Below are 57233 nucleotides of genomic sequence, written 5' to 3' on the forward strand. Positions count from 1 at the left end.
CGACGCCCTCCTGCTCCATGCGCTCGATGATCGAGGCGGCGCGGTTATAGCCGATCGACAGGCGGCGCTGGATGTAGCTGGTCGAGGCCTTGCGGTCGCGGGCGACGATGGCGACGGCGCGGTCGTAAAGGTCGTTGGATTCGTCGTCGCCGCCGGCCATCGAATCGTAGTTCGAGGCGTCGACCTCGTCATCGGCGGTGATCGCGTCGAGATATTCGGGGATGCCCTGCTGCTTGAGATGGGCGACGACCTCTTCGACCTCCTCGGCGCTGACGAAGGGGCCGTGGACGCGCTGGATGCGGCCGCCGCCGGCCATGTAGAGCATGTCGCCCATGCCGAGGAGCTGTTCGGCGCCCTGCTCGCCGAGGATGGTGCGGCTGTCGATCTTGGAGGTGACCTGGAAGGAGATGCGGGTCGGGAAGTTGGCCTTGATGGTGCCGGTGATCACGTCGACCGAAGGACGTTGGGTGGCCATGACGACATGGATGCCGGCGGCGCGCGCCATCTGCGCGAGGCGCTGGACGGCGCCCTCGATGTCCTTGCCGGCGACCATCATCAGATCCGCCATCTCGTCGATGATGACGACGATGAACGGCATCGGGTCGAAGGAAAGCTCCTCGTGCTCGTAGATCGCCTCGCCGGTCTCGCGGTCGAAGCCGGTCTGGACGGTGCGGGTCAGCGTCTCGCCCTTGGCCGCGGCCTGGGCGACGCGGGCGTTGTAGCCGTCGATATTGCGGACGCCGAGCTTCGACATCTTGCGATAGCGGTCCTCCATCTCGCGGACGGTCCATTTCAGGGCGACGACGGCCTGCTTGGGATCGGTGACCACCGGCGTGAGGAGATGGGGAATGCCGTCATAGGTCGACAGCTCGAGCATCTTGGGGTCGATCATGATCAGCCGGCACTGGTCGGGGGTCATGCGGAAGAGGATCGACAGGATGAAGGTGTTGATCGACACCGACTTGCCCGAGCCGGTGGTACCGGCGACGAGGAGATGCGGCATGCGGGCGAGGTCGGCGATGACCGGCTCGCCGCCGATCGTCTTGCCGAGGCAGAGGCCGAGCTTGGCCTTGGACTTCTCGAAATCCTCCGACGACAGGAGCTCGCGGAGGTAGACGGTCTCGCGGCGCGCATTCGGCAGCTCGATGCCAATGGCGTTCTTGCCGGGAATGACCGCGACGCGGCAGGAGATGGCGCTCATCGAGCGGGCGATGTCGTCGGCAAGGCCGATGACCCGCGCCGACTTGATGCCGGGGGCCGGCTCCAGCTCGTAGAGGGTGACCACCGGGCCGGGGCGGACGTTGATGATCTCGCCGCGGACGCCGAAGTCGTCCAGCACGCCTTCGAGCAGCCGCGCATTCTGCTCGAGCGCGGCGGGGTTGACGCTGGATTTCCGCTCGGCCGGCTTGGGCAGGGCGAGGAGGTCGAGCGGCGGCAGGACGAATTCCTCCGGCTCGAGGAAGGTGGTCTGTGCCTCGCGGGCGGCGCGACGGCCGGCCTTCGGCTTCGGCGCCGGCGGCGAGACACGGGTCGGACGCTTCGCCGGAGCGCGGCTGCGGGTGACCTGCGGCTGGGGCGGCGGCGCTGGCGCGACGTCGACTTCCTCGTCCGGGCCGTCGTCGTAGTCCGGTTCGTAATCCCTCTCGTAGTCGTCCTCGTAACTGTCTTCGTCGTCGTCGTCGCGATCGACGACCGGCGGCGCGAACGACTGGTCAGCCGGATCCTCGAACCAGGGCTCGTCGGAGAAATCGTCATATTCGGGCGCAAGATCGGGTGCACGGCGCGAGGCCCTGCGGGCCGCGCGGCCACTCATCCGGCGGCGGAGCACGCCCCACAGCCTGAGGCCCGAATGGGCGAGGGCGCCGTAGAGGATCGCGCCGCGGTGGCTGTCCCGGTCCTCGTCGTAGGCTTCCATGTCCTGCGCCTCGAGGTCCTCCGGCTGGTCTTCCTCCTCCTCGTCCTCGAAGGATTCCTCCTCGACGATCGCGACGCGGCGGGACGGACGAACCTTCGGCACTTTCGGGGCGGCCGGCGCACGCATGCGGGGCGCGCCGTTGCCGCAGGCCTTGACCACAAGGAAGGCCGACAGGATCGCGAAGCCGAGACAGAGCGCGGCGGCGACCAGGCCGGCCGGCGTGCCGCCGAGGATGAAGGCGGGCAGATCGAGCAGCAGGTCGCCGGTCACGCCGCCAATGCCGGTCGGCAGTGGCCAGGTGCCGAATACCGGCAATGTCGCCAGGGCCAGCGAGGCCGACAATACCGAGAAGATCCAGGCGGCCAGGCGCCACCAGCCGAAGCCGGTCGGCGAACCGAAGAGAAGCCGCCAGGCCCATGCCACCGGCGGCAGAAGGAGGACGACGCCGGCGAGGCCGAAGAACTGCATGAGGAGGTCGGCGACGATCGAGCCCGGGAAGCCGAGGGCGTTGTGCGGGTTGCGGGAGGTGGCATGGCTGAGGCTCGGGTCGTCGACGGTCCAGGTGGCGAGGCTCGCCGCGACGGCAGCAATCAGCGCGAGCAGGGCGAGGCCGAGAATGGCGCCGAGATTGCGCTTCACGATGCGGCGGACCGTGCCGTCACCGGAAATGGAAAGTGGTACTGATCTCGTCGAACGCATCGGCCGCCCCTGGCTCGGCAATTTCGTTGCGGCCGGGGCCGATTGCGGCGGTCCCCGACCGATGTCCCGAACGCCTGAAAACCGCCACTGCCGGCGGGTTGCCATCGTTCGGGGCAGGGAGACCGTAGACCGGCTTTGGTAAAGCCGGCATTAACCAAAGACGCCGGCCGGCGCCGCTTTTTCGGAGGCGGCGGCCGGCGTCCGATCGCGGAAGGCGGAGGTTACTGGATGACCTCGCCGTGGAGATTGATGTCGAGGCCCTCGACCTCGACCTCCCTGCTGACCCTCAGGCCGACGATCACGTCGACGATCTTGAGGATGACGAAGGAGGCGATGACGCTCCACAGGATGGTCGCCAGGATGCCATAGACCTGGATTCCGACCTGTCCGGGGTTGCCCTCGAGGAGTCCCGGCGTGCCACCGATCGCCTCGACGGCGAAGACGCCGGTGAGGATGGCGCCGACGATGCCGCCGACGGCATGGACGCCGAAGGCGTCAAGCGAGTCGTCATAGCCGATGCGCGGCTTGACCCAGACGACCATCCAGAAGCAGACGATGCCGGCGGCGATGCCGATGACCAGGGCGCCGGTCGGCCCGACGAAGCCGGAAGCCGGGGTAATGGCGACAAGGCCGGCGACCGCGCCGGAGACGATACCGAGGACGCTCGCCTTGCCGCGTCCGATCCACTCGGCGAACATCCAGGCCAGCGCCGCGGCCGCGGCCGCGATCTGGGTGACCAGCATCGCCATGCCGGCCGACCGGTTGGCGGCCGCCGCGGAACCGGCGTTGAAGCCGAACCAGCCGACCCAGAGGAGGGAAGCGCCAATCAACGCGAATGCCAGGTTGTAGGGCGCCATATTGTCGTGGCCGTAGCCGATGCGCTTGCCAAGGACGATAGCGCAGACGAGGCCGGCGACACCGGCGTTGATGTGAACGACCGTGCCTCCGGCGAAATCGAGGACGCCGGCCTCGGCAAGGAAGCCGCCGCCCCAGACCCAATGGGTGACCGGCGCGTAGACGACGATACTCCACAGCGCCATGAACCAGAGCATGGCCGAGAATTTCATCCGGTCGGCGAAAGCGCCGCAGATCAGCGCCGGCGTGATGATGGCGAAGGTCATCTGGAACATCAGGAAGACCGTCTCCGGGATGCTGCCGTTGACGCTGTCGACGCTCACCTTGTTGAGGAAGAAGTTCGACAGGCCACCGACGTAGTCGTTGACCGAGCCGCCGTCGGAGAAGGCCAGCGAATAGCCCGCGACCATCCAGATGATGGTCATCAGGCAGGTTATGGCGAAGCTCTGCATGACGGTGGCGAGGAAGTTCTTCTTGCGCACCATGCCCGCATAGAAGAGAGCGAGGCCGGGGATCGTCATCAGCAGAACCAGGGCGGTCGACGTCAGCATCCAGGCGGTGTCGCCGGAATCGATCGCTGGCGCCTCTTCCTGTGCCAATGCCGACACCGAAGCCGCCAGCAGCAGGCCGGCCGCTCCGACGAGCGGCCATGGACTGATCCTTTTCATTTGCCCCGTCCTCATACTCTTCAAGAATGTCAGATGATCCCGGTTGCCCGGTGGGAAGTCGTCACCCGCCTGGCGCGATGCAATCCATATGCCGGGTGCCGCAATATCGAGCATACGGACGCGGTATCCGCGGGAAGCTCATAGTCGCGCACATTTATTGTGCATTTGCATCATTCGTGGGCGGGGTGATCGAGCAGCAAATAAAGAGGGCCGGCGAATCCCGCCGGCCCCCTTCCGGTTTCGTGCGGTTCGGCCCCCACGCCGCCGGCGCCAGGGCCAGGCCGTGGCTAGCCGGTCTGGTTCGGCGCGAAGTCGGGATAGGCCTCGATGCCGATTTCCGCCTTGTCGAGTCCCATGACCTCCTGCTCCTCGGACACCCGGATGCCCATGGTGGCCTTGAGGATGAGCCACAGGATCAGGCTGACGATGAAGACGAAGGCGCCGATCGAGACGATGCCGACGAACTGGGTGCCGAAGCTGGTCCCCGGGTTGGTGATCGGAACCGCGATGGTGCCCCAGATGCCGGCGACCAGATGGACCGGGATCGCACCGACGACGTCGTCGATCTTCATGCGGTCGAGGATCGGAACGACGATGACGACGATGATGCCGCCGATACCGCCGATGATCGCTGCCCAGGGCAGGGAGGGCATCAGCGGCTCCGCGGTGATCGAGACGAGGCCGGCGAGGGCGCCGTTGAGCACCATCGTGATGTCGACCTTCTTGTAGAGGAGCTGGGTCAGCACCATCGCGGTGATGACGCCGGCCGCCGCCGCGGTGTTGGTGTTGACGAAGATCCGGGCGACCGAGGAGGCATTCTCCATCGAGCCAAGGGCGAGCTGGGAGCCGCCGTTGAACCCGAACCAGCCGAGCCACAGGATGAAGGTGCCGAGGGTCACCAGCGGCATCGACGAACCGGGCATCGGGTGGATGCTGCCGTCAGGACCGAACTTGCCCTTGCGCGCGCCGAGGACGAGAGCGCCGGCGAGCGCCGCCCAGCCACCGACCGAGTGGACCAGCGTCGACCCGGCGAAGTCGGAAAAGCCCATCGCGTAGAGCCAGCCCTGGCCCCATTGCCAGGCGCCGGTGATCGGGTAGATCAGACCGGTGAGGACGACGGTGAAGAGCATGAAGGGCCAGAGCTTGATGCGCTCGGCGAGGGTGCCGGAGACGATCGAGGCGGTGGTGGCGCAGAACACCATCTGGAAGAACCAGTCGGAGGCGGCCGCGTAGCTGCCGGGATCGGCATCCGGCGGCGGAATGACCTTCCAGCCGAGGGTGCCGATGAAGCCGCCGTCGACGCCGTCATACATGAGATTGTAGCCGATCAGCCAATACATCAGGCCGGCCGTGGCATAGAGCGCGACATTCTTGGTGCACTGCATGGAGACATTCTTGGAGCGCACCATGCCAGCTTCGAGCATAGCGAAGCCCGCCGCCATCCACATCACCAGGAAGCCCATGACGAGGAACAGCAGCGTGTTGAAGATGTAGGCGGTGTCCGCGGCGATGGCGAATTCGGATACCACTTCTTCCGCGACCTCGGCGTCCTGGCCGAATGCCACGCCGGCGAAGGCGAGCAAGGTAACCGCGGCGGCGCCGACAATCGTCGACTGGCGGGTTGGGTAGTTCATAGACTCTCTCCTCTGGGAACCAGGATGTTCCGTCGTGCCGGGAGGGTTGGCAGCACGGATGGCTTCAAGGCAATCACCGTCTCGGCTTGTTGCACAGTAATTGGGCGGCGATGGCCGCCGCTACGGAGGGAGTAGCAATCGGCGTGCCATGCCCGTTTCCGTCTCCAAAAAACTATATATATCAATATTTTATATGGAAAATGGAGATCGTCTCCAAAGTCGAAAACCGAGCCGATGCCTAACAGAGAAGCAGCAAATCGGCGGCATCGATCCGCCCCGGACCCGGAGAGGTCGCGGTGATTGAAAGGAGGGGGCAACGGCTGGCATGCGGACCGCGGTGGCGCGCCGTCGGAGCCGGGCAGACCGGGACCTGTGCGCGACCAAAGGGATCGCGGGCGGCGCAATCGTGCCGGCGCGGGAGGCCGGAAATACGGCGTCGAATGGATTGCTTCAGGGGCGGGATGCGGCGGTTCGCACTGACGATGCGAATGCCGGAATCCGATGCAGAAACGGCGCCTCCAGGGGGGGCGCCGTCCGCAGGTCCGTTCGCCCCTGTCGAGCGGCGTCGGCGGAAAAGCCTAGAGGGCGTCCGCGTCGGTTTCGCCGGTCCGGATACGGACGGCGTGGTCGATGGCAAAGACGAAGATCTTGCCGTCGCCGATCTGACCGGTCTTGGCCGCGGCGGAGATCGTTTCGACCACCTTGTCGGCCAGATCCCCGGCGACCGCGACCTCGATCTTCAGCTTCGGCAGGAAACTCACGGCATATTCAGTACCGCGATAGATCTCGGTATGACCTTTCTGACGGCCATAGCCCTTGACCTCGGTGACCGTGAGGCCCTGGACGCCGATCGTCGTGAGAGCGTCGCGTACCTCGTCGAGTTTGAATGGCTTGATAATGGCCATCACGATTTTCATTGGCGTGGTTCCCGTTTCCATCCGGCGTCCGCGAAAGACGGACGCGGAGCCCTAGTGATCCATGCCGGACCGACGGCGCGCACCGCCGATGTCGACCGGGCCTCACCAATCAAGGTCTGTGCCAGTTGGAGACAAGCCCGAAAAACGCCAATTCGACCGGCGAATTGGCGTTGAAAACCAGGCCCGACGGCCTTCATGCGCGAAAATGATCGATTCTTGTGCAGAACGAAGCGGCGTCAGGCCCGTTCCGGCCGAAGCCGGATCAGCCCCTCCTGCGCCACCGAGGCGACCAGCGTGCCGTCCCGCCGGAACAGGCTGCCGCGGGTCAGGCCGCGCGATCCGGAAGCCGAGGGGCTGTCCATCGCGTAAAGCAGCCATTCGTCGGCACGGAAGGGGCGATGAAGCCAGAGCGAATGATCGAGGCTGGCGACCTGCAGGTCGCGGTCGAAGATCATCCGGCCATGGGCGAAGAGCGCGGTGTCGAGCAGCGTCATGTCGGAGGCATAGGCGAGGACGCAGCGGTGGATCTCCGGATCGTCGGGGAGACTGCCGGTGGTCCTGATCCAGATCGCCTGGGCGGGCTCGAGCTTGTCGCGGCTGATATAGTGGCGCAGGTCGGTCGGCCTGAGCTCGATCGGCCGGTCGCGCTCCCAGTAACGGCGCACGCCCTCCGGCGCGTCCTTGAGGAAGGCCGCCTTGATGTCCGCCTCGCTCGGCAGGTCCTCCGGCGCGGGGACGTCGGGCATCGGGATCTGGTGGTCGAGGCCCTCCTCCTCGACCTGGAAGGACGCGGCCATGGAGAAGATGGCGTGGCCATGCTGGACGGCGACGACCCGCCGGGTGGTGAAGCTCTTGCCGTCGCGGATGCGATCGACCTCGTAGATGATCGGCACCTTGGGGTCGCCGGGGCGCATGAAATAGCAGTGCAGCGAATGGACCGAACGGCCCTCGACGGTCCTGGCCGCGGCGACCAGCGCCTGGCCGATGACCTGTCCGCCGAAGACGCGCTGCCAGCCGACCTGCGGACTGCGGCCACGGAACAGGTTGTGTTCCAGCGGCTCGAGGTCGAGTATGGAAAGGAGCGTTTCAACGGCGCTCGACATGGCAATCCGGGCCTCGTTTGCGGGGGCCTTTTCGACCAGCCCGGCACCACCGTGTCAAGCGGACGAGGACGAAAGAGCAGCAGGCCGATGGCGACCGAGATGGAATCAGATGTCGTGATAGCGGGCGGCGGGCATGTCGGCCTGTCGCTGGCGCTGGCGCTTGGCGCAGCGATGCCGTCGCTGACGGTGACGCTGGTCGACGCGGCGCCGCCGGAGGCCGCGACGCGCGACACCCGCGCCTCGGCGATCGCGGCGGCCGGCCGGCGGATGCTGATGCGCCTCGGCGTGTGGGACGAGATGAAGCCGGACGCGGAAGCGATCACCGAGATGGTGATCACCGACAGCCGCACCGGCGATGCGGTCCGGCCGGTCTTCCTGACCTTCGGCGGCAAGGTCGAGGACGGGCAGCCCTTCGCCCATATGGTGATGAATGCGTCGATGATCGGGGCGCTGCGCCGCGGCGCCGAGGCGGCGGGCGCTCGGCTCGTCGCGCCGCAGACCGTCCGCGACTTCACGGTCGGCGCCAGCGCGGTGACGGTGGAGCTGGGCAATGGCGACCGGATCAGGGCGCGGCTGCTGGTCGCCGCCGACGGCGTGCGCTCGCGGCTCCGCGCGCTTGCCGGGATCAGTACGGTCGGCTGGTCCTACGGCCAGTCGGGCATCGTCGTGACGGTGGCCCATGAGCGGCCGCACCACGGACGGGCGATCGAGCATTTCCTGCCGGGCGGGCCCTTCGCCATGCTGCCGCTTCCCGACAACCGCTCGTCGCTGGTCTGGACCGAGCGAACGGAGACGGCCGACCGGCTGGTCAAGGGCGATGCCGACGTCTTCCAGTACGAGCTCGAACGACGCTTCGGCCATCAGCTCGGCGCCATCCATCCGGTGGGCCGCCCGCGCGCCTTCCCGCTCGGGCTGACGCTCGCCCGCTCCTTCGTCAAGCCGCGCTTCGCGCTCTGTGGCGATGCCGCGCATGGGATCCACCCGATCGCCGGACAGGGGCTCAATCTCGGCTATCGCGACGTCGCAGCGCTGGCCGAGACAATCGTCGAGGCCGAGCGTCTCGGGCTCGACATCGGCTCGCTGGCGGTGCTCGAGCGCTACCAGAGCTGGCGGCGCTTCGACACGGTCGAGATGGGCGCCACCACCGATATCCTCAACCGGCTCTTTTCCAACGACAATCCCGTGCTTCGCTTCGGGCGGGATGTCGGCCTTGGCCTCGTCGACCGGCTGCCGGCGCTGAAGAAGATGTTCATCGGCCAGGCCGCCGGAAACGGCGGCGACCTGCCACGTCTGCTGCGCGGCGAGGCGATCTAGGCTAGGCCGGGTCGGTACCGCCTCGCGGCTTGCCTTGGTCCGCAACCTTCGCGAGGCCGTCGACCAGCCGGCCGATGACCCCGGCGAGCGGGGCGGACCGGATGCCGCCAAGGGCGGTGTCGCCCGGAGGGTGATCGGCGAGGCCCGACCAGAGCAGGCGTGGCGGTGTCCGGTCCGACGGGTCGACATAGATGATCGGGATGTCTCTCGCGGCGGCGCGCCGGAGCAGGTCGGTGGTTCCGCCCTTTCCGCCTGACGGTCCGCCGTCCCAGACGCCGAGGATGATGTCGGCGGTGTCGAGAATGACGCGGCCGACCGGATCATAGTCGCGGGCGGGAGCGTGATAATCGCCGGGCAGGATCTCGACCCTGCTCGCCGCGTCGATCAGTTGGCGATACTCCGTCCGCGAGGCCGGCTCGGCGAAATCCCGCTCATAGTCGGCGACGGGAAAAGGCAGGACGACGTCGAGCGCGATGCCGTTCCGCACCGCCGAACGGGCGGCGATACGGTCGGCGCCTTCGGCGAGGGCGGAGATCAGTGTCAGCGAGGCGGGTCCGTCTGCAGGGGCGGAGCGATGGCGCCGCTGCGCTTCCTCGGCCGCATGCCTGAGCGACAGAAGGATCCCGTCGATTCGCGCCTCGATGGCGGCTGTCTCCTGGGGCAGGCGGTTCGGCCGATGGCCGATGATGCCGACCGAGAGGCCGAATGCTGGCTTGGGGGAATTGCTGGTCATTCAACCGGTGGTCTCGGGAAGGGCGATGTCAGGTATCGCGGCAGGGGTGCCTAGCGCAAGCCGCTTTGCGCGGCCTGGACCTCGGCCAGCCCGCGGATCGCATCGGGCGAGCCGGTGCCGGCGGCTGCCTGGAAGATGCGCCTGGCGTCGGCATAGCGCCGCATCTTCAGATAGGCCCAGCCGCGCAGGACGAGGAGGTCGTTCTGCTCCTGCGCATACTGGTTGCGGGCATCGAGCGCCAGGATGGTTTCCGCATAGCGGCCCTCGGCATAGAGGGCCAGGGCCTGCTGGGTGAGCACGCTGGTCATCAGCTCGGTCTGGCGCTTCGACGACTGCGGGGCGGACGCCGCGGCAACCGCCGCCTTGTCGGTGACGCCGGAGCGGAGGTTGGCAAGCGACGCGCCGTAGGCCGCATCGGAACGAACCTTGGCGTTTGGCGACCGCATCGCGATCTCGAAGGCGGCGGCGGCCTCGACCGGCCGGTTGAGGTCCATGAGGCACCAGCCGCGCGGCAGCGCCTGGGTCGGCGTCAGGGTGTTGACCGGAGCCGAGCCGCCGCAGCGCGCCGGCGCCGCGGCCGGCGCGGCTGTCCTGCGGACAGGGGTCCTGACGATGCCGCCTTCGTCATAGACGGGGGCGTCGATGGTGTAGTTCGGTCCGCGGAGCTCGGTACGGCTGCCCGGCTTGCCGAGCTTCGCAATGCGCTCGGAGCGGTCCGCCCATTCGCGGATGACGACATTGGCGCCGGTGCGATCCTTCAGGGCGAGCCGGGTGACCGCCAGGCCGTAGGCGGCCGACTCGTCCTCCGGATCCCATCTCAGCACGGTCTCGAACCACCGCGTCGCGGTCTTGATCTGTTTGAGGTTGTAGGCGTACCAGCCGAGCTGTTCGCCGGCGGCGGGGTCCCGCGCCTTGACGACCACGGAGACGATCCGTTCGAGGGTCGATTCCGATACCCTCGGCGGCGGGTCCATCGAAAGGAGTCCGACGACCGATCCGAGATAGGCGGCGAGATTGTCCTCCGTCGCGTCGGCCCAGTCGTAGCCAAAGGTCTCGGCTTCGGCGAAGCGATCGAGCTGGTTGAGGGACAGGGCATAGCCTTCGGCCGCCTTGGCGCTTTCGGGCGCCCGCTCCCGCGCATCGGTGAACCAGTCGAGGGCGACGCCGGGCTTGTCGCGGCGGTAATAGTACCAGCCGAGCAGCGCGGGGTCGCCGCTATCGGCCGCCGCCCTGGCGAGGTCCTCGAGGCGGGTGAGGTCGGCGGGGTCGGCAAGGCCCTCTTCCGTCTCGGCTATCTTGCCAACGCGCCTGCGGATCTGGTCATCGCGGGCGGCGGCGAATTCGTCGCCGCGCTCGAAGGTGAAGAGGGTGTCGGAGTCCTTCTCCGGCAGGAGCGCGACGGCCTTGCGGATCGTCGCCAGCCTTTCCTGGGGGTTATCGCAATTGGCCAGGATATAGGCGTAGGCGTCCTCGGCGCGGTTCGGCCGGTCGGTGTTGGCGAATGCCTCGGCGACCCGCCACAGCACGTCGACATAGTCGCAGGTGAGCAGGCTCGGCGTCTTCGCGGCGATATCGACGACGGCGCCCCATTGCTTGGCGTCCGAGGCGTTGGTGAGCCGGATCCGGGTGTCGGTCTGGTCGAGAAGCTGCACCAGCGCATCGGGCGGCTGCCATTGCGGCTCCTTCTTGCGGCGATCGGCGATTGCCGCGCGAACCTCGGCGTAGCGGCCCTCGGAGAAGAGCTGCCACATGCGGTCGAGCTCGTGGTCGGCATAGTCGACGGGGGCAAGCGGATCGGCCGGCGGTTGCCAGCCCGGATAGATCGCCCGCAGCCGGGCGATCTCGGCTTCGAGCCGCCGGGCATCTCCCTGACGGGCGAAATAGCGCAACGCCGACTCGTCGACGTCCCCGCTGCGACGGTCCGTCGGCGGCGGGCTGGCCGTGCCGGGCGAATTGAGCTGGGTGTTCCGCGGAAGCTCGTCCGGCATCGCCTGGGTGATGACCAGCGGCCCCGCATCGGTGCGCCGCGCGGACGGAATGGCGGTGCCGATCGCGCCGGTGGTGAGATCATCGACCCCGGGCGGGGTCGGCGGCATCAGGCCCTCCGTGACGATCCAGGTGGCGACGCCGGCGACCACCACCAGTTGGACGAGTGTCTTCACAGACATTGGGGCTGCCTTTCGCGGACGTAGGACAGCGCCAACAGGTGAAGCGTCGACGGGTAGTAGGTGGTCGGCTCGAAGCGCCGCAGGTCTTCCGGCACCGGCGTTCCGGCCGCGCAGGCAAGGGCGGCATCGAGCATCCGGTAGCCCGGGTCGGTCAGCGTCTCGACCGGCTGACCGGTGGCGATATCGATGATTGCCGGGCCGATCGAGGCCGCGGCGTGCTCGAAATTCTCGAGGAGCGGGCCGCTCTTCGCACCGGCGCGCAGGAGATAAAGCGGGATCCGGATGGCGTTATAGCCGTAGACGGCAGGGAAATCCGGCGCCGGGGTCAGCCCCTCGGCGGAAATCGCGACCCAGTCGGTGGGAAGCCTGGCGGGACCGAAGCGGGCAGCGTTGATCAGTTCCGCACCCGATGCGGCAAGCTGCTGCCAGGGGTGATCCGGGGCGAGCTTCTCCAGCATCGGGAAGGCTTCGAATATCCAGTAGGATGGATTGACGACAAGCATCCCGTTGTTGTCGGCGCGGCCGAAGCCTTCCGCGCCCGGACGCAGGACGATGCGGTTGTTGGCATCGGTCAGCAGATTCTCGCCGATCGCGGAGGCGAGACCGCGCGCGGCCTCGCTGTAGCGCTGGTTCCGCCAGCTCTCGCCGGCGAGGCCGAGGGCGTAGGCGATCAGGACGTCGCCATCGCTGGCATTATTGACATCGACGACGTGGGGCTTGGCCGAGGCGTCCCACTTCCAGGCGGCGAGACGGTCGCTGCGGATCAGCAACTCGTTGCGGGTGAAGGTCCAGATCCGATCGAACCCGTCGCGGTCGCCGGCGGAATAGGCGAGCAGCAATCCGTAGCCCTGGCTCTCGCTGTGGCTGATGCCGCCATTGACGTCGTCGACGACGCGGCCGTCTTCTCCGACGAAATGGTCAGCATAGGCCGTCCATTCAGCGCCGCTGACCGTGCCCTCCATCGTCGGGGCCGGCTGGGCGGCGACGGGAAGCGCCGTGTAACAGGCTGCGACCACGGCCAGGCGACGGAGGAGGGAAGCGCTCACGAACGCCTCCCGAGCCTGGAAAGCAGGGCCGACGAGCAGATTCCGAGGACCGCGCAGAGCAGCACGAGGCCAATCGCGTAGCCGACGATGTTGATCGACAGCCAATTGGCCGCGACGAGCCGGAGGTTCTGGAGCGAAAAACCGTCGCCGAGGATGAAACGCTGGCTGTCGGCCGGCAGGATCGTCAGTCCGCTGGCCGCGTCGTAGCTGGCGATGCGTCCGCCGACCACCGACCAGTATTGCCTGGTGGTGATTTCGGCGAGGCTGTCGACCAGCGCCTCCGTGGTCGGCGAGGCGACCAGCGTCCAGGTCTGGTCGCCGGAGGCGGGCGACTCGGCGACGATCAGCGTCGACCGGTTCTCGGGGTAGAAGGGCGGCTCGGTCGCCGACATCAGGGCGAGGGACGACAACGAGAGCTCGAAGGTCCGTTCGAGCCAGTTTTCGAAAGCGAGCCAGGTGCCGCGGACGCCGGAGGGATTGACCAGCTCGGTCTGCCAGCGGTCGTAGACGCCTTCGGTCCCGGCCGTTTCGCCGAAGGTCGCCGGCGGCGATGCCAGCGGGTCGAAGTCGAAGGGCAATCCGGTCACTTCCCGCGCCGACTGGCCGGTCCAGGTATTCTGGGCCGCCTCGTCAATTCCCATTCCGGCGAGGATGGTGGCCGGGAATTGATTGAGCGTGCCGACGAAGATCGAGGGAGTGGTATTCGTCGCCTGGGTATGGCCGATGGCCGCCGGCACGATCCGATCGGCGGAGATGGCCAGCCGGGTCAGCAACATCGCAGCCGCCGAATAGGTCGCCGGGTCCTCGCGTCCGAGCACGACCTGGACGGGCGTCACGGCGCGATCATAGGGGGAGCCGGCGCCGGCCAGCGCGGCGAGGTTGGGCCAGCGGCCGATCCGGGCGAAGTCCGGCATCTCGAATTCGCTGGTATCGAAGATCGCGAAGCGGGCGGGCATGTCGTCCGACTTGACGGGCGTGCAGGCGGCGTCGGCCTCGGTGTCGAGCACCGCCTCGACCGTCACCCGGTTGACCCCCGGCCGGAAATGGGTGAGCGCCACGCTGATCGGCAGGTGGCGGAAGATGTCGCCCGTACGGGAGGTCAGGGGCGTGTTGGCGGCGATATAGCCGTTGACATAGACGTCGATATGGCTGCCGGGGATGACCTCGTCGGTATAGGCCGCGTCGAGGTAGATCGTCGCCTCGCCATAAGCTTCCGCGTAGAAGTCGCTGGGCAGCGCGACATGGAAGTCACTGTGCGAGCGCCGCCCGGTGAATTCGGTGGTCGGGACCGCCAGCTCGGAGAATTTCAGCCGCGTTTCCCCGGTCAGTATCGGCACGGTCGGCAGCAGCCAGGGCGTGGTGTCGACGGCCGTCGGTATCATCCCGGCGGGACGCGCGACGGAGCCGGCGATCCGGTCGATCGCCGCCTCGACGGCACTCTGATTGGGGCCGGAGATGACTAGGGTCGGCGTGGCGCCGCCGGTGCCGATGAAGCCGACCACCGGGCCGGCCCCGGCCTGATCGGGCAGACCCGGAAGGGTGGCGAGCTCGCTCGCCGTGCCGACGGCGATCTGCAGGGTGCCGGGCGGCGGCGACTGAAGCGCCGTCGGCTCGATCCGGACCACCTGCTGGCGGAAATTGCCGCGCAACGCGATGGCCTGTACGAGGCGCAGGAGATCGGCGCCGGCCAGCATCCGGTTGCCGCCGGGCAGGACCAGGCGGAGCGTCGTCGTGCCGTCGTCGGCGAAGCCGACGGCCGGGAGATCGTCGAGGGTGGTGAAATCGTTTCCGGGCGGGGCGTCGGCATAGACCAGACCGGTGCCGGGGCTCTCGATGTCGGTCCACAATTCGTAGGTCGATTCGATCGTGCAATCGGTGCGATGGCGCTGGTCGATCTCGAAGGTCAGGACGTTGACGCCGGCCTTGAGGACGCCGGCGGGAAGGTCGATGGTGTCGCGCTTGCCGTCTGCGACCGCGGCGAGGGAACCTTCGAAGACCCGCTTGTCGTTGATGCTGATCCTGAGGCTGGAGCTCTCCGGCGCGACGTAGATCGAGCTGTTGCGGGCGATGACCAGTTCCCGCGCGCGCCGCGCCTGGGAAGCGGTCAGGGCCACGCCCCAGGAACGCCGCCCGGCTTCGCCCTCGAAGCGGAGCTTGGCCGCCGGGAGGATGAAGCGATCGATGTCGCCGGCGTATCTCTCCTCCGGTTTCGGTGCGGGCGCCGGCTCGCTCGGCGCGGCCGGCATCGCCGGCTGGACCGGTGCGGCTGGCGGTTCCGGAGCCTCGGGCAAGATCGCCGGCGCCGGCTGCGTCGCGGTATCGTCCGGGCCGGCATCGGGGAGCGTGTCAAACGGCATGACGAAGGTATCGCCGCCGGAGGGCTGCCCGATCACCGGCTCATCGCCACGCTCCGGCGACATGTCGAAGGGCGTCTGGGCGGCGGCCAGGGTCGGCAGGATGATCGCCGTGGCAAGCAACAGGCCTCTAACGCGGAAGACCGGACTCATCGGCCGGCCTCCTCGACGACGTCCTTCGGCTCCGGCGCCGGAGTCGGCTCGGGGATCGCCGCCTCGCGCACCGCACCGATGCGGCGCATCAGGTAGATCATGCCGCGGCCGCTCTGGACGACCGACAGCTTGAGGAACCAGAGGGTCCCCTTGATGATCCCGATATTGACCCGGCGTGACTCCTGGAAGTCGCTCCACTGCTTGGAATTGGCGAAGAGGAGGTCGGCGATCAGGCGGAAGTGGCTTGCCCCGTGCGGCATGAAGCGACATCCGATGAGAAGCGCATTGTCCTCCATATTCGAACTGCGGATCGACAGCGGCAGCGTCTTCTCGCCGATGTCGGACAGCGGTTCGAAGCTGATGCTCGACAGGCGGGTCATATCCAGATGCGGGATCGCGGTTCCGAGCACCTTGATGCGGGCGCCGCCGATCGAAACGTCCTCGATCGAGGCCGGGATCACCTCGTCGCCATAGTGGAAATCGCAGCGCCTGACGATCTCGACGCGGTGGCTGCTTTGCGGGTTCCGCCGCTCCGAGACGACGCCGAGGGCGCAGCCGACCATCAGCAGATTGAGGATGTTCCAGGTACCGACGACAAGCGCGACATCGGCCTCATATGGCTGCGAGATCAGCCGCCAGGCGGTCATGCCGACGCCGGCCAAGAGGATCGCGAAGATGATGTAGAAGGGGCCGCCGAGCTCGGAGATGTAGTTCCTGTCGAGCTTCTCGTCCTTGGCGGTCACCTTGAAGGTCGGCTTGCGGGGATTCATCAGGACCGAGATCAGCGCCGGCAGCAGATAGACCGACTGGATCAGCTCGTAGAGCTCGGAGATCCACGGCCACCGGTAGCGGCCGTAGAGGTAGTTCTGCATCATCAGGTTGACGATCATGTACATCAGCGTATAGGCGGCGAATTCGCCACCCGACGCGACGAAGATCTCGGCTCCGAAGAAGAGATAGAAGAGCGGCGAGATCAGGAAGATGATGCGCGGGATCGGGAACAGCCAGAACAGCGTGCTCGACATGTAGGCGAAGCGCTGCGACAGGGCGAGGCCGCGCTTAAGGGGCGGGAAGCGGAAGCGCAGGATCTGCATCATGCCCTGACCCCAGCGCGTTCGCTGGCCGATGAAGCTGGCGAAGGTGGTGGGCTGGAGACCGGCGATCAGCGGCTTGTCGACGTAGACGCTGTGCCAGCCGCGGGCGTGGAGCTCGAGAGCCGTCTCGCAATCCTCGGTGATGCTGATGCCCGAGAAGCCGCTGGTCTCGGCCAGCGCGGTCCGCCTCAGCACCGCCGCGGAACCGCAGAAGAAGGAGGCATTCCACTTGTCGAGGCCGCGCTGGATGATGCCGTAGAACATCTCGTTCTCGGACGGCATCTTGTCGAAGGTCCTGAGGTTGCGCTCGAGTGGATCCGGGTTGATGAAGAAATGCGGCGTCTGGACGAGGAAGAGCTTCTCGTCCTCCTCGAAATAGCCGACCGTCTCGGTGAGGAAGTCGCGGGCCGGCGCATGGTCGGCATCGAAGACCGCGACGAGTTCGCCGGTCGAATGGTCGAGGCCGTTGTTAAGGTTACCCGCCTTGGCATGCTCGTTGCGGGCGCGGGTGAGGTAGTTGACCTCCAGGTCCCTGCAGAGCTTCTGGAGCTGGGCGCGGCGCTGCTGGGCCGTGACCGCTTCCTCGACATTGTCGGAGTTGCATTTCTGGTCGGTGCCGCCGTCGTCGAGCAGCCAGATCGTCAGCTTGTCGGCCGGATAGTCGAGCCCCTTGGCCGCCGCCAGGGTCGTGGCGAGCAATCCGGCATCCTCGTTATAGGTCGGGACGAAGATGTCGACGGTCGGCAGCTTCTTCGGCTTCGGCGCGACGCGGCTCGGAAGCGGCTTGGCGACGACGAAGAGGCTGAGGAAGAGCATGAAAACGTTGTAGAGCTCGGCGCCGAAGAGGAGCACGCCGGGAACGAAATTCTCGGGCTGGTTGATCGGCGGGATGGTCTCGGTCGAGCGCCAGTAGACGTAACGCAGGACGATCGCGATCCCCAGCGAGAGCGCCATCAGCCGCCAGATGCCCTCGGGCCTGACGACCTTGAGGCCGATCATCGCGGTGACCACGAGCGATCCGGCGATCAACTGCGCCTGGAGGCTGATCGGCAGCGTTATCAGAAAGAGCGCTGCCGCTGCCGCAATCGCCCAAAGAAGTCCCAATCCGATCTTCGTCATACGAGTCGTGCTGCTCTGGCCGTCGTCGGCGCCCCCTTATGGTTATCGCCCGCGGGTAGTTCCGGGATCGCTAACTCCGCGGATGGAGCTTGCGGTCCCGCCTGGTGAATCGTCATCGTGGCTAACAAATCCTTTATGCCGTCCTCCTCATCAGCCCTCCGGTCCGGGAACACGGGCGTAGCTGCCGGGGGATTCCGGCTCGGGCAGTGGGACAATGGGCCCCTCGACGACCGGGGGGGGCGCCGGTGCCGGCTTCGGCCTCGAGGGGGCCGGACGGACCGGCTTCGGTTCGACCGGAAGCGTCGGTTCGAAAGGCGCCGACACGCCGCCGAGGCTCTCGCTGACCGGCGGCGGCTTGCCGTAAGGGTTCCAGAGGGGCGAGGGCAGGTAGCCGACGATGGTGAAGCCGTACATCACCGAAAGCAGCTGCTGCTCGCTGGCGCGGGCATCGCAGAGCCGCAGCCGGATGCCGACCGAGCCCGTCGTCGGCAGGATCTGGTCCTGGTGGCGGCCGATATGCTGCCAGGCATAGAGGCAACGGTCGCCGGTCGAGGCGATGCCGGTGGCGAAGCCGAAGGGCCCGTATTTGTTCTGGGCGTAAAGCTGCGAGCGCCTCATCGGGACGCCGAGCAGGTACCAGTTGAATTCCTTGGCGATCTGCGACGGCGAGATCGAGTTCGGGCCGAGGGCGTTGTCCTGGACGGTGGTGTAGCCGACCGGGCCGTAGAGGGTGATGTTGAGGAAGTTCTGTCCCGACACCCTGGCGTTGGTCTCGAGGATCGTCTCGCGGACGATGGCGTCCTTGAAACGCTTCTCGAGGACGCCGACCGTCGCCGGCCCGCCCGGCGGCAGCGTGACGAAGGACTGGTTGGCCGGGAGCTCGGTCTTGACCCCCGCGATCCGCGGTCCCGACGCGCAGCCGGCGAGCGAACAGAGCAGCAAGAGAGCGACCGACAGCCGTCCGCCCCGACGCGGCGAAGCGCGCCTGGCAGCAAGCGCGATTCCTGACGGGGTGGGCTCGGCCAAGATCAATCACACGGGTTGGGCTCGGCCGCGGCGAAAGCCGTCGGCAAAAAGCGGCCAATTTCCAGTGGATTAACCGTGTCGAATTATGCTTAACGAAGTCCTAATATCGGCGGTTTCAGGCGGGTTTGAGCCCGGTTTTCGGCACCGGCCGGACATCCGTCGACCGGTGGTGGCCCGCAGCGGCGCCGCGACACCAAGATCAGCCTCCAACCACAGTATCGCGTTGGCCGCGCGCGAATCACGGCCCGACGGTGAACAGCCGGCGCCGCTCGGCCCGTCACGGCGGCATCCCGCCCGGTTTCGCGATCGCGGGAATGGCGGAAAGAAAGCGGAATCCGCGCTCTTGCGGGCCGTCAGGCAGCGACCAGCGGCACCAGTCGCGGCGGCTGGCCGGAGAGACCGAAGAGATCGAGGGCGAGATCGACGGTCAGGCGGTTGACCCGATCGACCGCCTCGGCGGTGTTCGAGCCGTTATGGGTGCCGAACATCAGGTGGTCGAACTTGCGGAGCGGGCTGTCCATGGGCAGCGGCTCGGTCTCGAAGACGTCGAGCGCGGCGGTCGCCACCTTGCCGCTTTCGAGCGCGGCGACGAGCGCCGGTTCGTCGATGATCGGACCTCGGGCGACGTTGACGATGCGCACGCCGTCCTTCATCCGCGCGAAGGCGTCCGTCGAAAGGAGATGGAAGCTCTCCGGCGTCAGGGCGCAGGTGACGACGATGAAATCGCTGTCGGCAAGCAGGCGGTCGAGACTGACCTGGGCCGCGCCCTCGCGTTGCATGAGCGCCGGATCGATCTCGGCCGGATCATAGCCGATCACGGTCATCCCGAAGGCGGCGAGCCGACGGCAGGTCGCCCGGCCGATGCCGCCGAGGCCGATGACGCCGGCGGTGCATCGGGACAGCGAGGTGCCCTCGACCTTGAGCCAGCCGCCCGACCAGACCGACGCGCTCATCCGGTGGAGGCCACGGGCGAGGTTGACGACATAGGCGGCCGCGCAGTCGGCGACCTCCTCCGAGAAGACGCCCGGCGTGTTGTAGACGGCGATGCCGAGCTCGGCGGCGGCGGCCTTGTCGATACCGTCGGTGCCGATGCCCCATTTGATGATCGCCTCGAGCCCCGTCGCCTTGCCGGCCTCGAGGACCGGGCGGCCGATGATGTCGTCGCCGGCGATCACCAGCCGCTGCCCGACGATGACCTTCTCCATCTCGGCGGAATCGAGTTGCTGTCCGTCGACCGGAGGGATGCTGACCTGGATGCCATGCCCTTCGATCTCGGTACGGAAGCGCTGATAGTGGCGCATCAGGTGGCCACAGGTAACGAGCAGGGTATGGGTCATGCCTTCAGTCGTCCTTCCGCGCGTTCCCGATAGACGACCTCGGCAATGCGGAAGTTGATTTCCTCATCGATATCAACGGCTTCCCATGGCGACATCTCGAACATATAGGGGCGCCGTCCGAGACGGTTGCGGGTTTCAAGCAAGGTGTCGCCGCCGAAGATATAGAGGCAGGAATTCTCCTCGTAGAGCGGCGGCAGGTCCTGGGTTCTCAAGAGGATATTGGCGTTGTGATTGACCGGCCGGCAGAGCTGGTCCCACAGGCGGGTCTGATGCGCCGTCACCGAGAACAGGCTGTCGTAGTTCGGATAGTTCTTCTGGAAGGTCTCGACCGCGCCGTCGATCGTCTCGGTGGTGATCAGCGGGTTGGTCGAATGGGTCTGCAGATAGAAGCGCGACGGGACCTGCGCCATGTCGTGAAGCAGCACCTCGTTCATCGGGGTGGTGCCGTCGGTCAGATGGGCGGGCCGCTCGATCAGCACGACCGAGGGATATTTCTCGGCGCATTGCTCCATGATGATCGGCGAATCCGTATCGATGACCACCTTCTCGACCGCCTTGCAGGCGAGGAGCACGTCGAGGACATGCTGGTAGAGGGGGCGGCCGTCTCCGAATGCCCGGTAGTTCTTTCCGGGCACGCGTTCCGAGCTGTGCCGCATCGGCATCAGTGCAACGATTTCGTGGGTCATACCGACGTGGATGCTTTCGATACGGATGGAGGATTCACTTCGGTCGAAACCGACAGGTCGTCTTCGTAGCTGATCCGCGCCCTCGACGCATGGGCCGACGTGTGGCCGACATGCGCCGGACCGTGGTGGCTCTCGGCGTCCGGCGGGAAGTAGAAGCGGTTCTTGATCTCGCTGGTGACCTCGGCCTGGAAACGATGGCCGAGATACGTGCCCCAGAACTGGTTGAAGCGGAACAGAAGGATGCCGCCGAACTCGCGGCGGAGCTGCCCCTCGCGCGCCGCCTGCCGGCTGTCGGCAATCACGGTGCGGACGGTCAGCGTGGCGAAATCGAGGATGGAGAAACGCAGGCCGGGCTCGATGCTGCGCAGCGCCATCGCCTCGCGGCGGTAGCGGTTGCGGACGCGTCCCCAGGATTCGTCGTGGACATGGATCACCTCCGCCTCGCTGGCATAGGAGATCTGGATGCCGCTGCGCTTCAGCTCCTTGGACCAGGCGATGTCCTCCAGCCCGGTCAGCGTCTCGTCATAGGGACGGGTCTGCCAAAGGCTGCGGCGGATGGCGCAATTGGCGTTGTTGCAGAAATAGCTCGACTGGCGGTGGGCCGACTGGTTCGGGAACCACTTGGCGAAAATCTGCCGCTCGGAGAATTTGGTGATCTCGTTGCCGCGCTGCATGCCGTAGACGAGGCCGACGGCGGCATCGTCGAAGGGCTCGACCATCCGCTCGAGCCAGTCGATCCGTGTCGGATAGACGTGGGCGCTGGCGAAGACCAGGATGTCGCCATGGGCGGCCTCGCAACCGACATTCAGGGACCGGCCGAAGGAGAATTCCGCCTTGGGGATCGGGACGATGCGGGCACCGTAGGACTGCGCGATCGGCACGGTATCGTCGGTCGAGCCGGAGTCGACGAGGATGACCTCGAAATCCTGACGTGACTGGAGGGCGAGTCCCGCGAAAAGGCGACCGATGAAGCGCTCTTCGTTATAGGCGCGGATAACAACCGATATTTTCGGCCTGCTTCCGGAAACCTGATGTGAATCAGACATCTACCCGTCTCTGTCAGCGCGCCCCGCCAGACCTTCAGCCCGCATCGAACCGGCCGCGGGACTGCTCCCCGACCCTTGGCCCGACGCATCGTGATATATCCGAGGGCGGCGCGCAAAGTAAAGCGCGCCAACGGTCGCGCCGCAGCACCGTTCCGGGCTTTCCCGGCGGGTGTGTCATTGTTGCGGGCAGCGGCCGCAACCGCCGGCAAACGGGACAAAGGGACCGACGATCACCGCGAGGCGCCCGAGGAAGCCGGTGACGGGCCTCAGGACTCCGCCGCGGTCGGGAAGCTCCGCTTCATCCGGCGCGCCTTCATCGCCTCCTGGGCCTCGGGCGTTCCGTCGTGGAAGGTGCCGAACCACCGGTCGAGCGGCACCATGCCGTCGGCATAGTTCACCTCGAAATATTTGTGGTGGAGATAGTGGGCGTAATACGAGGTGTCCATGCTCGTCTCGTCGCCCATCACCACCCGGTCGAATCCGGTGTGGCCCTGCGCCGGCGCCACGCCGAGCCGCGACGCGAGGTTGATCATGTGGATCGGATGGGACGGAATGAGGAAGAAAAGCAGGATGGTGGAGAAATAGGCAACGTGCTCGATCGGATGCATCGACAGGCCGGACCACGGTCCCGGATTGACGTTGCGATGATGCAGGCTATGGGCGATCCGGTAGAGCGGCGGCCAGTGCATCAGGCGGTGGGCGAGGTAGAAGCCGACCTCGTGGATGAAGGGGACGATGAAGAACACCGCCACGAACCACACCGGATAATCGCCGAAGGTGATCAGCGGCGCGATGTCGTTGGCATAGGCCCACAGCAGCAGCACCTCATAGGCGGTCCAGATCGGCACGCCGCTCGCGAGCGTGTGGAACATGTTGTCCCAGGTCTGGTTGCCGAAGGCGAAGGCGGCGGATTTTTCCTTCGGCCACTGGCGATTGTATTTGAACAACGTTCCCTGCTTCCGCCAGGAATACAGCCAGAGATGCCAGGCTCCGTAGACGGCGACCGCGAGGCCGAGATTGCGGACGAGGATGATGGCGACCCAGCCGATCGAGAAGTCGCGCATGGTTTCCAGCGACGGGGTGAGGAATTCCCAGATCAGGATCGCGGCGACGGCATAGAGCAGGTTCCAGGGAAGGAAATATCCCGGGAAGCCGAAGAAGAACTTCAGGAGGGCACGGGGATCGGGTGGCCAGTCGAAAACCGGCCCATAGCTCACCGGCTTGTTCGGCACCCAGTAAGCACCGCGCGCATCCAGCTTGCCGTATCTCGAATCGTCCATGGCCGCATCCTCCCCGACCGATGATACCACCTTGTCACCTCCCCGCGCAGCCTCCCCGTGGCGGAGCATTCATGCGGCGCGGGCAGGCGTTCCCTGATCGTGTCGCCGGGCGCGCCGGCGGGGTCTATGCCGCATCGCGTGTCCCGGGCTATTCCCTTTCCCGGTTCCAACCAGGCCAGGAAGGACTGACATGACCGTGCTTGTTCATCCCGTTTCCGGATCGATGCTTGCGGCCGAGGAGATCGAGGCCTGGCGGATGATCCCCGTCGCGGTCGCGGTCGACCTGACGCGCGACATCGGGCAGATCGATCCGGCCATACGTCCGCTCAACCCGCCGGGACGGCAGCCGCGCCTGTTTGGTCGCGCCGTGACCGCGCGTTGCGAGCCGCCGGATTTCGGCGCGGTGGTCCATGCGCTGGATGTCGCCGGCCCCGGCGACGTGTTGATGATCTCCGCAGCGGGCAATGCCGACTTCGCCATGATCGGCGAGGTCCTCGGCGGATACCTGCGGCGGCGCGGCTGCGCCGGCCTGGTCTGCGATGGCGCGGTTCGCGACGTCGGCACCCTGGCGGGCTGGCCGAACTTTTCCGTCTATGCGCGGTCGATCACGCCACGCGGGCCGGAATCCGCCGAACGAGGGGCGGTCAACGCGCCCGTCGTGATCGGCGGGCAGCCGGTATCGGCCGGCGACCTTGTGATCGGCGACGATGACGGGGTCGTCGCCCTGCCGCCGGAGGCCGCCCGCTCCCGGATCGGGGCCGCGCAAGGCAGGCTCGCCCTCGAAGCCGAGTGGCAGCAAAGCCTGGCAAGCGGACGAACGGCGGCGGAGACCTTCGGTTCCGGGACGGCCTGATCCGGCGCCCGGCCGCCAGGCAAGCCTGGCGGCGAGGCGGTCGTGGAAAGACGCGGTCCTCCGGGAGCGTTCGGGCGGTGCGGATCGTGCCGGCGGCCATCACGGTGCCATCCCGCGTCGCGTTCCACGACGGGGTGGCGTCGTCGCCCGTCCCGCGAAATGGGGGGCGTGCCAGAAGGCTCCTCCGGCCGCCACGTCCTGAAGCGCGCCTATTGCCGGGACGGCCCGTCCGGTGACGACACCTGGATGTCGGGCCTGGCCAGGTGCGTGCGGACGAAACCGAGGCTGCGCCGCACGGCGGCGACGACCTCGCTGCTCGAAGGCGCCCTGGCCTGCCGCACGGGGTCTCCCCGCCCTGGTCGCCTAAGCCGGATCGGATGCTCGATCCCGACCGGAATGCCGGCCTCGCGGATCGCGCCGAAGACCTCATCGTTGTAATTCACTACACCCTCTCCGATCGGACAATAGACCCAGTCAGCGCCCGACTCGCGCACATCCTTCAGATGAATATGCGCGCTGAATGGCAACGCCGCCTTCAGGTCGTCCAGCGCGTCGGTCTTGCGGCCGCCGTAGGTGAGCGCATTGCCGATGTCGTAGTTCAGTCGAAGATTGGGATGGGCGATCGCCGCCACGATTCGGGCGGATTCCTGTCCGGCCGGCAACAGGGCATCGGCTCCGTGGCCGGGGTTCTCGATTGCAAGCGTAACACCTGTGGAGGCGAAGGCGTCCAGCACCCCGCCGAGCAGGGCCTCAAACGTTGCTCGCCGCTCCAAGGTCGTGGCGTTGGAAATCAGGATCGAAGCGCCGGCCGCCGCGGCGAAATCGAGGCGGCGCAGGAGCTTCCCGGCGCTCTCGGCACGACCAAGATCCATATGCGCGGACAGCGCCCGAAGAGCCAGGCCGGCATCGGCGGCCGCGGCTGCCAGCGCGTTGCCGTTCCTCTCGGAGAACGTGGTCTCGTCGAACGGCATATAGCCGTCGATGTATGCGGGTTCGACCGCCGTCGCGCCGGCTTGCGCGATCATCTCAAGGCCCCGTCGGAACGAGGCGCCGTCGGTCACGACGGTCGATACGGATATCTGGGGCGACGCCTCGCGGTCGCCGTTCCCGACGCCTTTCGACACCAGACTTCTCCATGACATCGTTGATGTTATGATGGTATACTGAGTATGCTATCCGAAGATCAAGCCGGAGCAGACAACCGGCTGGGCGATGCGGGGGGAGCAAATGACGCGTTCGGTTGCCGTATTCGGGGCGGGCGGAAAAATGGGCTTCCGCGTCGCCAAGAAGCTGTTCGATGCCGGCTACGACCTGCGGGCGATCGAGATCGGCGAAGCAGGCAAGAAGCGTCTCACCGACGGCGGCATCGAGCCGGTGGGCATCGATGCCGGTCTCGACAGGGCCGAGGTCGTCGTGCTGGCCCTGCCCGACAACATCATCGGCAAGGTCGCGGCCGAGATCGAGCCGAAGCTGCCGGCCGGCACGATGCTCCTCATCCTCGATGCGGCGGCGCCCTACGCGGATGACCTTCCCAAGAACCGCCCGGACCTGACGTATTTCGTCGGCCATCCCTGCCACCCGCCGCTCTATAACGACGAGACCGAATGGGACGCGCGCCGCGACTATCACGGCGGCGTCGCCAAACAGGCGATCGTGTGCGCGCTGATGCAGGGGCCGGAAGCGCATTACGCCGTCGGTGCAGAGATTTGCGAGGCCATGTGGTCACCGGTCACGACCACGCATCGCGTGACGACCGAACAGCTGGCGATTCTGGAGCCCGGCCTCTCCGAGATGCTCGCCATGTGCATGGTCGACGTCATGTGCGAGGCGGTCGACGAATGCGAGACCAAATACGGCATCCCCCGGCAGGCCGCGCATGACTTCCTGATCGGCCATCTCAATGTCGAGATCGCAATGTGGTTCGGCTATTCGCCGAAGGTTCCATCCGATGCCGCGCTGCGCCTGCTGAGATTCGGCAAGTCGAAGATCATGCGCGAAGGCTGGCGCGATGCGCTTTCGCCCGCGGTCGTGCGCGAGGCGGCGGAGCTGATCGTCAATGCCAAGTAGGGCGGCGCCCGCGATCCGGGCTCGGTGCGGGCGGGCCGGTCGATGACCTGTCGCGGCGCCCTGATCGGATGCGGTTTCCTCGCTGAGGATCACATGGATGCCCGGGCCGGGATCGGCGGTACGGAAATCGCTGCCGCCCGCGGTCTCGGCGTGACGTTCGCCATCGGGTCCTTGCGAGCCGGCGAGGCCGTGGTGCCGCCGCCTCGCCAAGGAATCAACCAGCCGGCGCCGCGATGAAGCGCGCCGAAACGAAGGGATGCCGAGCGCCGCGGGGCGAGATGCAAATCCTGGTTTCGGGTTGCCCGGACCTTGATGGGAGCGACCGCTCCCGACCACCACACCAGCAAATGATGGGAGGAAGACCATGAGATCGCTGACATCCACCGTAACTGCCTCGCTGATCGCCCTTGGCGGAATCGTGGCCGGTACCTCGGCCAACGCGGCGACGATCTGCTTCGCCTTCCAGGATCTGGAGACGGAATTCTGGGTCGCCGGTCACAAGGCGATCACCACGACGCTTGCCGACCAGGGCCATACCGTCCTGGAGCGGAACGCAAACGAGGATGCCAACAAGCAGCTCGAGCAGATCAAGGATTGTATCGCCCAGGGCGTCGACGGCATCATCGTCATCCCGCAGGATGGCGAGAGCGCAGTGACCATCGTCAAGGAGGCTCAGTCGGCCGACGTGCCGATCGCCGTGTTCAACCGGCCGCCCACCGACACCTCCAAGGGCATCGTCGTCGTCGCCGACAACAAGACCATCGCCGAGCAGGCGGTCGACTACATCGTCGAGGAAGCTCTGGCCAAGGCTCCCGCCGACAAGACGCTGAACGCGATCATCATCGTCGGCGACCTGGGCGACCCCAACGCCGTGGGCCGCAAGGACGGCTTCTATGCGGCGATCGACAAGCACAAGGATCGCTTCAACGTCGTCGAGGTCGCGTCGAAGTGGGATGCCGCCACGGCGCTCGCCAACCTGGAGGCGGCGGTGACCGCGAACCCGGAGGTGGACCTCCTCTTCACGTCCTCCGACTTCCTGTTCCCGACCATCCGTTCGGTCTTCGAGCCGCGCGGCCTCTGGAAAAAGCCGGGCGAGGACGGGCACGTGATGATGGCCGGGCTCGACGGTGACAAGACCGCCTGCCAGCTGATCAAGGACGGCTACGTCGATGCCACCGGCGTCCAGGACCTCTACTTCGAGGCGGATGCGTCGCTGAAGGCCATCCTGGCGGCCATCGATGGCGGCGAGGCCCAGCCGAATGAAGTCGTGCAGGATCCCGGCTTCGCGCTGACGCAGGCCAACCTCGGCACTGATGAAATGAAGATGTGGGGCTGCGTCCTTCTCGCTGGCAAGTAACGTTCCCCGACGAGAGCAACCATCGGGCAGGCCGATCGCTGCCTGCCCGATGGGCCTGCGGAGCCCGCAAATGCCGTCAGCCGCCTCCAGCCCATCCCGGAAATGGGCGTCGAGACTGTTTCTCTCGGACTATTTCGTCCTCTACCTGTCGCTGGCCTATGTCGCCATCCTGGCGCCGTTCCTTCCGACGCTCCTCAATCCGGCCAATATTTCCAACGTCCTTTCAAACCTGTGGCCGCTGCTGGTGGTCGCGACCGGACAGACCTTCATCCTGGCCACCGCCGGGATCGATCTCAGCCAGGGCGCCGTCATCGCCGTGACGTCGGTGATAGGTGCGATGCTGATCGCCGTCACCGGCAACGCGGCCGTGCTTTCGAACGCGCCGATCTGGGGTGTCTTCATTGGCGAGCAGGGCGGGATTCTCGCCGGCAGCATCGGCGGCATCGCCGTTGCCATCGCCATCATGATGCTTGTCGCGATCCTGATCGGCCTGCTGAACGGGGTGTCCGTGGCCGTCTTCGGCATGCCGGCCTTCATGGTGACGCTGGTGACCATGATCGTCATCGGCGCCGTGGCGATCTATCTTTCGCTTTCCGAAAACATCAGCAACCTGCCGGATGCCTTCGTCACCCTCGGCAAGGGCGATCTCGTGTCGGTCTATTTCGGGGCGCAGGACGAAAGCAAAATCCCCCGCAAGATCATCTATTCCTTCGTGACCTATCCGATGGTCATCGCCGTGGCGGTCGCCGTCGCGGCTCACTATCTCCTGAACCGGACCGTGTTCGGGCGCCAGGTCGTTGCCGTCGGTTCCAACAAGCGCAACGCCGAGGTCTCGGGCATCCCGGTGCGGCGGGTGATCGTCGCGGTCTTCGTCATCTCCGCCGTCTGCGCGGCGATCGGCTCGATCCTCTACTCGGCCCGGCTGGAGGCGGGCCGTCCGACGCTGGGCGCCGGCACCTTCCTTCTCGACGTGATCGGCGCAACCGTGATCGGCGGCACGAGCCTCTTCGGCGGCAAGGCGAAGATCATCTGGACCTTCTTCGGCGTGCTGTTCTTCGTGCTCCTGTCGAATACGCTCAACCTGATGAACCTGTCCGCCTTCCAGGTCGACATGGTCAAGGGCGCGGTCATTCTCGCCGCGGCCCTTCTCGACGTGCTGCGAACCCGGCTGACCCGGGAGTTGACGTGATGGGCGACCTGCTGGCGTTCGAGGGGCTGTCGAAAAGCTGGTTCGGCGTGCCGGCGGTCTCCGATCTGACCCTGGCGATGCGTGAGAATTCGCTCCTCGGGGTGATCGGGCAGAATGGCGCCGGCAAGTCGACGCTCATGAACATGATCGGCGGGATCGTTGAGCCGACGAGCGGCCGGATGCGATGGAAGGGCGCGGATTACGAGCCGAAATCGGCCGCCGATGCGAGCGAGGCGGGCATCGCCTTCATCCATCAGGAACTCAATCTTTTCACCAACCTGACCGTAGCGGAGAACCTCTACATAGATGGTTTTCCGCGAAAATTCGGGATGATCGATTGGGCGACGATCAACGAGCGCACCCGACATATCCTCGGACGGCTGGCCCTCGACGTCGAGCCGTCGGTGAATGTCGGCCACCTGTCGCCCGGCGAGCGTCAGCTCGTCGAGATTGCCCGCGCGCTTCACAACGAGGCCGAGCTCGTCATCTTCGACGAGCCGACGACCTCGCTGACCCCGCGCGAAACGGAGCGGCTCTTCGAAACCATCGCCACACTGCGGGGGGAGGGGCGTTCCATCGTCTACATCTCCCACATCCTGAGCGACGTGAAGAAGCTGTCGGACGACGTCGCGGTCCTTCGTGACGGCAAGTTGGTCGACCAGGGGCCAGCGAGCGATTTCTCCATCGCGCGCATGATCCGCTCGATGATCGGACGCGACCTTGGCGGCCAATTCCCGGAACGCAGCAACACGCCGACGACCAGCGCCATCCTGTCCGCCCGATCCCTGTCGCAGCCGGGCGTTCTGCAGGATGTCTCCATCGCGGTGAATCGAGGTGAGATTCTTGGATTATTCGGCCTCATGGGCGCCGGCCGCAGCGAATTGGCGCGGGTCATCTTCGGCCTTGATCCGCACGAGACCGGCGAGATCGAGATCGATGGCAAGCCGCTCGCCGGCGGTCCGCGCGAGCGCATCGCCGCCGGGCTCGCCTTCGTCACCGAAGACAGGCGCGCGGAGGGACTCATGCTCGAGGCGCCGATCGCCGAGAATCTCGCCCTGGTATCGATCGACCGGTTTGGCAAAAAGCCCTTCATGCTGGTCGATCGCGAACGGGTGGCGGAAGAAACCGAGGCGATGAAGGACAACCTTTCGATAAAGGCGGGCAACATCGCCCGCCAGCCGGCCAAGGCCCTGTCGGGCGGCAACCAGCAGAAGGTCGTGATCGGAAAATGGCAGATGCAGTCGCCGAAGCTCTTCATCCTCGATGAACCGACTCGCGGAGTCGATGTCGGCGCCAAATACGAGATCTACACGCTGATCGACCGGATCGCGGCCACCGGCGGCGGTATTCTGATGATTTCCTCCGAGCTCGAAGAGCTGCTCGGCATGGCGGATCGCATCGTCGTGATGAATCGCGGCGAGGTGGTCGGCGAGGTCGGTCGCGACGAGTTCGATCGCGAGACCATCCTTTCAATGGCATTCCGCGAGGTGATCGCGTGACCCGGTCGATGGACAAGATCAGCGATTTCGTCTTCCGCAACGCCACCTATCTGATCTTCGCCGGCGTGCTGATCTACTACGGCATCCAGGCGCCGTCATTCCTGACCCCGGAAAGCCTCGTCAACATCGTCAAGCAGGCGTCGTTTACCGGCATCGCCGCCGTCGGAATGACTTTCGTGCTTCTGACCGCCGGCATCGACCTGTCCGTCGGCTCGGTCATGTTCCTCGCGCCGCTGATGGCAGGCTATGTGATGCGCGACCTCGGCATGCCGGTGCCGGTCGCCGTGGTTGCCGCTGTCCTGACCGGCGTGGTCCTCGGCTCGATCAACGCCATTCTGATCGTTCGCCTGCGTGTCATCCCGTTCATCACGACACTGGCGACGCTCTTTCTCTTTCGCGGGTTCGGTACCTGGCTGACGAGCTCGCAGCAGTTCGACTTTCCGGATGAAATCCGCGCCTTCGGCCTTTCCGGTGTGTTCGGCATTCCGACGCCGATCATCGTCTTCACGGCCGTCGCATTGGTGGCGCATCTTGTCCTGGCGCATACGGAATTCGGCCGCCAGGTATATGCGTTCGGCAATTCTCCGGAAGGCGCGCGGAAGGCGGGGCTCAAGGTTGGCTGGATCCAGGCGCGGGTCTACATCATCTGCTCGGCCTGTGCGGCGCTTTCGGGCTTCATGCTGATCGCCCAGATCGGCCGACTCGATGCCGCTTTCGGCGAAGGGGCCGAATTCGACGTGATCGCCGCCGCCGTGCTCGGCGGCGCGAGCCTGTTCGGTGGCATCGGCTCCGCCTTCGGGGCGGTGATCGGCGCGACACTCATCCAAACGGTAAAGCTCGGCCTGGTTTTCACAGGCGTCAACCTGTATCTGCAGCCAATCATTCAGGGCGTTATCATCTTCATCGCGGTCCTCGTTGACGGCATGCGCGAGAAGCAGGTCCTGGCGAAGATGAAACGAACGATCCGTCCATTGTAGGATGCCGAGCGGAAATCAGTCTGAGCGAGGGATCCAACGGGGGAAGCGCATCCAGTACCTGGGCCGCGGGATTGCTTCTGACCGGGCCGTTTGCCAATTGGGCGGCAACTCGCAATATGAAGCCGAACAGGTTTCGAATCGAAGGCACGTGTGAAACAGCGCGCACCCGAACAGATCGAGAAGCGACGCCTCTATCAGGAGGTGATGGAGCGTCTGATCTCCCTCATCAAGGAGGGCGGCCTGCGCCCCGGCGACAGGCTACCGTCGGAGCGCGCGCTCATGGAACGCTATGGCGTTGGCCGGCCGGCCGTCCGCGAGGCGCTGCAGAACATGGCCAATATCGGCCTGGTCACCCTGACACAGGGCGAAAGGGCGAGTGTCGCGGCGCCAAGCTTCTCGAACCTGATACAGACCGTGTCGCTCACCACCAAGGGCATTTTGAGACACAGCAGCGAGAGCCTCGATGACCTGAAGGAGGCGCGGCTCCTGTTTGAATCGCAGATGGTGCGCCTTGCCGTCGAACGCGCAACGGACGAACAGATCATGGTGCTGGAACAACGCCTGAAGGAGCACTCGGGATCCCTCGACAACCTCGGTACGTTCTTGCACCACGACATGCTGTTTCATCGCGAGATCGCCGCCATGACCGGCAACTCGATCTTCCCGCATCTGAGCGAGGCGCTGATCGGGTGGCTCGCCGAGTTCCACCTCGAACTCGTTCGACTTCCGGGCGCCGAGCAGCTGACCCTGTCCGAGCACGCATCGATTTTCGACGCGGTCAAGGCACGTGACGCCGATGCCGCCGAAGAGGCGATGCGCAATCACCTGACCCGGGCCAACAAGCTTTACCAGCATCTCCTTCCGGAGAGCCTCCCTTCCGATACCGCCTGAACAAGCGCGACCCGAATCGTCGAGCTTCGTCCAGAAGGTCCTGGCGGTCGCTTCCAGGCGCAGCTCCGGCTGATCCGAAAAACTGGTGACCCCGACAGGATTCGAACCTGTGACCCTCAGATTAGGAATCTGATGCTCTATCCTGCTGAGCTACGGGGCCCCACCAAGCGAGGACCGGATAGCGCCGGTCCTGTATCATCCGCAGTGTAATAGCTTGCCGGGCCGGTGGCGACAACACGCCAGGTTCCGGCGGCGGGAGCGCGGGGACAGGGGTAGCAGGGGGAGCGGACACGCCGGTGGCGGAGCAGGTGGCGGGGTGTGGCATCAAGCGACGGACCGGGCGGCGGGCCCGGGGCCTCGGCCTGGCCGGGCTGCTCGTCGCGGGCGCGATGGCGCCGGTATCGGCCCTCGCGGCGGAGGGATGTCCGTCGTTGCCGACCGAGAGGCTGGCCGCGGTCGAGGCGATCGATGGCGACACCATCGCGCTGGAGGGTGGCGGGGTCCTCAAGCTCGCGGGGATCGAGGCGGCCGGCTCGCCGGGATTTGGCGATTCCTTTCAGGCCACCGCGGCTCGCGGCGCGCTCGAATCGCGGATTGCCGGGCGGGAACTCGGGCTCGTGCCGGTCGGCCCCGCGGCCGATCGCTACGGCCGCCGACATGCCCAGGTATTCCTTCCCGACGGAACCTGGCTGCAGGAGGCGCTTGTCGGGCTCGGCTGGGCGCGTGTCCATCCGGTCGCGGGGGAGAGGGCCTGCGTCGTGGCCCTTCTGGAGGCGGAAAGACAAGCGCGGGCGGCGGGACTCGGGGTCTGGTCGGACAGAAGGTCGGGCCCCCGGAGGGCCGATGATCCTTCGCTTTCGCAACGAAGCGGCTTATATGAAGTCGTTGAAGGGCGGGTGCAGTCGGTCGGGCACGGGTCGTATATGGTATTTCTGGATTTCGGCCGGAACTATCGCCGCGATTTCACGGCCATGATACCCGCGCCGGTCGCCGAGCGCCTTGCCAATGCCGGAATTCCGTCGGATTCCCTGAAGGGCCGGTATGTTCGGGTGCGCGGCGTGATCGAGGAAAGCGGCGGTCCGGCGATCCGGATCGATGATCCGGTCGTGCTGGAGGTTTTGGACGGCAGGTAATGGCGTTGGTGGCGGGATCAGTGTCTCGCGGCGTTCGGGAGCGTCGGAAGCGGCTCGCAACGGCTTGCGGGCTGATGCTTGCCGCTGCGCTGCTGGCCGGCTGCAATTCGCTGATGAATGCCGGCAGCATCGGGCCCAATGCCGCGATCGTCGGCAAGGACGTGTCGTCCGGGCCCGAGGAACATGCCCGCATCGTCGCCGCCTATGGCGGCATCTATCACGACGCCAAGCTCGAGCAGAACGTCGCGCGGATCGTCGGGCGGATCGTCGCCGCGTCCGACCAGCCCGACCAGCCCTACCGGATCACCATCCTCAACGCGCCGGCGATCAACGCCTTCGCCCTGCCGGGCGGCTATCTCTACGTGACCCGTGGGCTCCTGACGCTCGCCAACGATTCCTCCGAGGTCGCCGCGGTGCTGGCGCATGAGATGGCGCATGTCACCGCCAACCACGCGATCGAACGCCAGAACAAGGCCCGTAACGCCGTCATCGTCAGCCGGGTCGTCACCGACGTGCTCGAGGACGACGACGGCCGCCTCGCGCTCGCTTCCAGCCAGCGTTCGCTGGCGAGCTTCTCGCGCCAGCAGGAGCTCGAGGCCGACGCGATGGGGGTCAAGACGATCGGCCGGGCGGGCTACGATCCCTTCGCCGCGGCGCGCTTCCTCGCGACGATGGCGGCTTACGCGAATTACCGCTCGGCCTCCGGCCCGACGCTGGAAAAGGCCCCTGATTTCCTCGCCTCGCACCCGTCGACGCCGCAACGGGTCGAATTCGCGACCAAGGCGGCACGGCAGTTCGGCGCGCCCGGTATCGGCGACCGCGACCGTGACCGCTATCTCGCGGGTATCGACGGCGTCGTCTACGGCGACGATCCGAGCCAGGGCTATGTGCGCGACCGCACCTTCATCCATCCGACGCTCGGCGTCGGCTTCTCGGTTCCCGACGGCTTCGTCATCGACAATACCAGCGACGCGGTGCTCGCCACCGGCGCGGACGGCACAGCGCTCCGCTTCGATGCTGTCGCGCTCGTCAAAGGGGCGGATCTCGGCCAGTACCTCGCGTCCGGCTGGGTGAACGGGCTCGACGAATCCTCGATCAGGCGATTCTCGGTCAACGGCATGCCGGCCGCCTCGGCCAATGCCAGCGCCAAGGGATGGGAGTTCCGCATCGCCATCGTCCAGGCCCCGACCGGCGCGACCTACCGCTTCATCTTCGCGAACGAGGAAGCGACGAAGGGGCTGGACCACGCCGCGTCGCTGACGGTGTCGAGCTTCCAGAAGCTCGACCAGCAGGCGCTTGCCAGGCTTCGGCCGCTCAGCATCAAGATCGTCAAGGCGCGGCCCGGAGACACACAGGCGACGCTCGCCGCGCAGATGCGCGGCGTGAACCGGCCGCAGGAGCTTTTCCGGGTGCTCAACGACTTCGACCCCGGTGCGCCGGTTCCTGCCGGCACACGCGTCAAGGTCGTCACCGACTGACCGACGGGCGGAGCAGCCCGCGCCGGAGGCGTGTCCCGATCTATATGAAGGTGGCGCGGTCGGGATTCTCGCGCAGCAGCGCCGTCCTCAGCTTTTCCAGCGCCCGGTTCTCGATCTGGCGCACACGCTCCTTGGATATGCCGAGGCTTTCGCCCAGGGATTCCAGCGTCGCGCCATCGTCCTGCAGCCGCCGTTCGCTGACGATCCGCAATTCCCGCTCGTTCAGCACGGTCAGGGCGGACCGCAGCCACTCCATCCGCCGTTCGGTGTCGATGGTGTCGCTCACCGTCTCGTCGGGCAGCGGCACGCTGTCGACGAGGAAATCCTGGCGGTCCGAGGTTCCGCCATCGGCTTCGCCAAGCGGCGCGTTGAGCGACGTATCCGGTCCCGACAGGCGGGAATCCATCACTTCGACATCGTTCTTCGAGACACCGACGGCGCTGGCGATCTCGGCGAAGATCAACTGGCGCGGTCGCGGATCGGCCGACTGGGACAGCCGCGCCCGCAGCCGGCGGAGATTGAAGAACAGCGCCTTCTGCGACGAGGAGGTTCCGCCGCGGACGATCGACCAGTTGCGCAGGATGTAGTCCTGGATCGAGGCGCGGATCCACCAAGTGGCGTAGGTGGAGAAACGAACCTCGCGCTCCGGCTCGAACCGCGCCGCCGCTTCCAGGAGGCCGACATGGCCCTCCTGGATCATGTCGCTCATCGGCAGGCCGAAATTGCGGAACCGCGCCGCGATGGCGATGACGAGGCGCATATGGGCCTGGGTCAGGCGGTGAAGCGCGGCCTGGTCCTTCGCTTCCCGCCACTGGACCGCGAGCTCATGCTCTTCCTCGCGCTCCAGATACGGCGCGCGCATCGCCGCCCTGACGAAGTCCTGCGATCCGGCTGCCCTGCCCATCGAAATGTCTCTTCCGCGCGACGTGCCAATGAGTCGAGGGAAGCTTAGCGGCTTGCAGGCGATGCCGGTCACACAATGCCGTGATGGGGGGCAAGCCCTTTTTGCGGTTCAGGAAATAGCATTCGGGCGCCGACCGGCCGGCCGACGCCCGAATGGAAAAACGGCGGAAAAAGCGGCGATCAGGCCGCCTTGTCCTGTGCTTCCTCGGCCTCGCCTTCGGGCTTCGCGCCGCGGCGCGGGCTCTTGGCAAGGTTCTGCTCGATCTGGCGGATCGCCTCGGTCTCCGAGATGCGACTGACCGAGGAAATCTCGCGAGCCATGCGGTCGAGCGCCGCTTCGTAGAGCTGGCGTTCGCTGTAGGACTGCTCGGGCTGGCTCTCGGACCGGTAGAGGTCGCGGACCACCTCGGCGATGGCGATCAGATCACCCGAATTGATCTTGGCTTCGTATTCCTGGGCGCGGCGGCTCCACATCGTCCGCTTGATCCGGGCGCGACCGCGCACGGTTTCGAGCGACTTCTTGACGGTGGCGGCGTCGGCAAGCTTGCGCATGCCGACCGAGGTCGCCTTCGGCACCGGAACACGCAGTGTCATCTTGTCCTTGATGAAGCTGATGACGAAGAGGTCGAGCTTGATGCCCGCGACCTCCTGGGTGTCGATGCCCACGATACGGCCAACGCCATGTGCCGGATAAACAATATGCTCTCCGGTCTTGAACTCGGAACGCGCGGTTGGCTTCTTCACAGGCATGCTGGTTTCAACTCCATTCTGCGCGGGGAGGCGCGCTTTTGCGGGAACTGCTTTGCTGTCAGCCGCCGGCGCTGCCGGCGCCGGCTTCGTGACAGCGGCTGCTACGACCGGCCTTGCCGGCGGAGCCTTGATCTTCTTCGCCGCCACGGTCTTGGCCGTGGCCGCCCTGGCGGCGGGTTTCGCCGAGGATTTCCTAGCCGCCACCGGGGGCTTTGCCGCCTTCACCGCAGGCTTGCCGCCCTTGGCAGCGGCGACCTTTTTTGCCGTGGCCGGCCTGGCCGCGGGCTTCGGCGCCTTGGTCCTGGCGGAAGATGCGGCCTTGGGAGCCGCCTTCGCCGGCGCCCTGGCCTTGCCCGTCGCGCCCTTGCGGGCAGCGGCCGGGGCGGTGGTCTTTTTCGCGGCGGTCTTCTTCGCGACCGTCTTCGTGGCCGCTGTCTTCTTCGCGGCGGGCCTGGCCGTGGTCTTGCCGGCAGGCTTCGCCGTCGTTGCCTTTCGCGCCGCGGACGCCGAGCGCTTCGGCGCGGCCGCCTTGGACGATCGCGACGACCCGGCCGGTTTCCTCGCGGTTGCCGCGGCCTGACCCGATGGACTGCCCTTTTTCGCCTTGGACTTGGTCGTCGACATGTTACTCACGCCTCCACTCGGCACCAGCGCGGACAATCCTGCAACCGCCTTAGCGGCGACACGATCCCTTCCGGCGAAGCACGCCGGTCAAACAGCCGACCGCTGGGGATTGGTCAACGCAAACAAGGCGCGCGTTTTGCGCGCAAAGCGCCTGATTACTCCAACAATGAGGGCAATATAGCACAAAATCCGGAAATTTCAATGGTTTACCGCAGCCACGGTAAATCAATCCGGGCAATTAGACATTTTCGACCCAAATGAATGCTGCGATGCGCAACAAAGGGGATCGCCGGGGATGCGTTCGGCTCAATCTCCTTCGCCGGGCTCGGGCGAGAAGTATTTCTCGAACTTGCCCTCGACGCCCTCGAACTCCTTGGCGTCGGCCGGCGCGTCATGGCGCGCGGTGATGTTCGGCCACTTCGACGCGTAATCCGCGTTGACCGACAACCACTTTTCCACTCCCGGTTCGGTGTCCGGCTTGATCGCGTCAACCGGGCATTCGGGTTCGCAGACGCCACAATCGATGCATTCGTCGGGATGGATGACCAGCATGTTCTCTCCCTCGTAGAAGCAATCGACGGGGCAGACTTCGACGCAATCCGTGTATTTGCAGCGGATGCAATTGTCGTTGACGATATAGGTCACCGGGATTCCTCGATTGGCGGGACGTCAGGCGGGAGATCGTGATTTTTCGTGGATTGGGTATCCGGTTTGGCGGGGGCGCGCAAGAAATGGCGATGCGGCCTCAAGGCGCGGGGCAGCGGCGACATTCCGCTCAATCGGCGGTCGGAGGAAAATCGTCGTCAACCGGCGCGACCGAGAGCAGGCTGTCGAGCTTGCGCCGGTCCCGCTTCGTCGGTCGCGGGCCGATCCTCCGCGCCTCGGACCGGTCGCGCGGCGGCTCGGGCAGGGTAAGGTCCTCGTAGAGGAGGCGGGCCTCGCTCGCCGGGCCGCGCCGTTCGCCGAGGCCGACGACGCGAAGCACCCGCACCCCGGATCCGAGCCCGACCGTCAGGACGTCACCGATCCGGATCGTGCGGCTGGCGCTGGTGTTCTTTTCGCTGTTGACCCTTACGCTGCCGGAAATTGCCAGCTTCTGCGCCGCAGTCCGGGTCCTCGCGAGGCGGACATACCAGAGCCACTTGTCGATGCGCCGACCCGCTCCGGCCGCCACCGCCGGCGCTCCGCCTAGCCGTCCTGGTCCCGCGATTCCAATTGCGCCTTCAGCGCGGCGAGCGCCGCGAAGGGCGAATTCGGATCAGCGGTCTTTTCGCGCGGCTGGCGGCTGGCGGCGGGCTGCCTCGGCTTGCCGCCGCGATGGCCCTCGGCCTTCCGGTCGCCGCCTCGCGGCTTGCGCTGGCGATTCTTCTGCCCGTTGTCGCCGCCATCGGCTTTCGCCGCCTGCGCGGCGCGATCGTCCGGCCTCGTCGCGCCGCCGGGCCTTGTCCGCGCCTGGCGGTCGGGCCTGCCGTGGCGGCCGGCGGGGCGGCCCGAGCGCTGCGGCCGCCAGATCTCGACAAACGCCGGCTCGTCCGGCCCGGCGGCTTCGACCGGGGCCGTGCCGGCGGTCTCGGTAGCCGGGATCCCGGCGCCCTCGGCGGCCACCGCTGGCGCGGCTTCCGCCGGTGCCACGGGCGCTGCCTCCTCCGTCACGGCCACGGGCTGGTCGGCGCCGCCATCGGGGGCCGTCGATCCGGCAGCTTCGTCCGGCACGACCGTTTCAATCGGACCATCGGCCGCGACTGCTGTTTCCTCCGGCGGCTCGGCGTCCCCGGCAGGTGCGTCCCCGGTATCGCCGCCAGACGTGGCGGCGTCGCCGGCCGCCGGTGGTTCAGCCGGCTTCGGCTTGCGTTCCATCCGGTAGCCAAGGGCGCGGAGGACCGAGGAAAAATCCTCGCCGGAGCAGCCGAGCAGCGACGTCATCGCGACCGTGACGGTGAAGCCGTTGCCGGGAACGGCGCCTTCGGGCGGCTCCGGCCGATCCGTCGTCGGCCGCCAGGCGATCAGCGGCCGGATCAGGTCGGCCAGCCGTTCGAGGATATCGATGCGGATCGCCATGTTGCCGGCGACGCGATAGCCGACGACGCGGTAGAGAGCCGCCGGGATGGCGGGATCGACGGGAACGCTGGTGCGGCCGGTGGCGGCGAGGGTGGTCAACCCGCCGACCTCGTCGAAGCCGCCATGCCTGAGGACCCAGAACGTTGCGAGCAGGGCGCTTGGCGCCGGCTTCAGCAGCGCCGGCACGTAGATGTGATGCGCTCCGAAGCGCACGCCCAGGGCGCGCATTCCGGCGCGGGCGTCCTGATCGAGGCCGCGGACCTCCTCGGCGATCTCCGATCGATCGATGGTGCCGAAATTCTCCGCCAGCCGGAAGGCGATGCCGCGCGCCGCGGGCGCAAGATTCTCCGCGTCGCGGAGGTCGAAGAGCGGTTTCAGCAACTCGCCGGCCCGGGTGGCGAGCCAGAGGTCGATGCGGGTCTGCACGAGCTCACGCGAGGCGGGCGCCAGGGCATCGTCGGCGAGCAGGATCAGACGGGGGCGAAGCGCGTCGTCGCTTTCGGCCAGGCGGGCGATCGCCGCGCCCTGCCAGCGCAGGGTGCCGTCGGTCGCCAGCGCGAAATCGGCATTGCCGGCGGCGGCGACCTGTTCGGCGCGCCTGGCGATCTCGCCGGCGAGCGACTTGGCCGCGGTCGCGCGCAGCGCCTTGGCGTCGGGGCCGTCCGCTCCGGCGTCCGGGGCAAACCGGAAGCCGGACAGCGTGCCGATATGCTGGCCCTCGACCAGCACGTCGCCACCGGACGTGATCTCCGCTTCGAGCATCGCCTTCTCTTTCAGTCGCCTCAGCAGCACGCTTGTCCGGCGATCGACGAAACGGGCGGTCAGCCGCTCGTGCAGCGCGTCGGACAGACGATCCTCTATCGCGCGCGTGCGCTCCTGCCAATGGCCGGGATCAGCGAGCCAGTGAGGGCGATTGGCGGCGAAGGTCCAGGTGCGGATATGCGCGACGCGGTTGGCGAGGGTATCGATGTCGCCGTCATCGCGATCGGCGAAGGCGACCTGGCGGGCGAACCAGTCGTCGGCAATCCGGCCGTCGCGGGCGAGGAATCCGAAGATCGTCGTCACCAGCTCGGCGTGATTGGCCGGTGCGATCTTGCGGTAGTCGGGGATCTGGCAGACGTCCCAGAGCATCGAGACATCGGCCGGCGACGTCGCGGCGTCGCGTATCTCCGGGCTTCGGCTGACCGCTTCGAGCACCGTGACGTCGACGGTCGGCGGCGCCTTGGTGAGCGCGCCATCCGGCGGCGCCTGGTCGAGGCTCGCCTTGAGGGCGACGAGGGAGGAGAAGTCGAGATCGCGACTCCGCCATTGCACGGTCTTGACCGGATCGAATTCGTGGCATTCCAGGGCGGCGACCAGTTCGTCGGGGAAGGGGTCGACGCGTCCGGTGACCCCGAAGCTGCCGTCGCGCATGTGGCGCCCGGCGCGTCCGGCGATCTGGCCGAATTCCGAGGCGGTCAGGCGGCGGAACTGAAAGCCGTCGAACTTGCGGTCGGCGGCGAAGGCGACATGCTCGACGTCGAGATTGAGGCCCATGCCGATCGCGTCGGTGGCGACGAGGAAATCGACGTCGCCGGACTGGAAGAGCTCGACCTGGGCGTTCCGCGCCCGCGGGCTCAGCGAGCCGAGGACCACCGCCGCGCCACCGCGCTGGCGGCGGATCAGCTCGGCGATCGCATAGACCTCGTCGGCGGAGAAGGCGACGACCGCGGCGCGGCTCGGCAGCCGGGTGATCTTCTTCTGGCCCGAATAGCTGAGCACCGACATGCGCGGCCGGGTGACGATATTGGCATCAGGGAACAGCCGCTCGACGATGCCGCGCATGGTGGCGGCGCCGAGGAGCAGCGTTTCCTCGCGCCCGCGCAGGTGCAGGATGCGGTCGGTGAAGACGTGACCCCGCTCGAGGTCGCCGGCAAGCTGGATCTCGTCGACGGCGAGAAACGCCGCGTCGGTATCGTTGGGCATCGCCTCGACGGTGCAGACACGGTATTTCGCGTCCGGCGGGATGACTTTCTCCTCGCCGGTGATCAGCGCGACCTTGTCCGGGCCGACCCGTTGGGCGACGCGGCCATAGACCTCGGCGGCGAGGAGACGCAGCGGAAGGCCGATCAGGCCACTCTCGTGGCCGAGCATCCGCTCGATGGCGAGGTGGGTCTTGCCGGTGTTGGTCGGGCCGAGGACGGCAACCAGCTTTCCGCCATGGGACGCGCCGTTCGAATTCGACTGGAAACTCATGCCGTCTTCAGGGGCTCCGTTCACTCAAAAGCGGCCGTCGACCGGCCGCTGCCCTGAGCCGATGTAGCACGGAGACGCAACGGTTTTGCTGCGGAATTTCGCGGAAAACCCTCGTCGGTGGAACGAGACTGGAACAAAACCGGCCCGAATCGCTGACTCCAGATGTTTCCCGCTCCGTTCCCTACGACATGTGCGCGCGGTCCCGGGACTCGCCCCAATATCTAGGTGAAACAGGGATAATGCACAAATTCTGGCGCATCGGCCCAAGAAAGCGAGTCGGCACACGCTCAAATGTGGCGAAAACGTGTCAAGCGAGATCCGGGCCTCTGTGGATAGCGGGGACAAGAGCCTACTCGGCGGACGCCCGCTCTTCCGTCGCGTCCGTCGTGAAGCGTGTCGCATAGACGATGACGTCGCCAAGCCTGGTGCCGATCAGGATGCGATAGGGGACGAGCAGGTTCTTCTTCTCCACCGGCGCCAGCCAGACCTCGAGGCGGTTGTCGTCGAGGAGGTCATTGAGGGAATCGGCGTGCGAACGATGGCCGGCAACCGGGACATAATGGGCCCCGCAGACGATGATCCTGCCGGCATATTTGCCGTCCCCGCCATCGACCGCCTTGGTCTGCTTGTAGAAGAGCCGCACGTCGAACCGCGTCCAGCCGTCGAAGATATTGATGGTGCGGTCGCAGGTGGCGCGTCCGGAAACCGGGCCGCCATGGGCGACCGGCACGATGAAGGCGCCGAGCGGATCGACGATGCCGGTCTTGTGGCGCGGCGTCACCGGAACCCGGTCGGGGGCGGCGGAAAGGCTCGGCACCGCGACGAGATTGGTGATCTTTCCGCCCTTCATGGCCATGCTGACATAGGTGCCGAAACCGCGCTCCATGGTTTCCTGATTGAACGTCGCGGGCAGGACCTTGGTGCCGGAGATATGGCCGGAGCCGGAAAGCCGCGCCCGCGCGTCGGAGACGAGACGCGACACGCCGCCGGTCGAGCCGGTGATCGTCGCCGCATAGGAATCGCCGGCGAAACGGCTTTCGACATTGGCGTGGCCGACGACGGCGGTGCCGATGGCGATGGCATAGGTCGCCTTCAGCGTGGTGGTTTCGAGCGCGCTGAGGCCTGTTGGAAAGAGGGTGAGGGAAAACAGGGCCGCGACCGCAGAAAGCCGGGTACCGATACCGCCTGTTCGAATTTGGCCGCTCATTGGCATGATGATGCCACATCAGCCGGCCAGGCCGGCAGTCCCATCGCCGCACCGTGAGCGCGGACGGTTAATGATTCGCCGTCTCCCTTAATAAGGGAATTGACCACGAGGGTCACGCGCCTATCCCTGCTTGACGCTCGCGCGACGGCTGACTATAGGATGCCGCCTTCCATCAGGATTTCAGTCGCTGCCTTGCCGAATGGGCGGGGCGCGCTCGCGAAGACAAAAGGACGTATCCCATGGCGCGCCGCTGTGAGTTGACCGGTAAAGCGGTCCAGACCGGCAACAATGTCAGCCACGCGAACAACAAGACGCGCCGGCGGTTCTTGCCCAATCTCAACCAGGTGACGCTGATGAGCGACGCACTCGGCCAGAGGGTGCGGCTCAAGATCAGCTCCAAGGCCCTGCGCTCGGTCGAGCATCGCGGCGGGCTCGACAAGTTCCTGCTGGCTTCGCGCGACAGCGAGCTGTCGCTTCACGCCCGTCGCATCAAGCGGCAGGTCGAGAAGCGCGTCGCCGCCGAGCAGGCGCAGGCCTCCTGAGGGATTTCGGCCCGAACCGGCGCACCGGCGCGGTTCATCCGATCAGCGCGAAGTAGAGCAGCAGGGTCCGCTGCAGCGGGCTGCCGTTGTCGTCCGATACGATGGCGATGATGGTCTCGCCTTGCTCGTTCACATGGACGGCGAGGCCTTCCATGTTGTCGATCTGGAAGCGGAGATCCGCCGCGACCAGGGTTTCCGCGGCGACCACAGCGCCGCTCGCCAATTCCTCGCCGGCGATCCTGCGGATCCGCATCGTGAAGCCGAAAGGGAAGCTCAGCGCGCGCTCGAGGATCAGCAGGTCGCCGTCGGGCAGGAAGGCGGCGTCGGTGATCCCGTAATCGCTGTCGCCCGATATCTCGAACGATCCCGCCTTCGGCCCGCCGACGATCCAGCCGCGGTGATCGTCGCTGCCGCGCGGCGGTTCCTCCGCGATCACCACGAAGGCCCCGCCGAGGGGGCCTGAGGCCGGCGCGATCGCCAGCGCTTCAAGCCCGGTATTACGGGGGAGCGAGCGAACGGCGCCCGGCAGATCGACAGGATGCGACGCCGAGATCGCGAAGTCGGGACCATCGAACCGGCGCATGTCGTTGACGCCCTCGAAGGTGACGTAAGCCACGTCGTGCGAGCCGTCTTTGTCGATGCGAAAACCTTCGGCGTCGCCCCAGGCCTTGCCGGAGAGCGGAATGCCGGCGTTGTTGAGCATCGGCGCGACGCGCCCGTCCTCGAGTCCGGTCAGGCGCCCGTCGGTCGTGACCGGTCGCGCCGCGAACCAGCGTCCACGATCGGAAACGGCGTAGAGCGTGCCGTCGGAGGCGAAGTCCAGTCCCGAGAGCGAGCCGAAGCGGCGGTCCGGGGAGGAGAGCTCCAGCCCGCCGCGGAATTGCAGGGGGCCGAAGACCTGCTTCGGCAGCGACGGGAGGAAGGTCTCGATCGGCCTGGCGTGGAGCGCGATCGGCTGGAAACCGGGAGACGCCGCGCGGGCAAGAACCGGCAGCGCCAGGCAAAGAAAGCCGCCGGAAAGCAACGAACGGCGGTCGACCCCGTGCCGCCGGCTCATTGCAGCAGGGCGCGCCTTCTGGTGCGCGCCGGCCGCGGCGCCGATACGCCCTCCTCGCTGAACAGCTCGGCGAGCTTGTCGGTCATTGCGCCGGCCAGTTCCTCGGCATCGACGATCGTCACCGCGCGCCGGTAGTAGCGGGTGACGTCGTGGCCGATGCCGATGGCGATCAATTCGACCGGCGAACGGGTCTCGATCTCCTCGATGACGTGGCGCAGGTGACGCTCGAGATAGTTGCCGGGGTTGACGGAAAGCGTCGAGTCGTCGACCGGCGCCCCGTCCGAGATCATCATCAGGACCTTGCGCTGCTCGGGCCGCCCGATCAGCCGCGCATGCGCCCAGGCGAGCGCCTCGCCGTCGATATTCTCCTTCAGCAGCCCCTCGCGCATCATCAGGCCGAGATTCCGCCGTGAGCGGCGCCAGGGCGCGTCGGCGCCCTTGTAGACGATGTGACGAAGGTCGTTGAGCCGGCCCGGATTGGCGGGCTTGCCCGCCTGCAGCCACGCCTCGCGGGACTGGCCGCCTTTCCAGGCGCGGGTGGTGAAGCCGAGAATCTCGACCTTGACGCCGCAGCGCTCGAGCGTACGGGCGAGGATGTCGGCGCAGGTCGCCGCGACGGTGATCGGCCGCCCGCGCATCGACCCGGAATTGTCAAGCAGCAGCGTCACCACGGTGTCGCGGAATTCGGTGTCGCGCTCGGCCTTGAAGGAAAGCGGATGCATCGGGTCGGTGACGACGCGCGACAGGCGCGCGGCGTCGATCAGGCCCTCTTCGAGGTCGAATTCCCAGGCGCGGTTCTGCTGCGCCATCAATCGTCTTTGAAGGCGGTTGGCGAGGCGCGCGACGGCGCCCTGGAGATTGACGAGCTGCTTGTCGAGATAGGCGCGCAGGCGGTCGAGCTCGGCGGTGTCGCAAAGCTCCTCCGCCTTGATGGTCTCGTCGTAGCGGGTGGTGAAGGCGCGATAGTCGGAGGTCGGCGGCATGTTCGAGAAAGGCGCCTCGGCGCGACGCGATTCGCCCGCCTCGCGCGCATCGGACAGCTCGCTATCCTCGATCATCTCCTCGGTTTCGGCCTCGGCCGATTCACCTTCGCCGGCCTCGGCATCCTCGGCCGCGGCCTCGACGTTTTCAGGGCTCGCGGCCTCGGCGGCCTCGCTCGCATCGGCGGCGCCGTCATTCTCCTCCGGCTCGCCGGCGTCACCCTCGTCGCCGTCGTCGTCGCCGCTCTCGCCGCCGAGCTCGTCGGCCATGTCGAGCGAGGCGATCAGGTCGCGGAGGGCGAGCGCGAAGCGCCCCTGGTCGTCCAGCGCGGCGTCGAGCCTTTCGAGATCGTCGCCGGCCCGCTCCTCGATCCAGTCGCGCCAGAGGTCGACGACCTTGCGGCTCGATTCCGGCGGCGGCTTTCCGGTCAGCCGCTCGCGAACGATCATCGCCACCGCGTCCTCCAGCGGCGCGTCGGCCTGGTCGGTGATCTCGTGGTAGTTGCCGCGATGGTAGCGGTCCTCGAGCATCGCATCGAGATTCTCCGCGACGCCGCCCATCCTCAGCGAACCCAGGGCCTCGACCCGGGCCTGCTCGACCGCGTCATAGACCGACCGGGCGTTTCGCCCCTCGGGCATGTTGGCACGATGGATCGCCGTGTCGTGGCAGGCGAGCCGCAACGCGATCGAATCGCCGAGCCCGCGGGTCACGGCGATGTCGTTCGCCGTCATCTTGCGCGGCGGATCGGGGAGACGCGCCTTGTGGCCGGACAGGAGCGGCCGATCGGCCGCGAAGCTCACCTCGAGCTCGGGGTCGCCCGCGATCGCCCGCATGCAGCCGGTGATCGACCGCTTCAGCGGATCAGCCGGGCTCTCGGCACCCTTGCCACGCGATGTCTCGTTGGATCCAGCCACGACGCACCGTCAGCTCAGGACGACGTTGGCAGCCGACTGAGGCAGCTCCTGGTTGAAGCAGCGCTGATAGAATTCAGCGACCAGCGGCTGCTCGAGTTCGTCGCATTTGTTGATGAAGGTCACCCGCAGGGCGAAGGCGATATCCGAGAAGATCTCGGCATTCTCCGCCCAGGTGATCACCGTACGCGGGCTCATGACCGTCGAAAGGTCGCCGTTGATGAAGGCGTTGCGGGTCATATCGGCGACGCGGACCATCTTGCCGATGATGTCGCGCTGCTCGGCATCGCGATAGCTCGGTACCTTGGCGGCGACGATATCGACCTCCTTGTCGTGCGGCAGGTAGTTCAGCGTGGTGACGATCGACCAGCGGTCCATCTGGCCCTGGTTGATCTGCTGGGTGCCGTGATAGAGGCCGGAGGTGTCGCCGAGGCCGACGGTGTTGGCGGTCGCGAAGAGCCGGAAGGCCGGGTGCGGCCGGATCACCTTGTTCTGGTCGAGCAGCGTCAGGCGGCCCTGGACCTCCAGGACACGCTGGATAACGAACATGACGTCCGGCCGGCCGGCGTCATACTCGTCGAAGCAGAGCGCGATATTGTGCTTCAGCGCCCAGGGCAGGATGCCGTCGCGGAACTCGGTGAATTGCTGGCCGTCGCGCAGCACGATGGCATCGCGGCCGATGAGGTCGATCCGGCTGATATGGCTGTCGAGATTGACCCGGACGCAGGGCCAGTTGAGGCGCGCCGCGATCTGCTCGATGTGGCTCGACTTGCCGGTACCGTGATAGCCCGAGACCAGAACCCGGCGATTGTGGGCAAAGCCGGCAAGGATGGCGAGCGTCGTCTCGCGGTCGAAGAGGTAGTCCGGATCGGTATCCGGAACATGCTCGTCGCCGACGGAATAGGCCGGAACCTCGAGATCGCTGTCGATCCCGAAGACCTGGCGAACGGAAACCTTCATATCGGGCGTGGGAGCCCGTTCTTCTTGCGCTTCAATCATAATTCCCCCGCAGGGCGAGTTCGCGTGCCCTCGGTTCGAGGTGTCAAAAAAGGCTGTGATCGCGGAAATCAGGCGCAGACCAACAGGATTGGCGTGCTTTATATAGGAAGTCCGCCGGAATTGGGAAACAGCTTCGTCGGCCGGAGAAGGATAACGCCCCGCGTCGCGACGGGGCTCAGCAGAAGCCCGCGGATTTGAGGTAGTTGTAGGCCTGAATGATTTGCCGCAGCCGGTCTTCCAGGCTGCGATCGCCGCCGTTGGCGTCCGGATGGAGGCGCTTCACCAGCTCCTTGTAGCGCGCCTTGATCTCCTGGCCGCTTTCCGTCCCCTCCAGATCCAGCGCCTCGAAGGAACGGCGTTCGAAATTGCCGAGGGGGCGCCGCGGCTCGGGCTCGGCGGATTGTCCATTGGCCGCGCCGCCGAAAAAGCCGAAGGGATCGACAAAGGCCTCGCTCCATTGCGGCCGGGCCGAACCGCCGGCCCCCATCTTGTTGACGCCGACATTCCAGGTCGGCCGATGCCCGGTCGAGGCGGAGCGCTGATAGGCGACGATGTCGTCGTCCTGCATGCCTTCGAAATAGTTGTAGGACTTGTTGTATTCGCGGACATGGGCGATGCAGAAATTATGATATTCACCCTCGCGGTGCCGGCCCTTGGGGGCGCGGTAGCCGCCGGCGTTCCGGCACCCTTCCCATTCGCAGCGTTGCGGCTCCTGCGGTTCCGCGGGATTCTCCGGCTTGATGCGGATGCTGTCGAAATATTTTGAGTTCAGATCCATGGCCCGAATTATTATCTGCCGGTCGATGGCCGACAAGAAGTGGATCGGCTTCAGGGGGACGATTTGATGACGACCGGTACGGAAGAGAGAATCACGCGGACGTTAACCGAGGCTTTTCGTCCGGCCCAGATCGATGTGGTCGATGAATCCGATCTGCACAAGGGTCACGCGGGCCATCGTCCCGAAGGCGAAACGCATTTCCGCGTCCGCATCGTGTCCGAGGCCTTCCGCGGACGGAGCCGCGTCGACACCCACCGCCTGATCAACGCCGCGCTCAAGCAGGAACTCGAGGGCGGCGTCCATGCCCTGGCGATCGAGGCGAAGGCTCCCGACTAGGTCGCCCGTTCCGTCCCCGCCTCGCGCTGGCGGCGGGTATTGGTCTCGAAATCCTCGATCGCTTCCGGAGCGATCTGCCGCAGCGTCTCCGGGATATCCCCGGCGATCGGCATCTCGAGATAGATCGGCCGCGGATAGCCCGGCGCGACGACGACCAGGTAATGGGTCCGGACGTTCCGCTTGGCGACCTTGATCCAGTGCCGCCAGCCGGTGAGCTGGCCGAGATCCTGTTCCAGCACCAGCGGGCGATAGGGCCGCCAGACCGCGATCGCCGACTTGCCGCTGGCGGGATCCGCATCAAGCCACTGGGCCTGGTCGCGCCCTTCGTTCCAGACGGTATAGCCGCCGACGATGCCGCCACCGACGAACAGGACGCCGAACATCGCCCCCGTCGGGTCCGGCGACCCGAGGGCGAAGGCGTTCCAGAGGTCCCACAGGCCGAACAGGATCACGACGACCAGGACGATCACCGAGATGTTCGACGTTCGCGCCAGCCGGCGGTTCTCGAAGACGCGGGTCATCGCGAAGGCTCCGACCGGGCGTGCGAACGGTTGCTGATCATGCGGCTGCTTCGAGCTCCGAGATGATCGCGGCGGTCATTTCGCCGGTACCGACGAGAGTGGACCCCTCGCTCATCAGATCGGGCGTCCTGAGGCCCTTGGCAAGAGCCGCGGCGATCGCCGCGTCGAGCTGGTCGGCCTCGGCGACCATGTTGAAGGAGTAGCGCAGCGCCATGCCGAAGCTCGCGATCATCGCGATCGGATTGGCTCTTCCCTGGCCGGCGATGTCGGGGGCGGAGCCATGGACCGGCTCGTAGAGCGCCTTGCGCTTGCCGGTCAGCGCGTCCGGCGCGCCGAGCGAGGCCGAAGGCAGCATGCCGAGCGAGCCGGTGAGCATCGCCGCGACGTCGGACAGCATGTCGCCGAACAGGTTGTCGGTGACGATGACGTCGAATTGCTTCGGTGCGCGGACCAGCTGCATGCCGCCGGCGTCAGCCAGCATGTGCTCGAGCTCGACGTCCTCGTATCCGTGCCTGTGGGTCTCGGTCACGACCTCGCGCCACAGCACGCCCGACTTCATGACGTTGCGCTTCTCCATCGAGGTGACCTTGTTCCGCCGGGTGCGGGCAAGCTCGAACGCGACGCGGGCGATCCGCTCGATTTCATAGGAGTCATAGACCTGGGTGTCGATCGCGCGCTTCTGGCCGTTGCCGATATCGGTGATCGTCTTCGGCTCGCCGAAATAGACGCCCCCGGTGAGCTCGCGCAGGATCAGGATGTCGAGGCCCTCGACCAGCTCGCGCTTCAGCGACGAGGCGTCGGCGAGCGCCGGGTAGACGATGGCGGGGCGAAGATTGGCGAACAGCTCGAGCTCCTTGCGGAGCCGCAGGAGACCTGCCTCGGGCCGGACGTCATAGCCGACATCGTCCCACTTGGGGCCGCCGACGGCGCCGAAGAGGACGGCATCGGCGGCAAGCGCCTTCTCCATCGTCGCATCGGCAATCGCCGCGCCATGAACGTCATAGGCGCTGCCGCCGACGAGGTCCTCCTCGCAGGCGAATCCCGCGCCGCGGGCATTGAACCAGTCGATCACGCTCCGGGTCGCCGCCATGACTTCCGGACCGATGCCGTCGCCGGGGAGAAGAAGGAGGTTCTTGGTGGTCATCGTGAGCCTTGAATAGATTTCGAAAGCGCTGGCGTACCGGTGAGACCCGGCAAATGCAAGTGTGGTCTGCCCGCCCGCGGGGGCAAACCGGACGACCCGGAGATGGCCGGAAAGGCGCGCCGGGTCGCCGTGCCGCGAAGCCTTTTGACGCGCTGCGGCACAGGCGCTAGAACCGTTCCGACAGCCTTATTCATTCACGCCGACAGGCACCGGGAACATGTCAACCGCCGATACCAAGGCGAACCGCCCGCTCTCGCCGCATATTCAGATTTACCACTGGCACCTGACGATGGCGATGTCGATCGCCCATCGGGCGACCGGAATCGCGCTCTATGCCGGTACCCTGCTGCTCACCTGGTGGCTGCTCGCCGCCGCGACGGGCAAAGGCTATTTCAAGCTCGTCAACGGCATCTTCGGCTCGTGGATCGGGCTGATCATCCTCTTCGGCTTCACCTGGGCCCTGATCCATCACATGCTCGGCGGCATCCGGCACTTCGTCTGGGATTTCGGTCATGGTTTCGGCAAGCCGGCGCGCGACCAGCTGGCGCTGGCGAACCTGATCGGCTCGATCGCGATCACGATCCTGGTGTGGATCATCGGACTGGCGGTGCGCTGATGGCTTCCGACATGCGCACGCCGCTGCATCGGGTTCTCGGGCTCGGCTCGTCCCACTCCGGCACCCTGCATTTCTGGCGGCAGCGGGTGACCGGCCTCGCCAACATCCCGTTGACCATCGCCTTCGTGATCATCGTCATCTGCATCGCGGGGCGTCCGTATGGCGAGGTCGTCGACGTGCTGTCCTCGCCGGTCATCGCCATCATCCTGGCCCTGATGATGCTGTCGATCGCCGTGCATATGCGCCTCGGCATGCAGGTGGTGATCGAGGACTATGTCCACGGGCCGGTGGCACGGCCGCTCGCGCTGATAGCCAATACATTCTTTGCGTTCGTGATCGGCGCGGGCTCGATCTTCGCGATACTGAAGCTCGCCTTTGGAGGCTGAACGACATGGCGGACGGCTCCAACGGTGACAATCGCGCGCCCGGCGTCAATGGCCGCGCCTATCCCTTCATCGACCACACCTTCGACGTCGTCGTCGTCGGTGCCGGCGGCTCGGGATTGCGCGCGACCCTCGGCGCCAGCGAAGCGGGCCTGAAGACGGCCTGCATCAGCAAGGTCTTCCCGACGCGCTCGCATACGGTGGCCGCCCAGGGCGGCATCGCCGCCTCGCTCGGCAACATGAGCAAGGACGACTGGCGGTGGCACATGTATGACACCGTCAAGGGGTCGGACTGGCTCGGCGACCAGGATGCGATCGAATACCTTTGCCGCGAGGCGCCGGCCGCGGTCTACGAGCTCGACCATTACGGGCTGCCCTTCTCGCGGACCGAGGACGGCAAGATCTACCAGCGGCCGTTCGGCGGCATGACGACGGAGTTCGGCGAGGGACCGCCGGCGCAGCGCACCTGCGCGGCGGCCGACCGCACCGGTCATGCCATGCTCCATACCCTCTACGGCCAGTCGCTCAGGCATTCGGCGGAATTCTTCATCGAGTATTTCGCCATCGACCTGATCATGGAGGACGGCGCCTGCCGCGGCGTCGTCGCGCTCTGCCTCGAGGACGGGACGCTCCACCGCTTCCGCGCCCACCGGACGATCCTTGCCACCGGCGGCTACGGACGGGCCTATTTCTCCTGCACCTCGGCCCATACCTGCACCGGCGACGGCAACGGCATGGTGCTCCGCGCCGGGCTGCCGCTGCAGGACATGGAATTCGTCCAGTTCCACCCGACCGGCGTCTACGGCGCCGGCGTGCTGATCACCGAGGGCGTGCGCGGCGAGGGCGGCTACCTGACCAATTCGGAAGGCGAGCGCTTCATGGAGCGCTATGCGCCCCACGCCAAGGACCTCGCCTCGCGCGACGTGGTCAGCCGTGCCATGACGATCGAGATCCGCGAGGGACGCGGCCATGGCACGGGCAAGGACCATATCCACCTGCACCTGTCGCATCTCGACCCGCAGGTGATCCACCAGCGGCTGCCGGGCATTGCCGAATCGGCGCGGATCTTCGCCGGAGTCGACGTCACCCGCGATCCGATCCCGGTGCTGCCGACGGTGCATTACAACATGGGCGGCATCCCGACGAATTATCACGGCGAGGTGCTGAACAAGGTCAATGGCGACCCCGACCAGACGGTGCCCGGCCTGATGGCGCTCGGCGAGGCCGCCTGCGTCTCGGTCCATGGCGCCAACCGGCTCGGCTCGAACTCGCTGATCGACCTCGTGGTGTTCGGCCGGGCGGCGGCGATCCGCTGCGCCGAGACCATCGAGCGGGACGGGAAGCATCGCGACCTGCCGAAGGATGCAGGGGAAATGGCGCTCACCCGGCTCGACCATTTCCGCTACGCGGATGGCGGCACGCCGACGGCGGAGCTCCGGCTCAGGATGCAGATGGCGATGCAGGAGGATTGCGCGGTCTTCCGGACCGGCGACGTCCTGCAGAACGGCCGCGACCGGGTCCAGGAAATCTGGAAGGGCAGCGACGACATCAAGGTCACCGATCGCTCCCTGATCTGGAACTCGGACCTCGTCGAGACGCTGGAATATGACAACCTGATCGTCCAGGCGATGGTGACGGTGCAATCGGCGCTGAACCGGACCGAGTCGCGCGGCGCCCACGCCCGCGAGGACTATCCGGATCGCGACGACGGCACGTGGATGAAGCACACCCTGGCCTTCATCGATCCCGAGAAGCACACCGTGCGGCTCGACAACCGCCCGGTCCACACCTACACGCTGACCAACGACGTCCAGTATATCGAGCCCAAGGCGCGGGTATATTGAGCGGCGGGGCGGGCAGCGGCCGCTTCACACATGATCCTCAGCCATAAGTACCGTTTCATCTTCCTGAAGACCGCGAAGACCGGTGGCACCAGCACCGAGCTGGCGCTGTCGCCGGTCTGCGGGCCGGACGACATCCTGGCGCCGCTCAGCCGGCCGGAGGAGCGGAAGCGGAAGGATTCGCCGGCGCGCAACTACGCGCTCGGCCTCGGCAGGCTCGGCATCCGTCTGCCCGGCGAGTTCCGCCATCACTTCCCGCAATTCTACGGCTATTACAACCACATGCCGGCGCGGCAGGTGCGAAGGATGGCCGGCGAGGAGACCTGGCGGGACTATTACAAATTCACGATCGAGCGGAATCCCTGGGACCGTCAGGTGTCCTTCTATTTCTGGCGGACGCGGCATGCGAAGCCGCGGCCCGACTTCCGCACCTTCATGCTGTCGCCGCGCCATCGCGGCAAGGCCTTCCGCTCGGCGCGGATGAAGAACTGGTGGACCTATACGATCGACGACCGGGTCGCCGTCGACCGGGTCATCCGCTACGAAGACCTGGCGGGCGAATTCGACGCGGTGTGCGACCATCTCGGTATCGGCGGCTCGGTTGCACTTCCCGGCGCCAAGGGCCACACTCGCAAGGACATTCGTCACTATCGGGACTTCTATGACGACGAAACGCGCGCGCTTGTCGCGCGTTGGTATGCGCGGGAGATCGATACTTTCGGCTACGAGTTCTAGACAGTCTGCCGACTGAGGCGTTTTTCGCCGGCGGACGGGGTCTTGCCGATGGGTCAGTCCGGCGGAGACAACGGCCATGATCATCAGCCACAAACACCGCTTCATCTTCCTGAAGACCGAGAAGACGGCGAGCACAAGCCTCCAGATGGCTCTGGCGAATGCCTGCGGGCCGGATGACATCATCATCGGCGCCCGGCGCGATCCGGTGACCAACAAGCCCAGGGGGAAGAAGCCGAGCCTCGGTATCGGCCGCTACGTCAGCGTTCCGGCGGAGATCAGGCGGCGCATGCCGTGGGCCGCCGGCTTCTATCCGCACATGACGGCCCGCCAGGTTCGCAAGGTGGTCGGGCGTGAGGTCTGGAACGGCTACTTCAAGTTCGCCGTCGAGCGGAATCCCTGGGACCGGCAGGTGTCCAACTACTTCCATCGCCAGCGCCGCCGGGCGGAAAAGAAGGATTTCGAGCGCTATCTCTCCGATCCGATCTATCGCGGGCTTCACCATGTCCGGCTGAACAACTGGCGCATCTACACGATCGACGACGAGATCGCCGTCGATGCGATGATCCGCTACGAGGATCTGCAGGGCGGCTATCGGAAGGTCCAGCGAAACCTCGGCCTGACCGGCGACGTCACGCTGCCGCGGCGGCGATCGACGCACCGGGGCGATGACGGCGGCTATCGCCGCTACTATTCGCGTCGCACGGCCGGCCTCGTCGCCGGCTGGTACGCCAGGGAAATCGATGCCTTCGGCTACGAGTTCTGAGATGGCGACGGCAACGCCGGCCGGCTATTCGGGCAAGCCGCTCCCCGTCAAGCTCGGCTTCAAGCCGGGGATGGCGGCCGCCTTCGTCGCGCTGCCGCCCGAATGCGAGGCGCTTGCCGACTGGGCCGACTTCGCCAGCGTCGAGCGGATCGACGATTGGCGGGCCGGACTCGGCAGGCGCCGCTACGACCTGATCCACGCCTTCACCACCCGTCGCGCCGATATCCTGGGGGGCCTTCCGAGGCTCCAGGCGGCGATCAGGCCGAATGGCATGATCTGGGTGTCCTGGCCCAAGAAGGCGTCGAAGGTGCCGAGCGACGTCACCGAAGACGTCGTCCGGGCGGAGGCGTTGAAAGGCGACCTGGTCGACGTGAAGGTCGCGGCGGTGGATGCCGTCTGGTCGGCCCTGAAGCTGGTTATTCGCAAGGACAGGCGATAATGTCGGCCTGTTGCCATGGCGGGCGGTCGCGGCCGTCGCAATGATCTCCGGCGGGCGGTGAAGGCTGCCGCCGGGCGATGTCAGGGAAGGTGTTGAGGATGGTTGAAATCACGCTGCCAAAGAATTCGCGGGTCCAGGCGGGCAAGGCCTGGGACAAGCCGAAGGCAGGCGGCAAGGTCCGCGAATTCCGGATCTATCGCTACGATCCGGACAAGGGGCAGAACCCGACGATCGACACCTATTTCGTCGACACTGACGATTGCGCGCCGATGGTTCTCGACGGGCTGATCTGGATCAAGAGCAGGGTCGATCCCGGACTGACCTTCCGCCGCTCGTGCCGGGAGGGGGTTTGCGGCTCCTGCGCGATGAATATCGACGGAACCAACACGCTCGCCTGCACGCGGGCGATGGAGGATATCGACGGGCCGATCACCATCTACCCCCTGCCGCATCTCGGCGTGGTCAAGGATCTGGTCGCCGATCTGAGCACCTTCTACGCCCAGCTGCGCTCGATCGAGCCGTGGCTGCAGACCGAATCGCCCGCCCCGCAGGCCGAATGGCGCCAGTCGCCGGAAGAGCGGGAGAAGCTCGACGGCCTCTACGAGTGCATCCTGTGCGCCTGCTGCTCGACGGCCTGTCCCTCCTATTGGTGGAATGGCGAACGCTATCTCGGTCCGGCGGTGCTGCTGCAAGCCTATCGGTGGCTGATCGATTCGCGCGACGAGGCGACCGGGGCCCGGCTTGACGAGCTCGAGGACCCCTACCGGCTCTATCGCTGCCACACGATCATGAATTGCGCCCAGACCTGCCCCAAGGGACTCAACCCGGCAAAGGCGATCGCCGAGGTCAAGAGAATGATGGTCGAGCGGCGCGTCTAGCCGCCGGCATCCCTCCTTCCGTCCGATTCCGTTTGCAGAGGGAAAGTCGTCGCAAGGGGTTCACCCCGGCGGCCACAATCCCCATGTCAGGTTTGTCGTCATCCAGTCGGAGGAAGGTCATGACGGACAATGTCACATTGAATGCCGGCTCACCCTGGACGCTGACCGCAGTCGAGAAGCTGCAGGAGCTGTGGAAAGAAGGGGTCAAGCCGGCACTGATCGGCCAGGCCATCGGCCGGCCCGAGGACGAGGTTCGTGCCAAGGCGGCGGAGCTGAAACTGCCGCAACACGTCGAATCATCGAGCTGACGGGCCTTATTGACGGCACATTCGTCCCCGAAGTCATCGGCGAAGGGCGTGGTGTGGCGACGTGAAACCCTTGTTCCGAGCCAATAAGGGGTTGCCAAAACACGTGGATTGCCCGAAACCCGCTTTATTTCGGCGCTAGGTTCGGGATTCGCTCGGTCGTCGCTGGCCGGATCAAGGGGATATATTGCTGATGCCGGTTAACCGTCTCATCCCGGTCTTGTGTGCACTGACACTCGCCGGTTGTGGTTCGATCGGAGCGGTCGGGGTGAACTCCCGCAACCAGACCGGCCAGGTCGCCGGCGGTCTGCCGCCGCCCCCGATGGGACAGGATGTGGCCGGCGCTCCTCCCGGCGGCGCGGTGATTGCCGAACCGCTTCCGGCCGCGCCCGGGACCGCCAATGCGGCGGTCGCGACAGCCGCCCCGGCGGCGCCGGCTTCGTCGGGCTCGGTCGGCCGCACCGATCTCCTCGGGGGCTGGACGATCGCGTCCAGCGGTGAATCCTGCCAGCTCTTCATGACGCTGACCAGTTGGACCGGCGGCTATCGCGCGTCGACGCGCGGGTGCTCGTCCGCGACGCTGAAGTCGATCTCGGCCTGGAACCTGCAGGGCAACCAGGTCATCCTCGCGGGCCAGGGCGGCACGCCGATCGCCACCTTGCAGCCGTCGGGCGGAAGCCGCTTCGATGGCTCCGCCGGCGGTGTTCCGGTATCCTTCTACCGATAGCCTATCCGATCCCGGCCGATGGCGACCAATGCCGGTGACGAAGCCGCGACGGGGCGGGTCGTTACCCGCTATCGCACGCTCCTCGCAGCCGGCAAGATTACCGAAGAACCGGCCCAGCTCGCCCTGGCGAAGCGGCTGGACGCCCTCGACCAGGCGCTTTCGGATGCGCCTCCACCGTCGCGGGGCAAACCGCTCGGCTGGCTGTTCGGCGGGCGTGGCGGTGCCGACAGCCCGGTGAAGGGGCTCTACATCCATGGTCCGGTCGGGCGCGGCAAGACGATGCTGATGGATGCCTTCTTCGCTTCCGCCAGGCTCGAGGCGAAGCGACGCGCCCACTTCCACGCATTCATGTCCGATGTGCATGACCGGGTCCACGCCCACCGCGCCCGGGACCGCCGCGGCGGCAAGGGCCCGGACGATCCGATCGCGCCGGTCGCGGCCGATATCGCCTCCGGGACGCGGCTGCTATGCCTCGACGAATTCGCGGTCGAGGACATCACCGATGCGATGATCCTGTCGCGGCTCTTCTCGGCGCTGTTCGACGACGGGCTGGTGCTTGTCGCGACCTCGAACACCGCGCCTGAGGATCTCTATCGCCACGGCCTGAACAGGGCGCTGTTTCTCCCCTTCGTCGATGTCCTCAGGGAGCATGTCGACGTCGTCGAGCTCGACGGGCGGACCGACCACCGGCTGGCGAAGCTCGGCGAGGCCGGGGTCTATTTCACGCCCTCGGGGGACGATGCCCGGGCGATGCTCGACGGATTATGGCAAAGCCTCGCCGACGGCGACCCCGGCGGGCCGCTCGAGCTCGACGTCAAGGGGCGTCGGGTGCGGGTTCCGAAGGCGGCCGGCGGCATCGCCAGGTTCGGCTTCAGGGATCTCTGCGAGGCGCCGCTCGGTACGAGCGAC

Annotated in this window: 51 protein-coding genes and 1 tRNA gene (1 of these 52 running past the window's edge); 23 read left to right on the forward strand and 29 right to left on the reverse strand. The window is 66.5% G+C overall.

Annotated features, from left to right (window positions below; genetic code table 11):
- The 5 genes from KDJ86_RS07195 to tesB form a co-directional block, all read right to left on the reverse strand.
- The coding region (locus KDJ86_RS07195; RefSeq protein ID WP_291744401.1) for a DNA translocase FtsK at positions 1–2614 on the reverse strand (2614 nt) is incomplete at its 3' end.
- A 221-nt stretch (positions 2615–2835) separates the two neighbouring features.
- Complete coding sequence (locus tag KDJ86_RS07200) at positions 2836–4152, reverse strand: ammonium transporter (protein ID WP_291744403.1); 1317 nt, start codon at positions 4150–4152, stop codon at positions 2836–2838.
- Between the two features lie 272 nt (positions 4153–4424).
- Positions 4425–5771: an ammonium transporter AmtB gene (gene amtB, locus KDJ86_RS07205; protein WP_291744405.1), complete on the reverse strand. Its 1347-nt coding sequence runs from the start codon at positions 5769–5771 to the stop codon at positions 4425–4427.
- Between the two features lie 578 nt (positions 5772–6349).
- Complete coding sequence (locus tag KDJ86_RS07210; protein ID WP_291744407.1) at positions 6350–6688, reverse strand: P-II family nitrogen regulator; 339 nt, start codon at positions 6686–6688, stop codon at positions 6350–6352.
- Positions 6689–6924: 236 nt separating this feature from the next.
- On the reverse strand, positions 6925–7791 hold the full coding sequence (tesB, locus tag KDJ86_RS07215) for an acyl-CoA thioesterase II (RefSeq protein WP_291744408.1): 867 nt from the start codon (positions 7789–7791) through the stop codon (positions 6925–6927).
- 99 nt (positions 7792–7890) lie between these two features.
- Between tesB and KDJ86_RS07220 the strand changes: the two genes are divergently transcribed.
- The gene (locus KDJ86_RS07220; RefSeq protein WP_291744410.1) at positions 7891–9105 is read left to right on the forward strand and encodes a ubiquinone biosynthesis hydroxylase; all 1215 of its coding nucleotides are present in this window, start codon (positions 7891–7893) and stop codon (positions 9103–9105) included.
- A 1-nt stretch (position 9106) separates the two neighbouring features.
- Here KDJ86_RS07220 and KDJ86_RS07225 read toward each other — a convergent pair whose 3' ends face one another.
- From KDJ86_RS07225 to KDJ86_RS07270, 10 genes are all read right to left on the reverse strand, one after another.
- Positions 9107–9838: a hypothetical protein gene (locus KDJ86_RS07225; protein ID WP_291744412.1), complete on the reverse strand. Its 732-nt coding sequence runs from the start codon at positions 9836–9838 to the stop codon at positions 9107–9109.
- Between the two features lie 50 nt (positions 9839–9888).
- Positions 9889–12006, reverse strand: a complete 2118-nt coding sequence (locus KDJ86_RS07230; protein ID WP_291744414.1) for a tetratricopeptide repeat protein — start codon at positions 12004–12006, stop codon at positions 9889–9891.
- Positions 11997–13052 carry a family 8 glycosyl hydrolase gene (locus KDJ86_RS07235; protein WP_291744416.1) on the reverse strand — a complete coding sequence of 352 codons (1056 nt, stop codon included), beginning with the start codon at positions 13050–13052 and terminating at the stop codon, positions 11997–11999. The genes KDJ86_RS07230 and KDJ86_RS07235 overlap by 10 nt, the downstream gene beginning before the upstream one ends.
- On the reverse strand, positions 13049–15559 hold the full coding sequence (locus tag KDJ86_RS07240; RefSeq protein ID WP_291744418.1) for a cellulose biosynthesis cyclic di-GMP-binding regulatory protein BcsB: 2511 nt from the start codon (positions 15557–15559) through the stop codon (positions 13049–13051). Before KDJ86_RS07240 ends, KDJ86_RS07235 begins: the two co-directional genes overlap by 4 nt.
- Positions 15556–17772, reverse strand: a complete 2217-nt coding sequence (gene bcsA / locus KDJ86_RS07245; RefSeq protein WP_291744420.1) for a UDP-forming cellulose synthase catalytic subunit — start codon at positions 17770–17772, stop codon at positions 15556–15558. Before bcsA ends, KDJ86_RS07240 begins: the two co-directional genes overlap by 4 nt.
- A gap of 150 nt (positions 17773–17922) precedes the next feature.
- Positions 17923–18714: a cellulose biosynthesis protein BcsN gene (bcsN, locus tag KDJ86_RS07250; protein WP_291744422.1), complete on the reverse strand. Its 792-nt coding sequence runs from the start codon at positions 18712–18714 to the stop codon at positions 17923–17925.
- Positions 18715–19151: 437 nt separating this feature from the next.
- Positions 19152–20135: a phosphoglycerate dehydrogenase gene (locus tag KDJ86_RS07255; protein ID WP_291744424.1), complete on the reverse strand. Its 984-nt coding sequence runs from the start codon at positions 20133–20135 to the stop codon at positions 19152–19154.
- Complete coding sequence (locus KDJ86_RS07260) at positions 20132–20821, reverse strand: acylneuraminate cytidylyltransferase family protein (RefSeq protein ID WP_291744426.1); 690 nt, start codon at positions 20819–20821, stop codon at positions 20132–20134. The genes KDJ86_RS07255 and KDJ86_RS07260 overlap by 4 nt, the downstream gene beginning before the upstream one ends.
- On the reverse strand, positions 20818–21867 hold the full coding sequence (locus KDJ86_RS07265) for a glycosyltransferase family 2 protein (protein ID WP_291744428.1): 1050 nt from the start codon (positions 21865–21867) through the stop codon (positions 20818–20820). Before KDJ86_RS07265 ends, KDJ86_RS07260 begins: the two co-directional genes overlap by 4 nt.
- Before the next feature lie 266 nt (positions 21868–22133).
- On the reverse strand, positions 22134–23147 hold the full coding sequence (locus tag KDJ86_RS07270) for a sterol desaturase family protein (RefSeq protein ID WP_291744430.1): 1014 nt from the start codon (positions 23145–23147) through the stop codon (positions 22134–22136).
- A 190-nt stretch (positions 23148–23337) separates the two neighbouring features.
- On the opposite strand from KDJ86_RS07270, the gene KDJ86_RS07275 reads away from it, so the two are divergent.
- Positions 23338–24000, forward strand: coding sequence for an RraA family protein (locus KDJ86_RS07275; protein ID WP_291744432.1), 663 nt, complete (start codon positions 23338–23340; stop codon positions 23998–24000).
- Between the two features lie 209 nt (positions 24001–24209).
- On the opposite strand, the gene KDJ86_RS07280 is transcribed toward KDJ86_RS07275, so the two are convergent.
- Positions 24210–25124 (reverse strand): sugar phosphate isomerase/epimerase family protein, encoded by a 915-nt coding sequence (locus KDJ86_RS07280; RefSeq protein ID WP_291744434.1) that lies wholly within the window; start codon positions 25122–25124, stop codon positions 24210–24212.
- A 103-nt stretch (positions 25125–25227) separates the two neighbouring features.
- Between KDJ86_RS07280 and KDJ86_RS07285 the strand changes: the two genes are divergently transcribed.
- The 6 genes from KDJ86_RS07285 to nanR all read left to right on the forward strand — a co-directional run bounded on the left by KDJ86_RS07285 (position 25228) and on the right by nanR (position 31980).
- Positions 25228–26067, forward strand: a complete 840-nt coding sequence (locus KDJ86_RS07285) for a phosphogluconate dehydrogenase C-terminal domain-containing protein (RefSeq protein ID WP_291744436.1) — start codon at positions 25228–25230, stop codon at positions 26065–26067.
- A gap of 364 nt (positions 26068–26431) precedes the next feature.
- Complete coding sequence (locus KDJ86_RS07290; RefSeq protein ID WP_291744438.1) at positions 26432–27424, forward strand: sugar ABC transporter substrate-binding protein; 993 nt, start codon at positions 26432–26434, stop codon at positions 27422–27424.
- A gap of 70 nt (positions 27425–27494) precedes the next feature.
- On the forward strand, positions 27495–28613 hold the full coding sequence (locus tag KDJ86_RS07295; protein ID WP_291744440.1) for an ABC transporter permease: 1119 nt from the start codon (positions 27495–27497) through the stop codon (positions 28611–28613).
- Positions 28613–30112: a sugar ABC transporter ATP-binding protein gene (locus KDJ86_RS07300; RefSeq protein ID WP_291744442.1), complete on the forward strand. Its 1500-nt coding sequence runs from the start codon at positions 28613–28615 to the stop codon at positions 30110–30112. Before KDJ86_RS07295 ends, KDJ86_RS07300 begins: the two co-directional genes overlap by 1 nt.
- Entirely contained in the window at positions 30109–31089 is a 981-nt protein-coding gene (locus tag KDJ86_RS07305; RefSeq protein ID WP_291744443.1) for an ABC transporter permease, read from the forward strand. Before KDJ86_RS07300 ends, KDJ86_RS07305 begins: the two co-directional genes overlap by 4 nt.
- A gap of 150 nt (positions 31090–31239) precedes the next feature.
- Positions 31240–31980 carry a transcriptional regulator NanR gene (gene nanR, locus KDJ86_RS07310; RefSeq protein WP_291744445.1) on the forward strand — a complete coding sequence of 247 codons (741 nt, stop codon included), beginning with the start codon at positions 31240–31242 and terminating at the stop codon, positions 31978–31980.
- Positions 31981–32063: 83 nt separating this feature from the next.
- On the opposite strand, the gene KDJ86_RS07315 is transcribed toward nanR, so the two are convergent.
- Positions 32064–32140: transfer RNA gene (locus KDJ86_RS07315), tRNA-Arg, on the reverse strand.
- Positions 32141–32276: 136 nt separating this feature from the next.
- On the opposite strand from KDJ86_RS07315, the gene KDJ86_RS07320 reads away from it, so the two are divergent.
- A complete protein-coding gene (locus tag KDJ86_RS07320; protein ID WP_291744447.1) occupies positions 32277–33113 on the forward strand; it encodes a thermonuclease family protein in 837 nt (278 codons plus the stop codon).
- A gap of 74 nt (positions 33114–33187) precedes the next feature.
- Positions 33188–34591 carry a M48 family metalloprotease gene (locus KDJ86_RS07325; protein ID WP_291744449.1) on the forward strand — a complete coding sequence of 468 codons (1404 nt, stop codon included), beginning with the start codon at positions 33188–33190 and terminating at the stop codon, positions 34589–34591.
- A gap of 40 nt (positions 34592–34631) precedes the next feature.
- Here KDJ86_RS07325 and KDJ86_RS07330 read toward each other — a convergent pair whose 3' ends face one another.
- Together KDJ86_RS07330 and KDJ86_RS20575 are read right to left on the reverse strand one after the other, a co-directional pair.
- Positions 34632–35495 carry an RNA polymerase factor sigma-32 gene (locus KDJ86_RS07330; RefSeq protein WP_291744451.1) on the reverse strand — a complete coding sequence of 288 codons (864 nt, stop codon included), beginning with the start codon at positions 35493–35495 and terminating at the stop codon, positions 34632–34634.
- 179 nt (positions 35496–35674) lie between these two features.
- Entirely contained in the window at positions 35675–36244 is a 570-nt protein-coding gene (locus KDJ86_RS20575) for a CarD family transcriptional regulator (RefSeq protein WP_367116768.1), read from the reverse strand.
- Positions 36245–36296: 52 nt separating this feature from the next.
- Between KDJ86_RS20575 and KDJ86_RS20580 the strand changes: the two genes are divergently transcribed.
- Positions 36297–36824, forward strand: coding sequence for a hypothetical protein (locus tag KDJ86_RS20580; protein ID WP_367116769.1), 528 nt, complete (start codon positions 36297–36299; stop codon positions 36822–36824).
- A gap of 350 nt (positions 36825–37174) precedes the next feature.
- On the opposite strand, the gene fdxA is transcribed toward KDJ86_RS20580, so the two are convergent.
- The 4 genes from fdxA to KDJ86_RS07355 all read right to left on the reverse strand — a co-directional run bounded on the left by fdxA (position 37175) and on the right by KDJ86_RS07355 (position 42368).
- Positions 37175–37513 carry a ferredoxin FdxA gene (fdxA, locus tag KDJ86_RS07340; RefSeq protein ID WP_291744455.1) on the reverse strand — a complete coding sequence of 113 codons (339 nt, stop codon included), beginning with the start codon at positions 37511–37513 and terminating at the stop codon, positions 37175–37177.
- Between the two features lie 130 nt (positions 37514–37643).
- Entirely contained in the window at positions 37644–38042 is a 399-nt protein-coding gene (locus tag KDJ86_RS07345) for an RNA-binding S4 domain-containing protein (protein ID WP_291744457.1), read from the reverse strand.
- Between the two features lie 14 nt (positions 38043–38056).
- On the reverse strand, positions 38057–41161 hold the full coding sequence (locus KDJ86_RS07350) for a helicase-related protein (protein ID WP_291744458.1): 3105 nt from the start codon (positions 41159–41161) through the stop codon (positions 38057–38059).
- 349 nt (positions 41162–41510) lie between these two features.
- Positions 41511–42368: a DUF3108 domain-containing protein gene (locus KDJ86_RS07355; RefSeq protein WP_291744460.1), complete on the reverse strand. Its 858-nt coding sequence runs from the start codon at positions 42366–42368 to the stop codon at positions 41511–41513.
- 239 nt (positions 42369–42607) lie between these two features.
- Here KDJ86_RS07355 and rpmB point away from each other — a divergent pair, with 239 nt between their 5' ends.
- A complete protein-coding gene (gene rpmB / locus KDJ86_RS07360; RefSeq protein WP_291744462.1) occupies positions 42608–42910 on the forward strand; it encodes a 50S ribosomal protein L28 in 303 nt (100 codons plus the stop codon).
- Positions 42911–42944: 34 nt separating this feature from the next.
- Here rpmB and KDJ86_RS07365 read toward each other — a convergent pair whose 3' ends face one another.
- The 4 genes from KDJ86_RS07365 to KDJ86_RS07380 all read right to left on the reverse strand — a co-directional run bounded on the left by KDJ86_RS07365 (position 42945) and on the right by KDJ86_RS07380 (position 47636).
- Positions 42945–43967: an esterase-like activity of phytase family protein gene (locus KDJ86_RS07365; protein ID WP_291744464.1), complete on the reverse strand. Its 1023-nt coding sequence runs from the start codon at positions 43965–43967 to the stop codon at positions 42945–42947.
- A complete protein-coding gene (gene cobT / locus KDJ86_RS07370; protein ID WP_291744466.1) occupies positions 43964–45862 on the reverse strand; it encodes a cobaltochelatase subunit CobT in 1899 nt (632 codons plus the stop codon). Before cobT ends, KDJ86_RS07365 begins: the two co-directional genes overlap by 4 nt.
- Positions 45863–45871: 9 nt before the next feature.
- A complete protein-coding gene (gene cobS / locus KDJ86_RS07375) occupies positions 45872–46858 on the reverse strand; it encodes a cobaltochelatase subunit CobS (protein ID WP_291744468.1) in 987 nt (328 codons plus the stop codon).
- A gap of 175 nt (positions 46859–47033) precedes the next feature.
- Entirely contained in the window at positions 47034–47636 is a 603-nt protein-coding gene (locus KDJ86_RS07380; protein WP_291744470.1) for a J domain-containing protein, read from the reverse strand.
- Positions 47637–47702: 66 nt separating this feature from the next.
- Between KDJ86_RS07380 and KDJ86_RS07385 the strand changes: the two genes are divergently transcribed.
- Positions 47703–47972, forward strand: coding sequence for a BolA family protein (locus KDJ86_RS07385; protein WP_291744472.1), 270 nt, complete (start codon positions 47703–47705; stop codon positions 47970–47972).
- Here KDJ86_RS07385 and KDJ86_RS07390 read toward each other — a convergent pair.
- Positions 47969–48493 (reverse strand): hypothetical protein, encoded by a 525-nt coding sequence (locus KDJ86_RS07390; RefSeq protein WP_291744474.1) that lies wholly within the window; start codon positions 48491–48493, stop codon positions 47969–47971. The two genes, KDJ86_RS07385 and KDJ86_RS07390, sit on opposite strands and share 4 nt — an antisense overlap.
- A gap of 37 nt (positions 48494–48530) precedes the next feature.
- Positions 48531–49637 (reverse strand): 3-isopropylmalate dehydrogenase, encoded by a 1107-nt coding sequence (gene leuB / locus KDJ86_RS07395; protein WP_291744476.1) that lies wholly within the window; start codon positions 49635–49637, stop codon positions 48531–48533.
- A 217-nt stretch (positions 49638–49854) separates the two neighbouring features.
- Between leuB and sdhC the strand changes: the two genes are divergently transcribed.
- The 10 genes from sdhC to zapE all read left to right on the forward strand — a co-directional run.
- The gene (gene sdhC, locus KDJ86_RS07400) at positions 49855–50253 is read left to right on the forward strand and encodes a succinate dehydrogenase, cytochrome b556 subunit (RefSeq protein ID WP_291744477.1); all 399 of its coding nucleotides are present in this window, start codon (positions 49855–49857) and stop codon (positions 50251–50253) included.
- Positions 50253–50639 (forward strand): succinate dehydrogenase, hydrophobic membrane anchor protein, encoded by a 387-nt coding sequence (sdhD, locus tag KDJ86_RS07405; RefSeq protein ID WP_291744478.1) that lies wholly within the window; start codon positions 50253–50255, stop codon positions 50637–50639. Before sdhC ends, sdhD begins: the two co-directional genes overlap by 1 nt.
- 5 nt (positions 50640–50644) lie before the next feature.
- Entirely contained in the window at positions 50645–52480 is a 1836-nt protein-coding gene (sdhA, locus tag KDJ86_RS07410) for a succinate dehydrogenase flavoprotein subunit (protein WP_291744479.1), read from the forward strand.
- Between the two features lie 30 nt (positions 52481–52510).
- Positions 52511–53212 (forward strand): sulfotransferase family 2 domain-containing protein, encoded by a 702-nt coding sequence (locus KDJ86_RS07415; RefSeq protein WP_291744480.1) that lies wholly within the window; start codon positions 52511–52513, stop codon positions 53210–53212.
- A 76-nt stretch (positions 53213–53288) separates the two neighbouring features.
- Entirely contained in the window at positions 53289–53975 is a 687-nt protein-coding gene (locus KDJ86_RS07420) for a sulfotransferase family 2 domain-containing protein (protein WP_291744481.1), read from the forward strand.
- A 1-nt stretch (position 53976) separates the two neighbouring features.
- A complete protein-coding gene (locus KDJ86_RS07425) occupies positions 53977–54414 on the forward strand; it encodes a DUF3052 domain-containing protein (RefSeq protein WP_291744482.1) in 438 nt (145 codons plus the stop codon).
- 98 nt (positions 54415–54512) lie between these two features.
- On the forward strand, positions 54513–55292 hold the full coding sequence (locus KDJ86_RS07430; protein ID WP_291744483.1) for a succinate dehydrogenase iron-sulfur subunit: 780 nt from the start codon (positions 54513–54515) through the stop codon (positions 55290–55292).
- 119 nt (positions 55293–55411) lie between these two features.
- Positions 55412–55600: a hypothetical protein gene (locus KDJ86_RS07435; RefSeq protein WP_291744484.1), complete on the forward strand. Its 189-nt coding sequence runs from the start codon at positions 55412–55414 to the stop codon at positions 55598–55600.
- A 265-nt stretch (positions 55601–55865) separates the two neighbouring features.
- Positions 55866–56324, forward strand: coding sequence for an AprI/Inh family metalloprotease inhibitor (locus KDJ86_RS07440; RefSeq protein WP_291744485.1), 459 nt, complete (start codon positions 55866–55868; stop codon positions 56322–56324).
- A gap of 18 nt (positions 56325–56342) precedes the next feature.
- A protein-coding gene (gene zapE, locus KDJ86_RS07445; protein WP_291744486.1) for a cell division protein ZapE crosses the window boundary here: on the forward strand, positions 56343–57233 show its 5' portion. It continues 297 nt past the right edge of the window; only the first 891 of its 1188 coding nucleotides appear in the window; the start codon lies at positions 56343–56345; the stop codon falls past the right edge of the window.

The sequence above is a fragment of the Bauldia sp. genome (genome assembly GCF_020442045.1).
In the GTDB taxonomy this organism is placed as follows: Bacteria; Pseudomonadota; Alphaproteobacteria; order Rhizobiales; family Kaistiaceae; genus Bauldia.

Excerpts from the sequence above, each read along its gene's own strand:
- KDJ86_RS07200 (WP_291744403.1), bottom strand. The coding sequence starts at position 4,152 with ATGAGGACGGGGCAAATGAAAAGGATCAGTCCATGGCCGCTCGTCGGA.
- amtB (WP_291744405.1), bottom strand. The coding sequence starts at position 5,771 with ATGAACTACCCAACCCGCCAGTCGACGATTGTCGGCGCCGCCGCGGTT.
- KDJ86_RS07210 (WP_291744407.1), bottom strand. The coding sequence starts at position 6,688 with ATGAAAATCGTGATGGCCATTATCAAGCCATTCAAACTCGACGAGGTA.
- tesB (WP_291744408.1), bottom strand. The coding sequence starts at position 7,791 with ATGTCGAGCGCCGTTGAAACGCTCCTTTCCATACTCGACCTCGAGCCG.
- KDJ86_RS07220 (WP_291744410.1), top strand. The coding sequence starts at position 7,891 with ATGGAATCAGATGTCGTGATAGCGGGCGGCGGGCATGTCGGCCTGTCG.
- KDJ86_RS07225 (WP_291744412.1), bottom strand. The coding sequence starts at position 9,838 with ATGACCAGCAATTCCCCCAAGCCAGCATTCGGCCTCTCGGTCGGCATC.
- KDJ86_RS07230 (WP_291744414.1), bottom strand. The coding sequence starts at position 12,006 with ATGTCTGTGAAGACACTCGTCCAACTGGTGGTGGTCGCCGGCGTCGCC.
- KDJ86_RS07240 (WP_291744418.1), bottom strand. The coding sequence starts at position 15,559 with ATGAGTCCGGTCTTCCGCGTTAGAGGCCTGTTGCTTGCCACGGCGATC.
- bcsA (WP_291744420.1), bottom strand. The coding sequence starts at position 17,772 with ATGACGAAGATCGGATTGGGACTTCTTTGGGCGATTGCGGCAGCGGCA.
- KDJ86_RS07255 (WP_291744424.1), bottom strand. The coding sequence starts at position 20,135 with ATGACCCATACCCTGCTCGTTACCTGTGGCCACCTGATGCGCCACTAT.
- KDJ86_RS07260 (WP_291744426.1), bottom strand. The coding sequence starts at position 20,821 with ATGACCCACGAAATCGTTGCACTGATGCCGATGCGGCACAGCTCGGAA.
- KDJ86_RS07265 (WP_291744428.1), bottom strand. The coding sequence starts at position 21,867 with ATGTCTGATTCACATCAGGTTTCCGGAAGCAGGCCGAAAATATCGGTT.
- KDJ86_RS07270 (WP_291744430.1), bottom strand. The coding sequence starts at position 23,147 with ATGGACGATTCGAGATACGGCAAGCTGGATGCGCGCGGTGCTTACTGG.
- KDJ86_RS07275 (WP_291744432.1), top strand. The coding sequence starts at position 23,338 with ATGACCGTGCTTGTTCATCCCGTTTCCGGATCGATGCTTGCGGCCGAG.
- KDJ86_RS07285 (WP_291744436.1), top strand. The coding sequence starts at position 25,228 with ATGACGCGTTCGGTTGCCGTATTCGGGGCGGGCGGAAAAATGGGCTTC.
- KDJ86_RS07290 (WP_291744438.1), top strand. The coding sequence starts at position 26,432 with ATGAGATCGCTGACATCCACCGTAACTGCCTCGCTGATCGCCCTTGGC.
- KDJ86_RS07295 (WP_291744440.1), top strand. The coding sequence starts at position 27,495 with ATGCCGTCAGCCGCCTCCAGCCCATCCCGGAAATGGGCGTCGAGACTG.
- KDJ86_RS07300 (WP_291744442.1), top strand. The coding sequence starts at position 28,613 with ATGGGCGACCTGCTGGCGTTCGAGGGGCTGTCGAAAAGCTGGTTCGGC.
- KDJ86_RS07325 (WP_291744449.1), top strand. The coding sequence starts at position 33,188 with ATGCTTGCCGCTGCGCTGCTGGCCGGCTGCAATTCGCTGATGAATGCC.
- KDJ86_RS07330 (WP_291744451.1), bottom strand. The coding sequence starts at position 35,495 with ATGGGCAGGGCAGCCGGATCGCAGGACTTCGTCAGGGCGGCGATGCGC.
- KDJ86_RS20575 (WP_367116768.1), bottom strand. The coding sequence starts at position 36,244 with ATGCCTGTGAAGAAGCCAACCGCGCGTTCCGAGTTCAAGACCGGAGAG.
- KDJ86_RS07350 (WP_291744458.1), bottom strand. The coding sequence starts at position 41,161 with ATGAGTTTCCAGTCGAATTCGAACGGCGCGTCCCATGGCGGAAAGCTG.
- KDJ86_RS07355 (WP_291744460.1), bottom strand. The coding sequence starts at position 42,368 with ATGAGCGGCCAAATTCGAACAGGCGGTATCGGTACCCGGCTTTCTGCG.
- rpmB (WP_291744462.1), top strand. The coding sequence starts at position 42,608 with ATGGCGCGCCGCTGTGAGTTGACCGGTAAAGCGGTCCAGACCGGCAAC.
- KDJ86_RS07365 (WP_291744464.1), bottom strand. The coding sequence starts at position 43,967 with ATGAGCCGGCGGCACGGGGTCGACCGCCGTTCGTTGCTTTCCGGCGGC.
- cobS (WP_291744468.1), bottom strand. The coding sequence starts at position 46,858 with ATGATTGAAGCGCAAGAAGAACGGGCTCCCACGCCCGATATGAAGGTT.
- KDJ86_RS07380 (WP_291744470.1), bottom strand. The coding sequence starts at position 47,636 with ATGGATCTGAACTCAAAATATTTCGACAGCATCCGCATCAAGCCGGAG.
- KDJ86_RS07385 (WP_291744472.1), top strand. The coding sequence starts at position 47,703 with ATGACGACCGGTACGGAAGAGAGAATCACGCGGACGTTAACCGAGGCT.
- KDJ86_RS07390 (WP_291744474.1), bottom strand. The coding sequence starts at position 48,493 with ATGACCCGCGTCTTCGAGAACCGCCGGCTGGCGCGAACGTCGAACATC.
- leuB (WP_291744476.1), bottom strand. The coding sequence starts at position 49,637 with ATGACCACCAAGAACCTCCTTCTTCTCCCCGGCGACGGCATCGGTCCG.
- sdhC (WP_291744477.1), top strand. The coding sequence starts at position 49,855 with ATGTCAACCGCCGATACCAAGGCGAACCGCCCGCTCTCGCCGCATATT.
- sdhD (WP_291744478.1), top strand. The coding sequence starts at position 50,253 with ATGGCTTCCGACATGCGCACGCCGCTGCATCGGGTTCTCGGGCTCGGC.
- sdhA (WP_291744479.1), top strand. The coding sequence starts at position 50,645 with ATGGCGGACGGCTCCAACGGTGACAATCGCGCGCCCGGCGTCAATGGC.
- KDJ86_RS07415 (WP_291744480.1), top strand. The coding sequence starts at position 52,511 with ATGATCCTCAGCCATAAGTACCGTTTCATCTTCCTGAAGACCGCGAAG.
- KDJ86_RS07420 (WP_291744481.1), top strand. The coding sequence starts at position 53,289 with ATGATCATCAGCCACAAACACCGCTTCATCTTCCTGAAGACCGAGAAG.
- KDJ86_RS07425 (WP_291744482.1), top strand. The coding sequence starts at position 53,977 with ATGGCGACGGCAACGCCGGCCGGCTATTCGGGCAAGCCGCTCCCCGTC.
- KDJ86_RS07430 (WP_291744483.1), top strand. The coding sequence starts at position 54,513 with ATGGTTGAAATCACGCTGCCAAAGAATTCGCGGGTCCAGGCGGGCAAG.
- KDJ86_RS07435 (WP_291744484.1), top strand. The coding sequence starts at position 55,412 with ATGACGGACAATGTCACATTGAATGCCGGCTCACCCTGGACGCTGACC.